Source organism: Dactylosporangium sp. NPDC051484 (assembly GCF_040689395.1).
Lineage (GTDB): Bacteria > Actinomycetota > Actinomycetes > Mycobacteriales > Micromonosporaceae > Dactylosporangium.
Map to the genome: position 1 here is coordinate 343460 of NZ_JBFAZX010000003.1, position 57541 is coordinate 401000.

47 protein-coding genes (2 of these 47 cut by a window edge) are annotated in these 57541 nt (G+C 74.1%); 25 read left to right on the forward strand and 22 right to left on the reverse strand.

Annotated features, from left to right (window positions below):
• The 6 genes from AB0367_RS07825 to AB0367_RS07850 all read right to left on the reverse strand — a co-directional run.
• On the reverse strand, positions 1 to 9 hold the 5' end (the start) of the coding sequence (locus tag AB0367_RS07825) for an NAD(P)/FAD-dependent oxidoreductase (RefSeq protein ID WP_366225426.1). 1890 nt of this gene lie to the left of the window's left edge; the window shows 9 of its 1899 coding nt (coding positions 1-9); it begins with the start codon at positions 7 to 9; its stop codon lies off the left edge, out of view.
• 222 nt (positions 10 to 231) lie between these two features.
• Positions 232 to 978 carry a GNAT family N-acetyltransferase gene (locus tag AB0367_RS07830; RefSeq protein ID WP_366225427.1) on the reverse strand — a complete coding sequence of 249 codons (747 nt, stop codon included), beginning with the start codon at positions 976 to 978 and terminating at the stop codon, positions 232 to 234.
• Between the two features lie 88 nt (positions 979 to 1066).
• Positions 1067 to 2677, reverse strand: coding sequence for an ABC transporter ATP-binding protein (locus tag AB0367_RS07835; protein ID WP_366225428.1), 1611 nt, complete (start codon positions 2675 to 2677; stop codon positions 1067 to 1069).
• A complete protein-coding gene (locus tag AB0367_RS07840; RefSeq protein ID WP_366225429.1) occupies positions 2678 to 3526 on the reverse strand; it encodes an ABC transporter permease in 849 nt (282 codons plus the stop codon).
• A 5-nt stretch (positions 3527 to 3531) separates the two neighbouring features.
• On the reverse strand, positions 3532 to 4452 hold the full coding sequence (locus tag AB0367_RS07845) for an ABC transporter permease (protein WP_366225430.1): 921 nt from the start codon (positions 4450 to 4452) through the stop codon (positions 3532 to 3534).
• Positions 4453 to 4454: 2 nt separating this feature from the next.
• Positions 4455 to 6077 carry an ABC transporter substrate-binding protein gene (locus tag AB0367_RS07850; RefSeq protein WP_366225431.1) on the reverse strand — a complete coding sequence of 541 codons (1623 nt, stop codon included), beginning with the start codon at positions 6075 to 6077 and terminating at the stop codon, positions 4455 to 4457.
• A 189-nt stretch (positions 6078 to 6266) separates the two neighbouring features.
• Between AB0367_RS07850 and AB0367_RS07855 the strand changes: the two genes are divergently transcribed.
• Genes AB0367_RS07855 through AB0367_RS07870 form a run of 4 tightly spaced genes read left to right on the forward strand, consistent with a single transcriptional unit; the run spans position 6267 to position 10900 of the window.
• A complete protein-coding gene (locus tag AB0367_RS07855; RefSeq protein ID WP_366225432.1) occupies positions 6267 to 7361 on the forward strand; it encodes an LLM class flavin-dependent oxidoreductase in 1095 nt (364 codons plus the stop codon).
• On the forward strand, positions 7358 to 8689 hold the full coding sequence (locus tag AB0367_RS07860; protein WP_366225433.1) for an NtaA/DmoA family FMN-dependent monooxygenase: 1332 nt from the start codon (positions 7358 to 7360) through the stop codon (positions 8687 to 8689). Before AB0367_RS07855 ends, AB0367_RS07860 begins: the two co-directional genes overlap by 4 nt.
• Positions 8682 to 9779 carry an LLM class flavin-dependent oxidoreductase gene (locus AB0367_RS07865; protein WP_366225434.1) on the forward strand — a complete coding sequence of 366 codons (1098 nt, stop codon included), beginning with the start codon at positions 8682 to 8684 and terminating at the stop codon, positions 9777 to 9779. The genes AB0367_RS07860 and AB0367_RS07865 overlap by 8 nt, the downstream gene beginning before the upstream one ends.
• Complete coding sequence (locus AB0367_RS07870; protein ID WP_366225435.1) at positions 9776 to 10900, forward strand: MsnO8 family LLM class oxidoreductase; 1125 nt, start codon at positions 9776 to 9778, stop codon at positions 10898 to 10900. Before AB0367_RS07865 ends, AB0367_RS07870 begins: the two co-directional genes overlap by 4 nt.
• An 89-nt stretch (positions 10901 to 10989) precedes the next feature.
• Here the strand turns inward: AB0367_RS07870 and AB0367_RS07875 are convergent, their stop codons facing one another.
• On the reverse strand, positions 10990 to 12657 hold the full coding sequence (locus AB0367_RS07875; protein ID WP_366225436.1) for a hypothetical protein: 1668 nt from the start codon (positions 12655 to 12657) through the stop codon (positions 10990 to 10992).
• A gap of 140 nt (positions 12658 to 12797) precedes the next feature.
• Between AB0367_RS07875 and AB0367_RS07880 the strand changes: the two genes are divergently transcribed.
• Positions 12798 to 13460, forward strand: a complete 663-nt coding sequence (locus AB0367_RS07880; protein ID WP_366225437.1) for an HAD family phosphatase — start codon at positions 12798 to 12800, stop codon at positions 13458 to 13460.
• 21 nt (positions 13461 to 13481) lie between these two features.
• Here AB0367_RS07880 and AB0367_RS07885 read toward each other — a convergent pair whose 3' ends face one another.
• From AB0367_RS07885 to AB0367_RS07895, 3 genes are all read right to left on the reverse strand, one after another.
• Entirely contained in the window at positions 13482 to 14270 is a 789-nt protein-coding gene (locus AB0367_RS07885) for an ABC transporter ATP-binding protein (RefSeq protein ID WP_366225438.1), read from the reverse strand.
• Positions 14254 to 15285: an ABC transporter substrate-binding protein gene (locus AB0367_RS07890; protein ID WP_366225439.1), complete on the reverse strand. Its 1032-nt coding sequence runs from the start codon at positions 15283 to 15285 to the stop codon at positions 14254 to 14256. Before AB0367_RS07890 ends, AB0367_RS07885 begins: the two co-directional genes overlap by 17 nt.
• Positions 15286 to 15347: 62 nt before the next feature.
• Positions 15348 to 16178: an ABC transporter permease gene (locus tag AB0367_RS07895; protein ID WP_366225440.1), complete on the reverse strand. Its 831-nt coding sequence runs from the start codon at positions 16176 to 16178 to the stop codon at positions 15348 to 15350.
• A 121-nt stretch (positions 16179 to 16299) separates the two neighbouring features.
• Between AB0367_RS07895 and AB0367_RS07900 the strand changes: the two genes are divergently transcribed.
• Both AB0367_RS07900 and AB0367_RS07905 read left to right on the forward strand, forming a co-directional pair.
• Positions 16300 to 18270: an Hsp70 family protein gene (locus tag AB0367_RS07900; protein ID WP_366225441.1), complete on the forward strand. Its 1971-nt coding sequence runs from the start codon at positions 16300 to 16302 to the stop codon at positions 18268 to 18270.
• 105 nt (positions 18271 to 18375) lie between these two features.
• A complete protein-coding gene (locus AB0367_RS07905) occupies positions 18376 to 18786 on the forward strand; it encodes a DUF2809 domain-containing protein (RefSeq protein ID WP_366225442.1) in 411 nt (136 codons plus the stop codon).
• Positions 18787 to 18793: 7 nt separating this feature from the next.
• Here the strand turns inward: AB0367_RS07905 and AB0367_RS07910 are convergent, their stop codons facing one another.
• A complete protein-coding gene (locus tag AB0367_RS07910) occupies positions 18794 to 19630 on the reverse strand; it encodes an undecaprenyl-diphosphate phosphatase (RefSeq protein WP_366225443.1) in 837 nt (278 codons plus the stop codon).
• Positions 19631 to 19807: 177 nt separating this feature from the next.
• Positions 19808 to 20716: a LysR substrate-binding domain-containing protein gene (locus AB0367_RS07915; protein WP_366225444.1), complete on the reverse strand. Its 909-nt coding sequence runs from the start codon at positions 20714 to 20716 to the stop codon at positions 19808 to 19810.
• A 109-nt stretch (positions 20717 to 20825) separates the two neighbouring features.
• Between AB0367_RS07915 and AB0367_RS07920 the strand changes: the two genes are divergently transcribed.
• The 4 genes from AB0367_RS07920 to murD are packed head-to-tail and all read left to right on the forward strand — an operon-like array spanning position 20826 to position 25555.
• Positions 20826 to 21500: a succinate dehydrogenase cytochrome b subunit gene (locus tag AB0367_RS07920; protein WP_366225619.1), complete on the forward strand. Its 675-nt coding sequence runs from the start codon at positions 20826 to 20828 to the stop codon at positions 21498 to 21500.
• 1 nt (position 21501) lies between these two features.
• Complete coding sequence (locus AB0367_RS07925; RefSeq protein ID WP_366225445.1) at positions 21502 to 23439, forward strand: fumarate reductase/succinate dehydrogenase flavoprotein subunit; 1938 nt, start codon at positions 21502 to 21504, stop codon at positions 23437 to 23439.
• Positions 23439 to 24188: a succinate dehydrogenase/fumarate reductase iron-sulfur subunit gene (locus AB0367_RS07930; RefSeq protein ID WP_366225446.1), complete on the forward strand. Its 750-nt coding sequence runs from the start codon at positions 23439 to 23441 to the stop codon at positions 24186 to 24188. Before AB0367_RS07925 ends, AB0367_RS07930 begins: the two co-directional genes overlap by 1 nt.
• 11 nt (positions 24189 to 24199) lie before the next feature.
• Positions 24200 to 25555 carry a UDP-N-acetylmuramoyl-L-alanine--D-glutamate ligase gene (murD, locus tag AB0367_RS07935; RefSeq protein ID WP_366225447.1) on the forward strand — a complete coding sequence of 452 codons (1356 nt, stop codon included), beginning with the start codon at positions 24200 to 24202 and terminating at the stop codon, positions 25553 to 25555.
• Positions 25556 to 25566: 11 nt separating this feature from the next.
• Here the strand turns inward: murD and AB0367_RS07940 are convergent, their stop codons facing one another.
• The 5 genes from AB0367_RS07940 to AB0367_RS07960 all read right to left on the reverse strand — a co-directional run bounded on the left by AB0367_RS07940 (position 25567) and on the right by AB0367_RS07960 (position 38727).
• On the reverse strand, positions 25567 to 27777 hold the full coding sequence (locus AB0367_RS07940) for a hypothetical protein (protein WP_366225448.1): 2211 nt from the start codon (positions 27775 to 27777) through the stop codon (positions 25567 to 25569).
• A gap of 337 nt (positions 27778 to 28114) precedes the next feature.
• Entirely contained in the window at positions 28115 to 31891 is a 3777-nt protein-coding gene (locus tag AB0367_RS07945) for a DUF5682 family protein (RefSeq protein ID WP_366225449.1), read from the reverse strand.
• The gene (locus AB0367_RS07950; RefSeq protein ID WP_366225450.1) at positions 31875 to 33035 is read right to left on the reverse strand and encodes an AAA family ATPase; all 1161 of its coding nucleotides are present in this window, start codon (positions 33033 to 33035) and stop codon (positions 31875 to 31877) included. Before AB0367_RS07950 ends, AB0367_RS07945 begins: the two co-directional genes overlap by 17 nt.
• Entirely contained in the window at positions 33032 to 37855 is a 4824-nt protein-coding gene (locus tag AB0367_RS07955; protein ID WP_366225451.1) for a hypothetical protein, read from the reverse strand. Before AB0367_RS07955 ends, AB0367_RS07950 begins: the two co-directional genes overlap by 4 nt.
• Complete coding sequence (locus AB0367_RS07960) at positions 37852 to 38727, reverse strand: DUF4132 domain-containing protein (protein WP_366225452.1); 876 nt, start codon at positions 38725 to 38727, stop codon at positions 37852 to 37854. The genes AB0367_RS07955 and AB0367_RS07960 overlap by 4 nt, the downstream gene beginning before the upstream one ends.
• 95 nt (positions 38728 to 38822) lie before the next feature.
• Here AB0367_RS07960 and AB0367_RS07965 point away from each other — a divergent pair, with 95 nt between their 5' ends.
• From AB0367_RS07965 to AB0367_RS07980, 4 genes are all read left to right on the forward strand, one after another.
• Positions 38823 to 39098 (forward strand): DUF2277 domain-containing protein, encoded by a 276-nt coding sequence (locus AB0367_RS07965; RefSeq protein WP_366225453.1) that lies wholly within the window; start codon positions 38823 to 38825, stop codon positions 39096 to 39098.
• Positions 39099 to 39230: 132 nt separating this feature from the next.
• Positions 39231 to 40397: an ATP-binding protein gene (locus AB0367_RS07970; RefSeq protein ID WP_366225454.1), complete on the forward strand. Its 1167-nt coding sequence runs from the start codon at positions 39231 to 39233 to the stop codon at positions 40395 to 40397.
• Positions 40382 to 41209, forward strand: a complete 828-nt coding sequence (locus AB0367_RS07975) for a response regulator (RefSeq protein ID WP_366225455.1) — start codon at positions 40382 to 40384, stop codon at positions 41207 to 41209. Before AB0367_RS07970 ends, AB0367_RS07975 begins: the two co-directional genes overlap by 16 nt.
• Positions 41210 to 41359: 150 nt before the next feature.
• The gene (locus AB0367_RS07980; RefSeq protein ID WP_366225456.1) at positions 41360 to 43051 is read left to right on the forward strand and encodes a hypothetical protein; all 1692 of its coding nucleotides are present in this window, start codon (positions 41360 to 41362) and stop codon (positions 43049 to 43051) included.
• Positions 43052 to 43075: 24 nt separating this feature from the next.
• On the opposite strand, the gene AB0367_RS07985 is transcribed toward AB0367_RS07980, so the two are convergent.
• Entirely contained in the window at positions 43076 to 43870 is a 795-nt protein-coding gene (locus tag AB0367_RS07985; protein ID WP_366225457.1) for an endonuclease/exonuclease/phosphatase family protein, read from the reverse strand.
• A 114-nt stretch (positions 43871 to 43984) separates the two neighbouring features.
• Between AB0367_RS07985 and AB0367_RS07990 the strand changes: the two genes are divergently transcribed.
• From AB0367_RS07990 to AB0367_RS08000, 3 genes are all read left to right on the forward strand, one after another.
• Positions 43985 to 44416, forward strand: coding sequence for an SRPBCC domain-containing protein (locus tag AB0367_RS07990; RefSeq protein ID WP_366225458.1), 432 nt, complete (start codon positions 43985 to 43987; stop codon positions 44414 to 44416).
• Complete coding sequence (locus tag AB0367_RS07995; protein ID WP_366225459.1) at positions 44406 to 44738, forward strand: metalloregulator ArsR/SmtB family transcription factor; 333 nt, start codon at positions 44406 to 44408, stop codon at positions 44736 to 44738. Before AB0367_RS07990 ends, AB0367_RS07995 begins: the two co-directional genes overlap by 11 nt.
• Positions 44739 to 44828: 90 nt before the next feature.
• Complete coding sequence (locus AB0367_RS08000) at positions 44829 to 45554, forward strand: isochorismatase family cysteine hydrolase (protein ID WP_366225460.1); 726 nt, start codon at positions 44829 to 44831, stop codon at positions 45552 to 45554.
• Here the strand turns inward: AB0367_RS08000 and AB0367_RS08005 are convergent.
• Positions 45527 to 46213 (reverse strand): response regulator transcription factor, encoded by a 687-nt coding sequence (locus tag AB0367_RS08005; RefSeq protein WP_366225461.1) that lies wholly within the window; start codon positions 46211 to 46213, stop codon positions 45527 to 45529. The two genes, AB0367_RS08000 and AB0367_RS08005, sit on opposite strands and share 28 nt — an antisense overlap.
• Before the next feature lie 120 nt (positions 46214 to 46333).
• On the opposite strand from AB0367_RS08005, the gene AB0367_RS08010 reads away from it, so the two are divergent.
• The 3 genes from AB0367_RS08010 to AB0367_RS08020 are packed head-to-tail and all read left to right on the forward strand — an operon-like array spanning position 46334 to position 48988.
• Positions 46334 to 47029 carry a phosphatase PAP2 family protein gene (locus tag AB0367_RS08010; RefSeq protein WP_366225462.1) on the forward strand — a complete coding sequence of 232 codons (696 nt, stop codon included), beginning with the start codon at positions 46334 to 46336 and terminating at the stop codon, positions 47027 to 47029.
• Positions 46974 to 47744: a polysaccharide deacetylase family protein gene (locus AB0367_RS08015; protein WP_366225463.1), complete on the forward strand. Its 771-nt coding sequence runs from the start codon at positions 46974 to 46976 to the stop codon at positions 47742 to 47744. Before AB0367_RS08010 ends, AB0367_RS08015 begins: the two co-directional genes overlap by 56 nt.
• Positions 47741 to 48988 carry a YncE family protein gene (locus AB0367_RS08020; RefSeq protein WP_366225464.1) on the forward strand — a complete coding sequence of 416 codons (1248 nt, stop codon included), beginning with the start codon at positions 47741 to 47743 and terminating at the stop codon, positions 48986 to 48988. Before AB0367_RS08015 ends, AB0367_RS08020 begins: the two co-directional genes overlap by 4 nt.
• On the opposite strand, the gene AB0367_RS08025 is transcribed toward AB0367_RS08020, so the two are convergent.
• From AB0367_RS08025 to AB0367_RS08035, 3 genes are read right to left on the reverse strand one after another with little or no spacing between them, the layout of a single operon-like run.
• Positions 48955 to 49788 (reverse strand): PIG-L family deacetylase, encoded by an 834-nt coding sequence (locus AB0367_RS08025; protein WP_366225465.1) that lies wholly within the window; start codon positions 49786 to 49788, stop codon positions 48955 to 48957. The two genes, AB0367_RS08020 and AB0367_RS08025, sit on opposite strands and share 34 nt — an antisense overlap.
• On the reverse strand, positions 49785 to 50945 hold the full coding sequence (locus AB0367_RS08030) for a glycosyltransferase family 4 protein (protein ID WP_366225466.1): 1161 nt from the start codon (positions 50943 to 50945) through the stop codon (positions 49785 to 49787). The genes AB0367_RS08025 and AB0367_RS08030 overlap by 4 nt, the downstream gene beginning before the upstream one ends.
• A 28-nt stretch (positions 50946 to 50973) precedes the next feature.
• Positions 50974 to 52023 (reverse strand): lysylphosphatidylglycerol synthase transmembrane domain-containing protein, encoded by a 1050-nt coding sequence (locus AB0367_RS08035; RefSeq protein WP_366225467.1) that lies wholly within the window; start codon positions 52021 to 52023, stop codon positions 50974 to 50976.
• A 271-nt stretch (positions 52024 to 52294) separates the two neighbouring features.
• On the opposite strand from AB0367_RS08035, the gene AB0367_RS08040 reads away from it, so the two are divergent.
• The 4 genes from AB0367_RS08040 to AB0367_RS08055 all read left to right on the forward strand — a co-directional run.
• Complete coding sequence (locus AB0367_RS08040) at positions 52295 to 55516, forward strand: GH92 family glycosyl hydrolase (protein ID WP_366225468.1); 3222 nt, start codon at positions 52295 to 52297, stop codon at positions 55514 to 55516.
• 84 nt (positions 55517 to 55600) lie between these two features.
• Positions 55601 to 56086 carry a hypothetical protein gene (locus tag AB0367_RS08045; protein ID WP_366225469.1) on the forward strand — a complete coding sequence of 162 codons (486 nt, stop codon included), beginning with the start codon at positions 55601 to 55603 and terminating at the stop codon, positions 56084 to 56086.
• A gap of 101 nt (positions 56087 to 56187) precedes the next feature.
• Positions 56188 to 57018 (forward strand): MEDS domain-containing protein, encoded by an 831-nt coding sequence (locus tag AB0367_RS08050; RefSeq protein ID WP_366225470.1) that lies wholly within the window; start codon positions 56188 to 56190, stop codon positions 57016 to 57018.
• On the forward strand, positions 57015 to 57541 hold the 5' portion of the coding sequence (locus tag AB0367_RS08055; RefSeq protein ID WP_366225471.1) for an anti-sigma factor RsbA family regulatory protein. The gene runs 430 nt beyond the window's last position; only the first 527 of its 957 coding nucleotides appear in the window; its start codon is at positions 57015 to 57017; the stop codon falls past the right edge of the window. The genes AB0367_RS08050 and AB0367_RS08055 overlap by 4 nt, the downstream gene beginning before the upstream one ends.

The following is a 57541-nucleotide window of genomic DNA, read 5'->3' on the forward strand; positions in this document are numbered from 1 at the left end:
GATCTTCATGGCAGCTCCGGTCGGGATCATCTCGATCGCCCGTGCAGAGCGAGCGGAAGACGCGGCCGTAGTCGGCCGACCCAGCACCGTCGGGGCGCGAACCGAGCTGCTGCACTCTCATTCGGCAGCATTGCTGGCAAAGCGCTTGCGACCTCGGTGCGCGCCGAGCGTAACACGCTGATTACGGCGGCTGCGGGCAAAGACCCCGACCGTCGACCGATCGCGCCGCGGTCAGGACGGCGTCACGAAGGTCTTGAACGTGGTGCGCTTGCGCAGCTCGAAGCCGATCGACTCGTACAGGCGGATCGCGTTCGTGTTGGCGGCCGAGGCGTGCAGGAACGCCTGCTCGCCCCGCGCGCGGATGCCCGCCGCGACCGCGCGGACCAGGCGGGTCGCCAGGCCCCGGCCGCGCAACGCCGGGTCCGTGCACACCGCGCTGATCTCGGTCCAGCCCGGCGGGTGCAGGCGTTCGCCCGCCATCGCGACGAGCGCGCCCTCGTGGCGCAGGCCGAGGTATGTGCCGAGCTCGATGGTGCGCGGCAGGAACGGGCCCGGCTGGGTGCGCGCCACCAGGTCGAGCATCTCGGGCACGTCGGCGGGAGTGAGCACGACCGCGTCCGGGTCCGGGGCGGCCTCCAGGGCCACGTCGACGAGCTGGACGCCGCCGAGCTCGCGCAGCACGGTCCAGTCCGGCGGGGGCGGCGGGGTGTCGCCGGTGAGTGACACCTCCACGCCCGGGCCGGCCAGCTTGGCCAGGTCGGGCCACGCCTCCGGGCCGGCGTCAGGGGCCAGGGCGTAGAACGGCGCCACGTCGGTGCGGAAGCGGGCCGCCTTGCCGATGACCTCGGCGAAGCGGCGATGCGAGCCGTGCAGCGCGGCCCAGACCGGCGTGTCGAGGACGTCGCTCGTCGGGTGCCGGTCGGCGAACCGGTCGGGTCGATCCTGGCCTGCGTCGGCGCTCGGTCGCTGAGGGTTCATGGTGCCAGGATCCTGCCATAGTCGTCGGGGCCGGAGGAGCCCGTTCGGCGCTGCCGCAGGACAGCGTCGACGGCTCGGCCGGGTCAGGTCAGGCGTGACCGCGGGCGCCGGCACCGGAAAGGTCCAGCGACGGCAGGGCCGCCAGCAACTGCCTCGTGTACTCGTGCGACGGGGCGCTGAACACCGCGTTCACCGAACCCTCCTCGACGACCCGCCCGTCCTTCATGACGAGCACCCGGTCCGCCAGATGGTGCACTACGCCCAGGTCGTGGGAGATGAACAGCAGCGCGGTGCCGTCCGCGGCCTGCAGCTCGGCGAGTAGGTCGAGCACCTGCGCCTGGATCGACACGTCCAGCGCCGACACCGGCTCGTCGCAGACGAGCACGTCCGGGCGCGGTCCGACGGCCCGGGCGATCGCGACCCGCTGCCGTTGCCCGCCCGACAGCGCGCGTGGCCGCCGCCGCAGGTGCTGCGCGCCGAGCCCGACCCGTTCGAGGAGCTCGACCACCCGGTCCCGGCGGGCCCGGCCGCGCTCCAGGAGCGGTTCGGCGACGATCTCCTCCACGGTGTACCGCGGGTCGAACGAGCTCAGCGGGTCCTGCGAGACGACCTGCAGCCGCCGGCGGCGCGGGCGGCGGCGGCGCTCCGGGATCCCGCTCCAGTCCTCGCCCCCGAGCCGGACCCGGCCCGCCGACGGCTCCAGCAGCCCCAGCGCGATGCGGGCGAGGGTCGTCTTGCCCGACCCGGACTCGCCGACGATCCCGAGCGTCTCGCCGCGGCGCAGCGAGAAGCTGACGTCGTCGACGGCGTGCCGCGCGCCGAAGCGCCGGTGCACGCCGGAGGCGGACAGCACCTCCTCGCCGGGCTCGGGCCGCGGCGGCAGCGGTTCCCGGCCGGGGGAGGACAGCCGCCGCCCACGGGAGGCGGCGTCCGGCACGGCCGCGAGGAGCAACCGGGTGTACTCGTGCTCCGGCGCGGTGAGCACCCGCTCGGTCGGCCCCTGCTCGACGACGCGCCCGTCGCGCATGACCACGACCCGGTCGGCGATGCCGGCGACGACGGCGAGGTCGTGGCTGACGAGCAGCAGCGCCCGCCCCTCGGCCCGGCGCCGGGCGAGCAGCCGCAGCAGCTGGGCCTGCACGGTCACGTCGAGGGCGGTGGTCGGCTCGTCGGCGATGAGCAGCGGCGGGTCGGCGGCGATCGCCGAGGCGATGAGCGCGCGCTGGCGCAGGCCGCCGGACAGCTCGTGCGGGTATGAACCGGCCCGGTCCGCCGGCACGGTCACCGACTCCAGCAGCGCCCCGATCCGGGCCGGGCGCTCGGCGGCGGTGCCGACCCGGTGCGTGCGCAGGGCCTCGCCGATCTCCCGGCCGACGGTGTTGAGCGGGTCGAGCGAGACGAGCGCGTCCTGCAGCACGAGTCCGGCGAGGCGCCCGCGCAGCCGCCGCCAGTCCCGGTCGGTGTAGCCGGTCGTGTCCCGGCCGGCGACGGTGAGGCCGGCGTGGCGTACCGTCGCGGTGTCCCCGGCTAGGCCGACGAGGGAGCGAGCGGTCACGCTCTTGCCCGAGCCGGACTCGCCGACGATGGCCACGCACTCGCCGGGTGCGATGGTGAGGCTGACGCCACGCACGGCGTGCACGGGGCCGGGGAAGGTGACGTGCAGGTCGGTCACCGAGACCAGCGGTTCTGCTGCGGACATTCAGCGCCTGCCTTCGAAGCGTGCCTGCAGCCGGCGGCCGACGGCGGTGAGTGAGACGACGGTGGCGGTCAGCGCGAGGCCGGGCAGGATCGCCGACCACCACGCGACCCGCAGGTAGTTGCGGCTCTCCGCGAGCATCGCGCCCCACTCCGGCGACGGCGGCTGCGGGCCCATGCCGAGGAAGCTCAGCGAGGCCGCGTTGACGATCGCGCTGCCGAGGCCGATGGTGGCCAGGATCGGCAGCGGGCCGAGCACGTTGGGCAGGATGTGCCGCCAGGCGAGGCGGGCGCGGGACAGCCCGAACGTCGTGGCCTGCTCGACGTAGCCGGCCCGGCGCACCAGCAGCGTCTGTGCGCGCACGATGCGCCCGTAGCGCGGCGCGAACGCGAGCGCGATGGCCAGGATCAGGCTGGGCGTGCCGGGCTCGGTGAAGGCGATGAACAGCAGCGCCAGCAGCACCTCCGGGAATGCCGACAGCACGTCGAGCGCCCGGCTCAGCAACTCGTCCACGACCCGTGGGGAGAGCCCCGCGAGCAGTCCGACGACGCCGCCGGCGACGACCGACAGCGCGGTGGCGGCCAGGCCGATGCTCAGCGAGTACCGAGCGCCGTAGATGACCCGGGTGAACACGTCGCGGCCGAGCTGGTCGGTGCCGAACCAGTGCGCGGCGCTCGGCGCCCGCAGCGCGGACATCGGGTCGGCGGCGAGCGGGTCGGTGCCGGTCAGCAGCGCGGGCGCGACCACCGCGACGGCGACGAGCACGAGGAACGCGGCCGGCGCGACGAGGGAGGGCAGCCGCCATCCGGCGCGAACGCCCACCGTGGACGGTACGGGCAGCGAGACGTCCACGGTGGTCAGCCTTTCCGCAGCCGCGGGTCGATCAGGAGGTACGCCAGGTCGGCGAGCGTGCTGAGCAGCACATAGATCGCGGCGGCGAGCATCACCACGGCCAGCACGACCGGGATGTCCTTGGTGCCGACCGCTTCGGTGGCGACCTGGCCGAGGCCGGGCCGGCCGAACACGATCTCGACCACGACCGCGGCGCTGAGCATGAAGCCGATCAGCGTGCCGCCGAGCGTGACCGCGGGCAGTAGCGCGTGGCGCAGCGCGTGCCGCCACAGCAGGGCGAGCCGGGTCAGGCCGCGGGCCCGGGCGGTCAGTGCGAACGGCTCCTCCAGGGCCCGCTCGAGCCCCTCCCGGATCACCTGGCTCAGCAGCGCGCCGAGCGGCAGGGCCAGCGCCAGCGCGGGCAGCACCAGCGCCGAGGCGTCACGGTCGCCGGAGACCGGGAACCAGCCGAGCTGGAACGAGAAGACGCTGAGCAGCAGGATGCCGACGAGGAAGCTCGGCGCCGAGACGAGCGAGAGCTCCAGGACCGAGACCAGGCCGCGGATCCAGCGCGCCCGGCCGGTGGTGAGGATCGCCAGCCCGAGCGCGATGACGACGGTGAACACGCTGGCCAGCAGGGTCAGCTTCACCGTCGGCCAGATCTGCCCGCCGATGATGTCGATCACCGGGCGCTGCAGCACGTAAGAGCGGCCGAAGTCGCCGTGCAGCAGCCGGGCGAGGTAGGTCACGTACTGCACCAGGGCCGGGCGGTCCAGGCCGAGGTCGGCGGCGATCTGCGCCCGGATGGCCGGGGTGTCCGGACCGTCGCCGACGATCGTGTCGATGGTGGAGCCGGGCGCCAGATGCAGCGCGAGGTAGGCCGCAGTGGCGGCGGCCCACAGGACCGCCGCCGCGCTGGCCAATCTCCGCAGGATCGGCTTGAGCATCGCTATGCGCCGATCCAGACGTTGTACGCGCTGGCCGGCACCCCGGCGGTCGGCTCGAAGCCGAGCCCGCCGACCTTCTTCTGCGCCGCGATCTGGTCGGCCGGCGCGTACAGCGGCAGCAGCGTCGAGTTGTCGGCGACGGTCAGCTGCTGCAGCTTCAGGTAGATCTCCTTGCGCTTGGCCGTGTCCGCGGTCGCACTGCCCTGGGCGACGAGCTGGTCGATCTCCGGGGAGTTGTACCCGTGCCGGTTGATCGGCGCGCCCTTGGGCAGCAGCAGGCTCAGCGCGGCACCGGCGTCGGTGTCGGCGCGGGAGTTGTCGAACACCTCGTACTCGTTCTTGGCCAGCGCGTCGGTCGCGGTGCCCGCGTCGACGATCTTGACCTGCAGGTCGATGCCGGCCGACTGCTTCACCGCGGCCTGCACGGCCTGGGCCAGGATGTCGCGCTTGTCGCGCACATACGGCGCGGAGAGCACGATGCGAACGGTGAGCCGCTTGCCGTCGCGGGTGCGGAAGCCCTCGGCGTCCTTGGTGGACCAGCCGGCCTGGTCGAGCAGCGAGTTGGCCTCGGTCGCGTTGTTGCCGTAGGTCTTCTCCAGCGAGGCGTCGTAGAACGGCCCGGACGGGCTGAGGATGCTCCAGGCCCGCGTGGCGGTGCCGCGGTAGACGCCCTGCAGCAGCGCGTCGACGTCGACGGCGTCGCGGAAGGCCTTGCGCACCCGGATGTCGTCGAACGGCGCCTTCGTCTGGTTGAAGTAGTAGATGTACGCGGTGCCGCTGTTCAGCGACCGGCTGAAGGCGAGGTTGGGGTCGGCCTTGACCAGCTCCTGCTCGGTCGCCGGCACGCCCTCGACCACGTCCACCTGGCCGGAGGTCAGCGCCCCGACGCGGACCGAGGACTCCTTGAGGAAGCGGTACGTGACCTCGTCGAGGTACGCGGGGCCCTGGTGCCCGGCGTTGGCCGGCGCCCACTTGTAGTTCGGGTTGCGCTTGTAGTGCACCTCCTGGCCCTTGGTGTAGCGGTCCAGGATGAACGGCCCGGTGCCGACCACGTCCGGCCCGCCGGCCTTGAGGTCGGGGCTCTTGAGCGACTTCGGGGAGATCTGGGCGCCCTGCGGGGCGGCGAAGAAGTCGAGGATGAGCACGTCGGGCTGCTTGAGGTGCACGTCGAGCGTGGTGGCGTCCACGACCGTGGCGTCCTTGTAGTTCCTCAGCTGGGAGCCCAGCACCGACGGGGCGTAGCCGGGCACCTGCAGCTGATCGAGGTTGGCCTTCACCGCGGCGGCGTCGAACTTCTCGCCGTCGTGGAAGGTCACGTCGTCGCGGAGCTTGAAGGTGTACGTCAGGCCGTCGGCGGAGACGCTGTAGGACTTGGCCAGCCAGGGTATGTAGCCGCCCTTGTCGTCATGGGTGAGCAGCCCCTCGAAGCTGTTCCACACCAGCAGGCGGGCCTTGGCCTGAGCGTACTGGTGCGGGTTGAAGGTGATCGGCTCGGTCTCGATGCCCCAGGTGAGCTTGCCGCCCTGGACCGGCGCGCCGGACCCGGCGTCGGGATCGGCGGTCGCGCCCTGGCAGCCGGCGAGGAGTAAGCCGGCCGCGGCGAGGCCGGCAAGAAATCTGCGCATGGAGAAGCCCCAATGAAAGGAGGAATTGGAAGATGCGCCGGTATCGAAGCGACCGGCGTCACCGCCAGTGCAGCAGCGGGCCGCCGCGGGTGTCAACCAAGCGAGGTTTGCGTCACGAACCCCTGGCATAATTCATAGCTTGCACGTAGGATTAGTCGGCTTCATCGCTCCGGAGCGCAGAGGATTGGCATGACTGAAGGACTGCACCTGGCTGTGGCGCTGGACGACGCCGGCTGGCACCCGGGCGCCTGGCGCGAGCCCGGCGCCCGTCCAGCCGAGTTGCTCACCGCCGGGTACTGGACGGACCTGGTCCGGCACGCCGAGCGCGGCCGGCTGGACTTCGTGACCATCGAGGACCGTGGCGCCAGTGCGCCCGGCGGGCCGCCGGACGACGAGCGCACCGACCTTGTCCGCGGCCGGCTCGACGCGCTGCTGATCGCGGCCCGGGTCGCGCCGCTGACCTCGCACATCGGCCTGGTGCCGAGCGTGGTCACCACCCACACCGAGCCGTTCCACGTCTCCACCCAGCTCGCCACCCTCGACTACGTCAGCCGGGGCCGAGCCGGATGGCGGGTGCAGATCGCACGGGACGCCGGGCGCGACGTCGACGACCTGGTCGCCGAGGCCGCCGACCACGTCGAGGTGGTGCGCCGGCTCTGGGACAGCTGGGAGGACGGTGCCGAGATCCGCGACGTGGCCACCGGCCGGTTCGTCGACCGCGAACGGTTGCACTACGTGGACTTCGCCGGGCGCCACTTCAGCGTCAAGGGCCCGTCGATCACCCCGCGGCCGCCGCAGGGACAGCCGATCGTCGCCGCGCTCGCCCACGGCCGGCACGTGTACGAGTTCGCCGCGGCCGGCGCCGACGTCGTCTTCGTGACCCCGACCGGTCCGGACTCGGCGCGGGCGATCGCCGCCGAGGTCCGCGCGCTGACCGACCGCCCCGTGAAGATCTTCGCCGACCTGATCGTTTACCTCGGCCGGCGCCCGGACGGGGAACTGCCCGAGAGCGACGCGCACACGTTCGAGGGCACGCCGGGCGACCTCGCCGACCTGCTCGCCGAGTGGCACGCGGCCGGCCTCGACGGCTTCCGGCTGCGCCCCGGCGTCCTGCCGGCCGACCTGCTGTCCATCGTGGACGATGTGGTGCCGGCGCTGCGCGAGCGGGGCCTCTTCCGCACCGAGTACGAGGCCGGCACGCTGCGCGGGCACCTCGGCCTCGAGCGCCCGGCCAGCCGGTACGCCGCGTCCGGTCCGGTCCGCTCGGCGGGGGTGGCCGCATGACGAAGCGACAGGTCATCCTCGCCGCCCACTTCCCGGGCGTGAACAACACGACCGTCTGGAGCGACCCCGCCGCCGGCAGCCAGATCGAGTTCTCCTCCTTCGAGCACCTCGCCCGCACCGCCGAGCGCGGCCGGTTCGACTTCTTCTTCCTCGCCGAGGGGCTGCGCCTGCGCGAGCAGCGCGGCCGCATTCACGACCTCGACGTCGTCGGGCGCCCCGACTCGCTGACGGTGCTCGGCGCCCTCGCCGCGGTCACCACCCACCTCGGGCTCACCGCGACCGTCAACGCCACCTTCAACGAGCCGCTCGACCTGGCCCGGCGGCTGGCCACCCTCGACCACCTCTCCGGCGGCCGCGCCGGCTGGAACGTCGTCACGTCCTCCGACGCGTTCACCGGCGCGAACTTCCGCCGCGGCGGCTACCTCGACCGCGCGGATCGCTACACCCGCGCGGCCGAGGTGCTGCAGACCGCCCGCGAGCTGTGGGACACCTGGCCGGCCGGTGAGCCCGTCGCCGACGCGGCCACGGGCGTCTTCACCCGCACCGCCGACCCTGGCGCGTTCGTCCACAAGGGACGGCACATCGACATCGCCGGCTCGTTCGGGGTGCCGCGCAGCCCGCAGGGGCGGCCGCTGATCATCCAGGCCGGGGACTCCGACGCCGGCCGGGACTTCGCCGCCGCCGACGCCGACGCGATCTTCTCCCGGCACGGCACCATCGAGGCCGGCAAGGCGTTCTACGACGACGTGAAGGGCCGCATGGCGCGCTACGGCCGCCGCCCCGAGCAGCTGAAGATCCTGCCGGCCGCCACCTTCGCCCTCGGCGACACCGAGGACGAGGCCCGCGAGCGGGCGCACCACGTCCGCCGCCAGCAGGTCAGCCCGCAGACCGCGATCCTGCTGCTGGAACAGCTGTGGAACAAGGACCTCAGCGACTTCGACCCGGAGGGGCCGCTGCCGGCGTTCGACCCGGTCCTCGATGCCGACTCCATCATCAAGGGCCGCACCCGCTTGTTCGACGACCCGCTCGCCACCGCCAACGAGTGGCGCGCCCTCGCGCAGGAGAAGGGCCTCGGCATCCGCGACCTCATCATCGAGGTCACCGGCCGGCAGACCTTCATCGGCACCCCGGCGTCGGTCGCCGCGACCATCGACGACTCCGTGCAGCAGGGCGCCGCGGACGGGTTCATCCTCGTGCCGCACATCGTCCCGGGCGGCCTCGACGAGTTCGTCGACACCGTCGTGCCGCTGTTGCAGGAGCGTGGCGTGCTGCGCACCGAGTACACGACCACCACCCTGCGCGGGCACCTCGGGCTCGACCATGACTGATCCCGTCTTCCACTGGTTCCTGCCCACCGGCGGCGACGACCGGGCCGTGGGCGCGGGCAGCCACGGCGGCATCATCGGCGCGCGGGACGTCACGCTGCCGCACTCGGCCACGCACCGGGAGCCGAGCCTGGAGTACCTCGGCGACATCGTCCGCGCCGCCGACCGGCTCGGCTACGCCGGGGTGCTGACCCCCACCGGCGTGCACTGCGAGGACGCCTGGCTCACCACGGCCGCGCTCATCGCGCAGACGCGGCGCCTGAAGTTCCTCGTCGCGTTCCGGCCCGGTCTCATCGCCCCGGTGCTCGCCGCGCAGATGGCCGCCACGTTCCAGCGACTGTCCGCCGGCCGGCTGCTGCTCAACGTCGTCATCGGCTCCAGCGCGGCAGAGCAGCGCGGCTACGGCGACCTCCTCGACCACGACGCCCGCTACGAGCGGGCCGGCGAGTTCCTCGACGTGGTCCGCGCCGCGTGGCGCGGCGAGCGCTTCGATCACACCGGTCCGCACTACACGGTCGAGGGCGGCCTGCTGCGCGAGCCGCCGCAGATCATCCCGACCGTGTACCTCGGGGGCTCCTCGCCCGCCGCGGTGCGTCTCGCCGCACGGCACGCCGACGTGTACCTCACCTGGGGCGAACCGGTCGAGCAGGTGGCCGAGAAGATCGCCAAGGTGCGCGCCGAGGCCGACGCCCACGGGCGTTCGCTCCGCTTCGGCATCCGGTTGCACGTCATCACCCGCGACACGGCCGACCGCGCCTGGGACGACGCCGAGCGGCTCATCGCGGGCCTGGACGACGAGACGGTACGGCAGCGCCAGGAGAGCCTGCGGGCGCTCGAGTCCGAGGGCCAGCGGCGCATGCTCGACCTGCACGGCGGCTCCCGCGACCGCCTCGTCGTCGCGCCCAACCTGTGGGCCGGCATCGGCCTCGTGCGCGGCGGCGCCGGCACGGCCCTCGTCGGCAGTCACACGGAGGTGGCCGCGCGCATCGAGGAGTATCGCGCGGCCGGCATCTCCGAGTTCATCCTGTCCGGCTATCCGCATCTAGAAGAGGCTTACGCCTTCGCTGAAGGCGTCCTGGGGAGGCCCTCATGACCGCAGTTCCACTGTCCATCCTGGACCTAGCACCGGTCCCGTCCGGCAGCGACGCCGGCGGCGCGCTGCGCAACAGCATCGACCTCGCCCGGCGCGCGGAGTCGTTCGGCTACCACCGGTACTGGGTCGCCGAGCACCACTTCACCGACGGCGTTGCCAGCGCCGCTCCGGCCGTGCTCATCGGCCTCATCGCCGCGGCCACGGACCGGATCCGGGTCGGCTCCGGCGCCGTGCAGGTCGGCCACCAGACCGCGCTGTCCATCGTGGAGAGCTTCGGCCTGCTCGACGCCGTGTTCCCGGGCCGGCTGGACCTTGGCCTCGGCCGCTCGGGCCAGCGCCGCTCGGAGGCGCTGGCGGCCATCGCCGCGCCCCGCCCGGCCCCGCGCACCGAGTCCCAGGTCGTCGACGGCCTGCTCATCCCGCCCCCGTTCGACTACACCGCGATCGCCGCGTCTCCGCGCTGGGCGGTCCACGCCGGCCTGCAGCAGCAGCCCGGCGCGCAGTCCCCGGACTTCGCCGAGGTCGTCGACGACATCCGCGCGCTGATCGCCGGCACCTACGCCCGTGACGGCATCGACGTGCACGTCACCCCCGGCGAGGGCGCGAAGACGGAGCTGTGGATCCTGGGCAGCAGCGCCGGGCAGAGCGCGCAGGTGGCGGGGGAGCGGGGCCTGCCGTTCGCCGCCAACTACCACGTCTCCCCGGCCACCATCCTGGAGGCGGTGGGCCACTACCGTTCGGCGTTCCGCCCGTCGGAGGTCCTCGACCGCCCCTACGTCCTCGTCTCCGCCGACGTCGTGGTCGCCCCGACGACGAGCGAGGCGCGAGAGCTCGCCACCCCGTACGGCCACTGGGTGCACAGCATCCGCTCGGGCCGCGGCGCGATCCCGTTCCCGACCCCGGCCGAGGCGCGGGCCACGCCGCTCACCGCGGAGCAGCAGGCGCAGGTCCAGGATCGCCTGGACACCCAGTTCGTCGGCACCCCGGCGGAGGTGGCGGAGCACCTTTCGATCCTGCGCGCCGCGACCGACGCCGATGAGCTGCTGGTCACGACCATCACCCACGACCACGCGGACCGGGTCCGCTCCTTCGAACTGCTGGCGCGTCACTGGTTCGCCTGACGAGCGCCTGCCACTCGCCGCCCCGGCGCGCCGCTTCTCGCGTCGCGCCGGGGCAGCGCGGGACTCAGCGCCATCGAGCGCGCCGGTGATCAGGAGTTGCGCACCTGGGTGGCGCACGCCGACGCCACGCCGGTCCACTCGCTGCCCAGCACCGAGGTCGAGGCGGACGCCAGCGGCATGTTCTTGCGCACCACCTCGCCGAAGAAGTCCAGCATCTTCGGCTCGCCGAACTTCTTCGACAGGCAGGTCACGGCGATCAGCGCGATGCCGTAGCGCGCGTCGATCTCCTCGCCCGAGGCCGTCGTCGGCGGCGGGCCGAGCGTGATCGAGCCGTTCCAGCCCTTCTTCACGAACCGGCGCACGCCCGGCAGCCGGCCGCGCATCGCCGTGCCGTCGCGGTCGGAGATGTAGTCGGCGATGCCCTCGACGAGCCACCAGTCATCGGCGGTGCCGTAGTCCTCGCCCACCGTCACCACGTGGCCGAACTCGTGCGCCAGCAGGATCTGCAGCCACTGCTGGGTGGAGTCGGCGGCCTGCATGACGATGCCGCGCGGGCCGGTGGAGTAGCCGTCGTACGACGCCGCGATGTCGCCGTTGTCCCACCACGTCTTCCACTCGCTCTCGCCGGCGACGTAGACGATGTACCACTTCGGCGGCGGGTCCCAGCGCGCGTAGCGGTCGGCCACGTCCGCGGCCGCGTCGGCCTTGGCCAGCACCCGTTGCAGCTTGCCCGCGTTGGCCGCCGCCCCGGCGACGATGACCCGCCGTCCGGTGAGCGCCTGCAGCGCGGAGGCGTCCCAGGGCTCGGAGCTCTTCTCGTACTTCGCGATCGACGCCTGGTCCCCGGTGACCGTCCACGAGGTCTGCACGACCTGCGGGAACAGCTGGGTGCAGCCCTTGCCGAAGCAGTAGTCGTAGCGCACGAGCACCGACCAGGTGCCGTCGGTGGTCTGCGCGGGCTTGTCCACGAGGGTCGGCTTCCAGGTCTGCACGCCCATCGCGCGCAGCGAGCCGAACCGCCGGGTGAACCCGTCCCGCAGCCCGCCGCCGACCCCGGTGAGGTAGCCGTCACGGTCGCCCGCGAGCAGCGCCGTGGACTGCTTGGACAGCGTCGCAAGGATCTTGTCGGAGACGGTGCCCTCGCCCTTGGCCCCGGGCACGGTGCCGGCCGCCGCCCCGGACCGGCCCGGCAGCGCGTGACCCGGGCCGGTGAAGGTGTGCTGGCCGGCGGGCCCCGCGGAGGCGATCCACACGGCGAGGGAGAGGACGAGCACGACTGCGGCGACGACCCCGGTCGCGACCAGCCCGCCCCGGCGCGGCCTCGGCGGCACCTGGGGCACGGGGCCCGCCGGCGGCACCGGCCAGTACCCCGGACCCCCGGCGGGCTGCCCTGGACCGGGCGGCGCCGGGAACGCCTGCGTCGAGCCGGGCGGCGCGGAGAACGGCGGCGCGGAGTATGGCGGGGCCGAGGCCGGCGGCGTGGAGAAGGGCAGGGCCGAGTAGGGCTGGGCCGAGTAGGGCGCAGCGGAGGGCGGCGGCGCCGGGTTCGATGGCCGCGGCGCGTACATCTCCGGCCCGCGCTGCTGCGCGATCATCGCCGCCGGCGCCGTGGGCGACTGGTAGGCAGCGATCACGCCCGGCGGCGGAACCGGTGCGGCCGAAGGCGCGGCGGGACTCGGACCGGCCGGTACCGTCGGCTCGTCCGAGCCCGGCGCGGCCGGAGCGTCCGCCGGCTCGGTGTTCTCCCCGTGATACACGCAGGCACCGTACTGGATATGAACGGTCCTCGGGAATCACCGGACCGGCCAGGCCGGTGTTCGGCACCGGACGTGACACGCGTCATAAGAGGCCCCGGACGTGCCCGGCCGGCCCGGGCCGCGCCCGTAGCGTCGCGGCCATGCTCCGCGGCATCGACGCCCTCGTCTTCGACTTCGACGGCCTGCTCATGGACACCGAGTCCACGCTGTTGGAGTGCTGGCGGGCCGAGTGGCGCCGCCACGGCCTGCGGCTGGACGAGACCGGGTTCTTCGCCGATCACGGCGGCGACGTCACCGAGCAACGCTACGCCGAGCTCGCGGCCGCGGTCGGCCCCGGGTTCGACCGCGCCACCAGCCACGCCCGCCGGGTCGCCCACCGCGACGCCCTGCACGCCGGCCTGGGCCTGGCGCCCGGGATCCGCGACTGGCTCGACCGGGCCGGTGCCCTGGGCCTGCGGCTGGCCGTGGCCAGCAGCTCGCCGCGCTCGTGGGTGGAGCACCATCTGGCCCGCACGGGCGACCTGGACCGCTTCGCGGTGCGCGCGTACGGCGACGAGGTCGCCGGCCACAAGCCCGACCCGGCCGTGTATCTGCTCGCCCTGCGCCGCCTCGGCGTCGCGCCGGACCGCGCGGTGGCCTTCGAGGACACCCCGCACGGCGTGGCCGCGGCGAAGGCGGCGGGCCTGCGCTGCGTCGCGATCCCCAACCGCTACGCCGACCAGTCCCGTTTCGCCGCGGCCGACCTGCTCCTGCGCGCGGCCGCGGACCTCCCGCTGGCGGAGGTCCTCAGCGCGCTGGCGTGAGCGCCGGCGCCGAATCGCGCCTCATACCGTTCTGCTTGGCTTCTCCTGCGCGGCGTCGCGCACCGCGTGGCCGATCTCGGTGCGGTACGCGGCGTAGGCGGGCAGGCCACGCAGCTCGTCGGGCTCCACGCCGGCACGCGGCAGATCGATGTCGCGGTCCAGCGCGATGCGCCCGGGCCGGCCCGTCAGCACGACCACCCGACTGCCGAGATACACGGCCTCGTCCACGCTGTGCGTGACGAACACGCAGGTCCGTCCGGTCTCCGCGCTCATCCGCCGCAGATCCTCCTGGAGGCGTTCGCGGGTCAGGGCGTCCAGGGCCGCGAACGGTTCGTCGAGCAGGAGCAGCGGATTCGGTACGGCGAGTGCGCGCGCGATGGCCACCCGCTGCTGCTGGCCGCCGGAGATCTGCCAGGTCCGGCGCCCGGCGACGTCGTGCAGCCCGACCCGGGCCAGCAGCTGCGCCACCCGCTCCGCCCGCTCCTGGCGCGGCACCCCGGCGTAGCGCAGCGCCAGCTCCACGTTGCCGCCGACCGTCTTCCAGGGCAGCAGCCGCGGCGCCTGGAAGACCAGTCCGGCGCCGCGGCCCGGCACCGGCTCCGCACCGGCGACCCGCACGGACCCGGCGCTCGGCCGCTCGAACCCGGCGATCAGCCGCAGCAGGGTGCTCTTGCCGCAGCCGGACGCGCCGACGAGGACCAGGAAGGAACCGGACGGCACCCGAAGGTCGAGCGGGCCGAGCGCGGTGACCGTGCCGTACCGGTGCTCGACCCCCTCGACGACGACGGCGGGCTCAGGAGGTGAGGACACCCGGCAGGCCCTTGGTGTAAATGGCCTTCTCGACCGTGGCGAGGTCGGGCACCGCGTCAATCTTGTTCTGGGTCTTGAGGAACTGGGCCGCGGCGTGCAGGTTCTTGGCCAGGTCGCCGACCTTGCCGTCGGTGCCGAGCCACTCGCCGCCGGCGAGGTCGGCCGGCTTGAGGAACACGCCCTGGCTCAGCTGGTGCTTGGCGTCGGCGGTGGAGATGTTGAGCTCCTTGCCCACCGCCTCGGCGGCGGCGTCGGGGTTCTGCGCGATGATGTCCAGCGCCTTGGCCTGGGCCTTGCGCCACGCGTCGACCGCGTCCGGGTGGGCGGCGGCGAACGCCGTGGAGACCACGCCGAGGTCGAGCGTCGGCTTGCCGGCCGCGGCCAGCTCCCGGCTGGAGATGAGCACCTTGCCGGTCTTCTTCAGCTCGTCGAGGGAGGGCAGCCAGGTGTACGCGGCGTCGAGGTCGCCGCGCGTCCAGGCGGCCTGGATGTCCTGCGGCTCCAGGTCCACAATGGTCAGTTCGGACTCCTTGACGCCGGCCTTGTCCAGCGCGGCGAGGAGGCTGTAGTGCGCGGTGGAGGCGAACGGCGTGCCCACCTTGCGGCCGCGCAGGTCCGCCACGCTGTTGATGTTCGTGCCGTTACGCGCGACGAGGGCCTCGTTGTCACCGGCGACGTCGAGGATGAACGCGACCTGGTAGGCGATGTTCAGCGGTGCGGACAGCCCGCGGGCCACCGGGCTGGAGCCGATCGCGCCGATGTCGACGCTGCCGGCCACGAACGCGGTGTTGACGCTCGCGCCCGAGTCGAACTTCGTCCAGGTGATCTTGTAGTCGGGCAGCGCCTTCTCCAGCAGCCCCTGGTTCTTGACGATCAGGTCGCCACTGAGGAATGCCTGGTAGGCGATCCGGATGGTCTTCTTCGCCGGGTCGGTGTTCCCACCGGCGGCACCGTTGCCGCAGGCGGCGAGCAGCGCGGCCGAGGCGGTCAGGGCGGCGAGGAGTTTCAGGCGCACGGGTGTTCCGTTTCTTCTCTTGTCGGGCAATTGTGGGTTGGGGAGTTGCTTGCCGGGGGATTTCAGGACTTGCCGCGCCAGGGGATGAGGCGCTGTCCGACGCTGCGGAGCGCGGCGTCGATGGCGAGCCCGGAGAGCCCGATCGCGAAGAGGCCGAGCACGACGACGTCGGTCTGGGAGTAGCGCTGCGCGTCGCGGACCATGCCGCCGATCCCCGGTACGCCGTTGATGGTCTCGGCGGCGACGACCGAGGAATAGGCGATGCCGACCGCCAGCCGGACGCCGGTGAAGATCTCCGGCAGGGCGCTTGGCAGCACGACGTCGCGGATCGCGGCCCAGCGGCTCGCGCCCAGCGCGCGCACCGCCTCGACGAGCGCGCTCGGCGCCGATCCGACGGCGGCGGCGGTGGCCACCGCCACGGGCGGCAGCGCGGCGATGGACAGCAGCCACAGCTTCGGCGTCTCGTCGATGCCGAACCAGATGACGAACAGGCTGAAGTACGCCAGCGGCGGCAACGCCCGCACGAACGTGACGACCGGCTCGGTGACCACCCGCACCCAGCTGACGGTGCCCATCACGAGCCCGACGATCAGGCCGCCGGCCACGCCGATCGCGGAGCCGATGAGGATGCGCCGCAGGCTCACCCCGAGGTGCTCGATGAGCAGATGCCCGCTGTACCCGCGCACGCCGTCGTGCGTCGTGGACGTCTGCACCAGCCGGTGCCACACCGCGCCGGGCGTGGGGATGAAGGCCGGGTTGTGCATGACGGTCGCGGTGACCTGCCACAGCACCCCGAGCACCAGCAGCGCGACGATGCGCAGCCCCCACCTGTGGCGAGCGGCGCGCCGGCCGTCGTTCTGCTGCGCGCTGCGGACGGCGCTCTCGGCGACCATGCCACCCTTCCAACCGTCGATCTCGAAAGTAGTATGTATTTCCTATCTTAAAAGTAGGCATTACGCAAGTGGGCATGATCGCGGGCCGGGACCGGGTGCCCGCTGCCGGTAGGATGCCGCGATGCCTTTCCGGTTCGCGGTGGACCTCGGCACCTCCAACACCGTCGCGGTCGTGGACCGCGGCGACGGCACGCCCCGTCCGCTGCTGTTCGACGGCAGCCCGCTGCTGCCCTCCGCGGTCTTCGCCGACGCCGCCGGCGGGCTGCTCGCCGGCCGTGACGCCGAGCGGCACATGATGACCGACGCCGCGCGGTACGAGCCGAACCCCAAAGGCCGCGTCGACGATGGCGTGATCCTGCTCGGCGACCGGGAGCTGCCCGTCGCCGAACTGCTCGCCGCCGTGCTGCGCCGGGCCGCCGCCGAGGCCGCCCAGACCGGCGTGCCCGTGTCCGGCGCGACCGTGCTCACCTGCCCCGTCGACTGGGGCAACACCCGCCGGGCGGTGCTGCTGGACGCGGCCGCGCGCGCCGGGCTCGGCCGGGTCACGCTGGTGGACGAGCCGGTCTCCGCCGCGACGTACTGCGTGCGCGCCCTCGGCGGACGCCTGGCCCCCGGCCGCTGCGCGGTGGTCTTCGACTTCGGCGGCGGAACCCTCGACGTGACCGTCGTCGAGACGCCGCCCGGCCCGCCGTCCGCGGGCCTGCGCGTGCTGGCCACCGGTGGCCTGGCCGACCTCGGCGGCACCGACGTCGACGCGGCGCTCATGGGTCACCTCGGCCACCTGGTCGCCGCCGCCGACCCGGAGCTCTGGCGGCGGCTCGCCGCGCCGCGGACCGTGGCCGAGTTCCGTGATCGGCGCACGTTCTGGTCCGAGGTACGCCAGGCCAAGGAGATGCTGTCCCGGTCATCCTCGGCGCCGATCCACGTGCCCGGCAGCGACCGCGCCACGCACCTGACCCGCGACGAGCTCGACCGCATCGCCGGCCCGCTCGTCGACCGCGCCGTCGACGAGACGCGCCGGGTCCTGGAGCGTTCGGGGGTGTCGCCCGCGCGCCTGGACGCGATCGTGCTTGTCGGCGGCTCCAGCCGGCTGCCGCTGGTGGCGAGTCGGCTGCACACCCGCTTCGGCATCGCCCCGGTCGTGCCCGAGCAGCCCGAGCTCCCGGTCGCCTTCGGCGCCCTGCTGCTCGCCAACGGCCAGGCCGGCGGGGCCGGCGGGGCCGGCGCGGTGCCGTTCCCGCTGCCGGAGCACACGGGGACCGTCGCGGTCCACGGCGGTACACCCTCATGGCCGGCCGCCGTCTCGGCACCGCCCGGCGGCTTCCCGGCCACGTCCGGGGCCGCGGTCAGTGGGTTTCCGGTCAGTGCTCCTGCGGTGCAGGCCTCCGCGCCCGTGAGCGCGTCGCCCGTGGCGCCGCCCAGCGTTCAGCCCGACGTCGCGCCGCCGCGGCGGGCGTCGCGGCCGTCGGTCGTCATCGGGCCGGGCGTGACGCTGCAGGGCAACGTCGCCGTGTACGGCGACGCCGACCTCATGCCCGACGACGATGACGACGAGCCGCGGCGCGGTTCGGCCGGCCCGTCCGCGCCGTCCGAGCCACCGCAGCCGCGCCCGCGCCGCCGTCGCGGTGGGGGGATGCTGCGCGGGCTGCGGTTCGCGGCGCTGCCGCTGCTGCCGTGGGTGCTCATCATGACGCTCACGCCGTGGGGCCGCGGCCTGTTCAGCGACGGCAAGGCGAAGGTCGAGAGCCTGTTCGCCGCCGCGGCGTCGCCGAGCGTGAGCACATCGGCGCCGGCTGGCGGCCCCTCCGCGAGCCCCGCGAGCGTCCCGCCGGCGACGGCGTCGCTCCAGCCGAACAGCGGCCGGGCCGGCGCCGCGGTGCGGCTGACCGCAAGCGGCTTCGGCCCGGGGGAGCGGGTCGAGGTGCTCGTTGGTACCAGGACGCTGACCACGCTCACCGCCGACGAACGCGGCGGGGTCGAGGAGAGCGTGACGGTGGCCGCCGCCGGGACCAAGGCCGGCACGTCGGTCGTGGTCAAGCTCACCGGCAAGACGAGCCACCGGTCCGCGACCGCCTCCTACCGGGTGGCCTGAACCGCGAAATCCCGCGCTGATCGAGGTCTTCTCCAGGCGCCGGGCTCGCAAGCGGGCGGCGGCATCGCCCGCGGGCTCATCGCGATGCGAGGTTAGCATCGCTGGATGCTCGAGTCGACGAGGGCGGTGCGCATCGCCGCGGTGGTGACGGCGGTCGCGGCGATCACCGTGGCGTTCGGCATCCGCGCCGTCGCCGGCGGTCAGGTCTTCAGCAACGGGGCGCTGCAGCAGAACTCGGGCACCGCGCTCTACGCGTCCGCTGTCTACGCCGGCGTCGTCTTCCTGTGGCCCCGCATGTCCCCGGTGGCCGCGGGCGCCTGGGCGATCGGGTGGTGCTGGGCGATCGAGGCGTTTCAGCTCACGGGCGTGCCGCACACGCTCTCGCAGTACAGCACCGTGCTGCGTCTGATCTTCGGTGACGCCTTCGACTGGGTCGACGTGTGGTGGTACCCGGCCGGCGTGATCCCCCTGGTCCTCGTCGAGGTGCTCGCGAGGACCAGGGGAAGCCGGCGTTAGGAGACGATCAGGTGGCGGTGATGGCGCCGGTCCACAGCAGGCCGACGATGATGCCGCCGAGCGCGACCCGGTAGTACACGAACGCGCCGATCGAGTGGCCGGAGACGAACTTCAGCAGCCAGGTGATGCTGGCGTACGCCACGACGAAGCTCACCGCCGTGCCGACCGCGGTGGACACCCAGCCGACCGTCGCGGCGATCTCGTCGGCCCGGTGCACGCCCTCGAGCAGGCCGGCCGCGGAGAGCGCGGGGATGCCCAGGAAGAACGACAGCCGGGTGGCGGTCACCCGGTCGAGGTTGCGCAGCAGGCCGGCGCTGATCGTGGCGCCGGAGCGGGACACGCCCGGCACCAGCGCGACGCACTGCGCCAGGCCGATGATCAGCGCGTCCTTCCAGCCCACGTCTGCCTCGCCACGCTTCTGCCGGCCCAGGTACTCAGACAGGATCATGACCAGGCTCCACACCACCAGCGCCCCGGCCACGAACCACAGGCTGCGCAGCGCGCCCTCGATGAGGTCCTTGAGCGCCAGGCCGACGATGGCGATCGGCACCGAGCCGACGATGACGTTGATCGCCATCCGCCAGTCCTGGTGTTGCCGCCCCTCGGCACTGCGCAGCCCGCGGAAGAAGCCGGTGATGAACCGGATGATGTCCGTGCGGAAGTAGATGATCGCGGCGAAGATCGCGCCGACCTGGATGACCGCGGTGAATGCCGTGACACCCTTGTCGTCGATCGGAATGCCCATCAGCTTCTCGGTGATGGTCAGGTGGCCGGTCGAGGATACGGGGAGGAACTCCGTCACGCCCTCCACGACGCCCAGCACGATCGCTTCCCAGATCTGCAACGCCCGTTCCTCCTCGCCGTGGACGACACGCCGCTGGCGAACATACCGGACGGAGTCGAGTGCTACTGCGGCGGCGCGGGATCGCGATGGTGCCGTTGGCGTGTCCCTCGTTCAGCTCGGCGCGCAGCGCGGCCAGGTGTGCGGTGTCCTCGAACCAGTCGGCGCGGATCCCCGGCGTCAGAGGGGCCGGACGCCGGCGGGGAGGGGACCGCGCGCGACGTGGTCGAGCAGCGTGGCGCGCATCGCCTGCGCGGCGTGCGGCAGGACCGACTCGCGGCGCTGGGCGAGGGCGATCGTGCGGTGCACCCCCGGCGCGACCAGCGTGGCCGCGTGCAGCAACGGCCGGTTGACCAGGGCCATGCTGGGCACCAGTGCCACACCCAGGCCGGCCTCGACGAACGCGAGCACCGCGTCCATCTCGCCGCCCTCGACGGCGTATCGCGGCGTGAACCCGGCGCGGCGGCACGCCTCCAGGGTGGTGTCGCGCAGGTCGTAGCCGGGGCGGAACATGACCAGCGGGGTGTCGCGCAGGTCGGCGAGAGAGATGCGCTGCGACAGCGGCGAGACCGAGGCGACGACGAGGCTCTCCCGCAGCAGCGGCACCGTCTCGAGGGCCGGGTCGGTGCCGCGCGCCGGCTCGACGATCAGCGCCAGGTCCAGCGAGTGTGCGACCAGGTCGGCCACCAGGTCCTGCGAGCCGCCCTCGTCGACGCGCAGCTCGATGTCCGGGTGCTGCGCGTGGAACTCGCGCAGCACCACCGGTACCAACGACGTGCAGAGGCTCGGCGTCGCGCCCAGGCGCACCCGGCCGCGGCGCAGGCCGACCACCTCCTGGACCGCGTCGCGGGCGCTGTCGGCGTCGGCGACGACCCGGCGGGCGAGCGGCAGCAGCGTCTCGCCGGCGGTCGTGAGGACCACGCTGCCGCGGGAGCGGTCGAACAGCGGGGCGCCGAGGGCGTGTTCCAGGGTGTGAATTTGTTTACTCAGTGTAGGTTGGCTCACACCGAGCTGCTTCGCAGCCCGGGTGAAATGTCGTACTTCGGCGACGGTTGCGAAGTACCGAAGCTGTTGCAGTTGCATGCTCATAGCCTATGGCTATCGCGACTGCGGCTTCCATGCATTGGACGAATCGAGCCGGACCGACCTAGCGTCGGCGGGTGTGGCGGTAATAACGGCAGAACGGACGCATCCGGCAATCCGGAAGAAGAAGGCGTCGTCCGTCGCTTTGAAGATACTCATGGCTGGCACCGGCATCCTGCTGGTGCTGTTCCTGTTCGCGCACATGGCCGGCAACCTCAAGATCTTCGTCGGCGCGGCGGCGTTCGATCACTACGGGCACTGGCTGCGTGACCTCGGCGCGCCCCTGCTGCCGCGCACCGGGTTCCTCTGGCTGCAGCGCGCCGGGCTCACCGTCGCGGTGCTCGCGCACATCTTCGCCGCCGTCGTGCTGGCCCGCCGGGCCCGCGCCGCCCGCCCGGTCCGCTACGCGCACCGGCCCAAGGTGCAGGGCAGCTACGCGGCGCGCACCATGCGCTGGGGCGGCGTCATCATCCTGCTGTTCGTCGTCTTCCACATCCTCGACCTGACCACGGGCACGGTGAACCCGATCGGCGACAGGGAGCACCCCTTCGCCAACGTGGTCGCCGGCTTCGCGCCGTCGCGCTGGTACGTGACGCTGTTCTACGTCCTGTCGATCGTGGCGGTCGGGTTCCACCTGCGCCACGGGATCTTCTCCGCGCTGCGCACCCTCGGCCAGCAGTCCCCGCGCGGGGAGCGGCGGGCCCAGGCCGTGGCCCTCGTGCTGTCGGTCGTGCTGGTCGCCGGCTATCTCTCCGTGCCGTTCGCCGTTCTCACCGGGTTGGTGAAGTGACATGACGTACTGGATCGACGGCGACCCCGTCGCGGACCGGGCGGCCCCCGACGGGCCCATCGAGACCCGCTGGGAGCGGCGGCAGTTCTCCGCCAAGCTGGTCAACCCCGCCAACAAGCGCAAGCTGACCGTGATCGTCGTGGGCACCGGCCTGGCCGGCGGCGCCGCGGCCGCCACGCTGGCCGAGGCCGGTTACAAGGTCCGCTCGTACTGTTACCAGGACAGCCCCCGCCGCGCGCACTCCATCGCGGCGCAGGGCGGGATCAACGCCGCCAAGAACTACCGCAACGACGGCGACTCCGTGTACCGGCTCTTCTACGACACGGTGAAGGGCGGCGACTTCCGCGCCCGCGAGTCCAACGTGTACCGCCTCGCCCAGGTGTCGGTGAACATCATCGACCAGTGCGTGGCGCAGGGCGTGCCGTTCGCCCGCGAGTACGGCGGCCTGCTCGACAACCGCTCCTTCGGCGGCACCCAGGTCTCGCGCACCTTCTACGCCCGCGGCCAGACGGGACAGCAGCTGCTGCTCGGCGCCTACCAGGCCCTGGAGCGGCAGGTCGCGGCCGGCAACGTGGAGATGAACGCCCGCCACGAGATGCTCGAGCTGATCGTGGTGGACGGCCGGGCCCGCGGCATCGTCGTGCGCGACCTCGTCACCGGCGAGATCACGACCGACTACGCCGACGCGGTCGTGCTCGCCTCCGGCGGCTACGGCAACGTCTTCTTCCTGTCGACCAACGCCAAGGGCTGCAACGTCACCGCGTCGTGGCGGGCGCACCGCCAGGGCGCGCTGTTCGCCAACCCGTGCTACACGCAGATCCACCCGACCTGCATCCCCGAGTCCGGCACGCACCAGAGCAAGCTCACGCTGATGAGCGAGTCGCTGCGCAACGACGGCCGGGTGTGGGTGCCGGTGCGGGCCGGCGACGACCGCGTCCCGGCCGACATCCCCGAGGACGAGCGCGACTACTACCTCGAGCGCATCTACCCGGCGTTCGGCAACCTGGTGCCACGCGACATCGCCTCCCGTGCCGCCAAGAACGTCTGCGACGAGGGCCGAGGCGTCGGCCCCGGCGGGCTCGGGGTGTACCTCGACTTCGCCGACGCGATCGCGCGCCTGGGCCGCCCGGCGGTCGAGGCCAAGTACGGCAACCTCTTCGAGATGTACGAGCGGATCACCGGCGAGGACCCGTACGTCACCCCGATGCGCATCTACCCCGCCGTGCACTACACGATGGGCGGCCTGTGGGTCGACTACGACCTGCAGTCCAACATCCCCGGGCTGTTCGTCGTCGGTGAGGCCAACTTCTCCGACCACGGCGCCAACCGGCTCGGCGCGTCCGCGCTCATGCAGGGCCTCGCCGACGGGTACTTCGTGCTGCCCAACACCATCAACGACTACCTGGCGGCCGGCCCCTTCCCGAAGGTCTCCGACACCGACGAGGCCGTCGTCGCGGCGCGCGGCGCGGTCGAGGAGCGCATCGCGAAGCTGCTGTCGATCGACGGCGACCGCACCGTCGACTCGTTCCACCGCGAGCTCGGGCACATCATGTGGGAGTACTGCGGCATGGAGCGCACCGAGGCCGGCCTGACGAAGGCCGTCTCGCTGATCCGGGCGCTGCGCGAGGAGTTCTGGACCCGGGTCAAGGTGCCCGGCGCCGGCGAGCAGCTCAACCAGAACCTCGAGCGCGCCGGCCGCGTCGCCGACTTCTTCGAGCTGGCCGAGCTCATGTGCGTCGACGCCCTGCACCGCGCCGAGTCGTGCGGCGGGCACTTCCGTGGCGAGAGCCAGACGCCCGACGGCGAGGCGCTGCGCCACGACGACGAGTTCTCCTACGTCGCGGCCTGGGAGTTCGCCGGCACCGGCGAGCCGCCCGTGCTGCACAAGGAGACACTCGAGTTCGAATACGTCCACCCGACCCAGCGGAGCTACAAGTAATGAAGATCAAGCTGCGCGTCTGGCGCCAGTCGGGCCCGGCCGACCGTGGCCGCATGGTGACGTACGAGGTCGAGGACATCTCGCCGGACGCCTCGTTCCTGGAGATGCTCGACGTGCTCAACGAGCGCCTCATCCTGCAGGGCGAGGAGCCGATCGCGTTCGACCACGACTGCCGTGAGGGCATCTGCGGCATGTGCGGCATGATGATCAACGGCGTGGCGCACGGCCCGCTGAAGGCCACCACGACCTGCCAGCTGCACATGCGCCACTTCAAGGACGGCGAGACGATCGACGTCGAGCCGTGGCGTGCGGCGGCCTTCCCGGTCGTGCGCGATCTCGTCGTGGACCGCGGCGCGTTCGACTCGATCATCCAGGCCGGTGGCTACATCACCGCGCCCACGGGCGCGGCGCCGGACGCGCACGCCTCCCCGGTGCCGAAGGTGGACGCCGACGCGGCGTTCGAGGCCGCGACCTGCATCGGCTGCGGCGCCTGCGTCGCGGCCTGCCCGAACGGCTCGGCGATGCTGTTCACCGCGGCCAAGGTCGGCCACCTCGGCCTGCTCCCGCAGGGCCAGCCCGAGCGCGACTCCCGGGTGCTGAACATGGTCGCCACGCACGACGAGGCCGGCTTTGGCGGCTGCACCAACACCGGCGAGTGCACCACGGTCTGCCCCAAGGGCATCCCGCTCACCCTGATCGGGAGACTGAACAGCGACTACCGCAAGGCGTCGACCGGCGGTCGCGGCTAAAGTACCGACTCATGCATCTGTCGGAGCTCGCCGGGCGGCGAGTGGCCGTGTGGGGCACGGGCCGGGAGGGCGTCGCCGCGATCGAGGCGATCAGCCCTGTCGGCCCGGCCTCCCTGGTCGTCGTGCAGGACAAGACCACGTTCCTGGCCACGAAGTGGGAGGGGCGGCTCGCCGAGCTGGCCCCGCTGCACGAGGGCGAGGCCATGGGCCCGGCTCTGGAGGGCGTCGAGATCCTCGTGCGCTCACCGGGCGTTGGCGAGTCCAACCCGTTGATCCAGCGGCTGCGCCGCCGCGGGGTTTCCATCACCGGCGGCACGTCGCTGTGGATGGCCGACCACGCCAAGCACACCATCGGCGTGACCGGCAGCAAGGGCAAGAGCACCACCACCACGCTGATCTCGCACCTGCTCACCGCGACCGGCCGCCCGAACGAGCTCGGCGGCAACATCGGCGTCGCCGTGCTGTCGCTGCCGCCGGCCGAGCGCTACGTGCTCGAGCTGTCCATGTACCAGTGCGCCGACCTGCGGGACTCGCCGCGCGTCGCCGTGCTCACCTCGCTGTTCGAGGAGCACCTGGACTGGACCCGCGACGGCCAGCCGTCGCAGTACTACGCCCACAAGCTCAACATCGCCGAGCACGGCCCGGAGTCGGTGGTCTACAACGCCACCGACCCGACCCTCGCCGCGGAGCTGGCCGCCCGCCCGGGCCTGCCGCTCGTCCCGGCCGCCACCGAGGACTCCTTCCACGTCGTCGACGGTTGGGTGGTCCTCGGCGGCGAACGGCTCTTCCCGCGCGACGCGTTTCCCCTCCGCGGCCGCCACAACGCCGGCAACCTGTGTGTGGCCCTCGCCGCGCTGCAGGCCGCCGGCGTCGACGTCGCCGCCGAGCGCGAGGCGATCGAGGCCGGACTGCGCTCGTACACGCCGCTGCCGCACCGGCTCACCCCGATCGCGGACCCGTCGGGCGTGGAGTTCGTGAACGACTCGCTCTCCACCGCGCCGCAGACCACGATCCACGCGGTTGAGGCCTACGCGGGCCGCACCTTGGCCGTCATCGTCGGCGGCCAGGACCGCGGCATCGACTACACCCCGCTGCGCGACTACCTGCGCGACACGGCGGTGGAGCTCACCCTCGTCGCGGTGCCCGACAGCGGCGAGCACATCCTCGACGTGGTCGGCGACCTGCCCACCGTGCGCCGGGTGGTGGCCGCCGACCTGCCGGACGCGGTCCGCCTGTCCCGCGAGATCGTCCCGCCGGGCGGCGTGGTGCTGCTCTCGCCCGCGGCCCCCAGCTACGGCCGGTATGACAACTACGAGGCCCGCGCGAAGGCCTTCATCGCCGCGATCGAGGCGACCCGCCCCTCCTGAGGTCTTCTCGATCATCCGGCCGGCTCCAGGTGCGGGTCGCCCGGCAGCCACGACGCCTCGGCAAGAGCGCGCCCGGCGGCGTCGGCGTATGTCGCCGCGGCCAGCCACGCCTGCGCGAACGCCGTGCCGTCGTCGTCCGCCAGCCGCCCGAACGCGTCCCGCGGCCGGTCCGCGGCCGCGCGGGCGAGCCGGTCCAGCAGGTCCGCGCCGGTGTCCAGCCGGGCCCACCGCAGCCGGGCCGTGTCCGAGGCCCCCCGCCCGTTCGGGAACGTCAGCATGACCCGCCCGCCCGACACCGTCCGCTCCACCTGCGCCGTGAGCAGGTGCAGGGCCACATCGTGTACCGCGGGCCGCCACCCCTCGTCCGCACCGCCCCCGGTCCGCGCCGTCGCCTCGCCCTCGCCGCCGCCCACGGTCTCGGCCGGCCCCGTGACGTAGTCCGTGCCGCCGCTTTGGGTCTGCGCCGTCGCCGCGGGCTCGTCCTCGCCGCCGCCCGCGGTCCCGGTCGGCCCCGTGACCCCGTCCTCGCCGCCGGTCCGGGTCTCCGCCGTCGCCGCGGCGTCGTCCTCGCCGTCGCGCGCTGGGTCCTTCTCCGCGTCCGGATGGGGGAGCTGGCTGCGGTGTAGCCGGTCGAACGCCAGGTCGGCATGCCCGTCGAACGGCGCCGGCAGGTGCCACGCCGCGCCCGGCGGCGGCGCGACCGCGAGCGGCAGGACCGTCCCCGGCCGCCCCGGGTCGGGCCGCGCGATCAGCAGCAGCTCGACCCCATCCGCACGGCCGAGCACGCGCAGGTTCTCCCGGTAACCCAGCGCCGGATGCTCCGCCGCCACCCGCAGGCTCAGCGGCAATCCATTGGGAGCCTCGGCGAGGACCGCGTCGCCGTCGCGCCCGCGTAGCGTCACCCGTAGGAACAGCAGGTCGGCGCCCGCCGGCCGGTCGGTCACCGGCACCGCCAGCGCCTCGAACGCCCGGTGCACCTGCGCGGCGACCGGCTCCGCCCACAGCCCGGCCAGCGGCTCCTCGTGCCACGCCGCCCCGGACGCGGTCACGGCCCGCACGCCGCGCCCCGCGCCCAGTTGCCCGGTGCCCGCCGCGGTCGCCCCCGACACGACCAGTCCCGCCCGGGTCAGCCGGCGGTGGGTGAGCGCGGTCTCGCCCATCGCGATGGTGGCGTCGCCCGCCCGCGCGGCCCGCCGCGCGTCGCCCGGCATGACGTCGGCGATCATCCACAGCCGCCCCCGCCGGTCCGCCGCGTACGTCACCACACCCGCGTGCCCCGTTCCCGCCAGCACCGCGGTCGTGCACAGGCCGTACAGCCGCAGGCTGCCCTCCAGGTGGTACTGCCGGCGCGCGCTGCCCAGCAGCCCCTCCCCACCTGGTCCGGATCGGTCGCCGCGAAGCCCCATCGAGCCAGACTGGGCGGTGGCGTCTCCGCCCGGCCCGGTGCGCAGCCGATGCACGACGCCGAGCAGTTCGCGCAGTGCTTCGGACAGATCGGCGAGCCGGTAGTTCGCCTCCCCGCCCCGGCCCGCCTGCAGCAGCGTGGCCACGACCCGCGCCGCGGCCGCCGCCCGGTACACCTTGCACGCCTGCGCCTCGTGCGCCGCCCGCAGCAGCGCGGCCCGCGTGACCGTGCCGGACCCGGTGACCCCGCCCGCGAGCACCGCGACGGCCGCCCGCCACAGCTGCGCCACCGCCGCGGCCTGCTGCGCGGTGAGCACCGCGGCGCCCTCCCGCGGCACCTCGACCTCGACGTCACCGCCGCTGCTCCGCACCGCGTCGCGCCCCTCCTGCGCCGGGTTCCCGCCGCCCCGTGCCGGTGTCCCACTGCTTCGGGCCGGGATTTCGTCGTCCTTCGGCGGGGCTTCGTCGTCCCGCGCCGGGATTTCGTTCCCCTGCTCCTCGGGTTCGTCGTCCTGTGGCTCGGCGTCGCCGTCGTGGACCGGGGCCAGGGACAACACGGCCGCGCGGTGCAGGCAGTTCGGGGCGAGCAGGCAGGTGCACGTGACGGCGTCCGGGGCGCGGACCACGCCGCCGTCCGTCGTCAGGGTCACCGTCGTCGCGTCGTCGATGGCCACCGTGTGCCGCTCGCCGTCGCGCGTCACCACCCGGCCGGCGAGCTTCGCCGCGGCGTCGTCGAGCTTCTTGCGCAGCCGGGCCGGCAGCGCGTCGAGCGCCGCGAGCAGCACCGGCGTCTCGATCGGCGGCAGGGAACCGTTCATCGGATACCTCCGTGGATACTCCGGCCCTCAGGCCGGAGAGGAAACGGATCTCCTGCGGAGCAGGGCAGGGAAAGCCGGTTCGCCGCCAAGGCGAATCCGGCGTCTGCCGCCCGTGGTGCGCAAGCGAACAGGTGTGCTAGGTTCGTGCGGCTCGGGCAGCGATCACCAAGCTGGCCGGGCCTACCGCCGGGCTGGCGGGAAGTGACGTCTGTGGAGACGATGTAAGACCGATGGGCGGTACACCGTCCCTCGCCGGTAGTCCGGGTCGGCTGTTGTCGGTGAGGCAGAAAGCTCAACCCGCGAGGGTTGAATCCCCCTGCTTCAGCTGGGGGAGATGTCAAGTGCGCACCTTCTCCGCGACCCAGCGGGCCAGCTCCATGGGGCTCAGCGCGGCCACCGGCATCCCGGCTGCCACGAGCTGCGAGGCGATCGGCACCGAATACCGCGGCCGCCCCGAGTCGTCGAGGCTCGCACACCCGAGCACGGTCACGCCCGACTCGACGAGCGCGCGCGTCTCGGCGAGGAGGCCGCCGAGCGGGTAGCCCTCCTCGAAGTCGCTGACGAGCACCACCAGCGTCCGCGACGGCACCGTCACCAGGCTCCGCGCGTGTCGCAGCCCTTTGGCGATGTGCGTGCCGCCGCCGACGCGCACCTCCAGCAGGAGGCTCAGCGGGTCGCTCACCCGGTCGGTCAGGTCGACCACTTCGGTGGAGAACGCCACGAAGTGCGTGGTCAGGGCCGGCACCCCGGCGAGGATCGCGCCGGTCAGCGCCGACCAGATGATCGACGCCTCCATCGACCCGGACACGTCCACGACCAGCACCAGCCGCCAGTCGACGCCGCGCCGCGCCCGTGTGCGGAACACCGGCCGCTCCGGGATCACCAGGACCCGCCCGTCGGCGTCCCGCCGGGTCGTGGCGAGGTTGGCCCGCAGTGTGCGCGGCAGGTCCAGCGGCCCGCCCGGCCGGTATGTCGGCCGCGGCGTGCTGATCCCCGCGAGCGCCGGCCGAAGTCGCGTGGCCAGGCGCCGGGTGAGCTCGTCGACGATGCGCGCCACGAGGGGCCGCAGCCGCGCGACGGAGCTCTCGGACATGCCGCCGGCCAGCGACAGCACGCTCTGCAGCAGCTCCACCGAGGGGTTGACCGTCTCGGGATCGAGCAGCATCACCGCGTCGTGCCGCCCCGCCTCCGCGGCCCGGGCGAGCACCTCCTCGCGAATCCCCGGCCCGAACAGCGCGGACAGCTCCTCGGCCCACTCCCGCACCCCCGGGAACGGTGCCTCGCGCCCAGCCCGCCCGGCCGCATCGGCCGCGGCTCCTTCGCCGCTGCCCGCCCCGTAGAGCTCGTCGAGCGCCGTGGCATACCGCCGCGCCGCCCCTGCGAGCCGCTGATCCTGCCGCCCGAGCAGCAGCCGCCATCGATCGATGACGCCCAGCGACCGCTCGACACTATCCGGATGATCAGAAATATCCGATTTGTCGGCGGTCGGGCCGGCCGCGACGATCGAGGCCCCATGGGGCAACGATGCCGCTTCGCGGGGCGACGCCGGCCCGGGGGAACCGGCGCCGGCCAGAGCATCACTGGGAGATGCCGCACCCTCCAACGAAGCGGCCGCACCGTCGCGAGCCGCACCGCTGGGAGCCGCACCGCTGGGAGCCGCGCCTTCGGGAGCCGCGGCGATTTGAGCTGCGGCGTCCAAGGGGGCCGGGGCCGGGGTCGCGGCGTCTGAGGGTGCGGCGTCGCAGGTCGCGGGCGGCGGTAGGAGGCCCAGCGCGTCGGCGGCGGCGCGGCCGGCGCGGTCGGCCAGCAGCCGGCGGAGCAGGGCCGACGGATCCGTGGACTCCACGTCGCGGGCCAGGCCGCCGCCAAGGCGGTCCTCGACCACCGCGAGGAGACGGTCCCGAGCCGCCGGGCTCACCGTCTGGAAGCCGCCGCGCAAGGCCGGCAGCCTCGACAGGAACGCGGCGTCGGGGAGCGAGGCCACCCGGTCCAGCAGACCGTCCAGCGCGTCCGGGCCGGACTGCAGCAGGGGCTCGGCGGCGGCCAGCAGGCCGCGCAGGTGGCCCAGTAGCCGGCGGCGGCCCTCGTCGCTGATGGCACCGTCGATCCACGACGCGACCCGGCTGCCGAGGGCGGCGGGCTCGTCGAGGCCGAGCAGGACCTGGACGGCGCCGGCCGCGGCGGACATCGTCGGGGTGCCGGCGGCGGCCAGGCGGCGCAGGGCGTCGGCCAGGCGCAGGCCCACGCCGGCGGCGTCGGCGCGGCGGCCCAGGGCCACCAGGGCGCGTACGTCGGCGACGTCGTCGGAGCCGGCGAGGCCGTCGACCTGGCGGACGGCCGCGGCCTCGAGCGCATCGCCGAGCGCCGGAAGGTCGGCCAGGGTCGCGGCGACCTCGGCTGGCAGGCCGGGCACGTGGCCGTTGCGGAGGCGGTCGAGGAGCGCGAGGGCCGTCATGAGCTCCTCGAGCGTCGCGCTCGCGGGGATCTGCTCGGCCAGTTCCGTCAGCCGCTCGCCGGCCAGCCCGGGCAGCCCGCATTCGGCCGCGGTGGCGAGCCCGGCGATGATCTGCGCCGCGGTCGGGCCCTCGGCGCCCTCGTCGGCGCGGCGCCGCTCGCGCAGCGCGCCCTCGGCCGCCTGGGCCAGGGTCACGCCGCGGATGCCGGCGACGTCGAGCATCGCCTCGGTGCCGGGCGTCCACTCGATGTTCCAGCGGGTGGTCAGGGCGTCGACGCCGGCGGTGCCCTCGACGGCGGTGTTCTCCGCGTAGGGGATCCGGCACGCTGCCAGCTGCCGCAGCGCGACGTCGCGGCGCCGGTCGAGGTCGGAGCGCAGCGGGTCGAGGCGCAGGTCCTTCGCCCGCTCGCCGGGGCCGGGCAGGCGCAGGTCGCCGAGCAGCGCCTGCACCGCCGGGCGCAGCCCGGACCGCGGCGCGCCGGGCGCGAGGGCGCCGCGGACGTCGCCGACGAGGACGGTCTCCATCGCCGCGGCGACGACTCGGCCGCGGCCGAGCACCTCGCCGTGGGCGAGCACGCTCTGCAGCGACTCGATCAGCTCGCCACGGCCCGGCGCCGGCAGGCCCCGCAGCCGGGCGAGGTCGGTGGCGAGCCGGAAGACCTCGCGCGCCTCGGCCGGCCCCGCGGGGTGCCCGGCGGCGCGCACCCGCGCGCAGACCTCGACCACGCTCGCGAGGGCGGCCGCCTCGACCGCGTCGGGCCGCCCACCGGCCGAAACGACGGCCTGCTGCCACCGGGGGTCGCGGATGCCGGCCGGATACCCGGAGCGCGAGTCGAGCAGCGCGAAGCTGTACGGCACGAGCGAGGTCACCACGTCGCCCCGCTCCGCGGCCGCCCCGTCCGCCACCACGACGCCGCGCGACGCGGCCGCACGAGCCGCCGACCCGCCCGACGAGACCGAGACGGCTTGCGCCGGCGCGCCGGGGAGCAGGGCCGCGGCGTGGAAGGAGCCGACGACCGCGGCGGCCCGGCGGTCGCCCACCGAGGCCAGGCAGCGGCGCATCCACGCCTCGCGGTGCAGGTCCAGCTCCGCGACGCCCGCGCCCGCGGCGGAATCGCCGCGCATCGCCCAGCCGACCAGCAGCGCCGCGCGGCGCACCGCCTCCGGAGCGGACCCGGGCGCGCGGGCCTCCACGACCCGGTCCCACATGTCCTCGTCGGACCGGCCGGTGGCCGAGCGCTTCAGCGCGTCGCCGAGGAACGAGACCGGCGCGCCCGGCGGGACGGGCGACCCGGGCGCGCGCCACTCCCGGGCGGCCAGCGGCAGGTCGCAGGGAACGACCTCGACGCCGTTGCGGGCCGCCCAGCGCACCGCGACCAGCTCCGGCGAGAAGTCGGCGAACGGGTAGAACGCCGGCGCGCCGTCGCCGCCGACCACGCCCGCGAGCGCCACCGGCGCCGTGGTGGCCGGGTCGGCCAGCCACGGCAGCCAGGAGGCGAACTCGGCCGGCAGCTCCAGCAGCAGCACCTCGGGCCGGAACCCGTCCAGCAGATCGTCCATCACCGCCGACAGCGCGGGGGAGTGGTGGCGAACCCCGATGAGCAACGGTGCCGTGCAGCCGGCCAGGCCGGCGAGTGCGGCGTCAGGGCTGGAGGACATCGCGCAGCTCCCACAGCCGGCGCCACAGCCGGGCGCCCTCCTCGGCGCGGCGGCGCACCGCCCCGTCCCAGTATCCCAGCAGCTTCGCCCCGTCGGCCGGGTCGTCCTTGCAGACCACGCCCTGCAGGTGCGCCGGCAGCAGCGACAGCACGTCGCGGTCGCCGGGGAAATAGGCCGCCGCGAGCCCCAGCGACGTGGCGACCGCGACCGCCTCGGCGGTGCTCATCACCGTCGAGGGCCGCTCCACCTCCCAGCCCTCCACCGAGCGCCCGGCCCGCAGGTCGCGAAACGCCGTGACGAGCGCCTCGAGGACCGCCTCGTCGACCTCGAACGGGGTCTGCACCCGCTCCAGGGCCGCGCGCGCCTGCCGGCCCACGAGCGCGGTCTCGGCGGCCAGGTCGGGGATCGGGCCCACGGTCTCGAAGTTGAAGCGCCGCTTGAGGGCCGCGGACATCTCCGACACCCCGCGGTCGCGCAGGTTGGCGGTGGCGATGAGCGTGAACCCGGGCGCGGCGTGCACGGTCGCGCCCTCGGTGCCGGCCAGCTCCGGCACCGCGATACGCCGGTCGGACAGGATCGACACCATCGCGTCCTGCACCTCGGGCAGGCACCGGGTGATCTCCTCGATCCGGGCGACCCGCCCGGCGCGCATGGCGGTCAGCACCGGCGAGGGCACGATGGCCTCCGGGCTCGGGCCGTGCGCGAGCAGCAGCGCGTAGTTCCAGCCGTATCGCAGCTGGTCCTCGGTCGTGCCCGCGGTGCCTTGCACGACCAGCTCGCTGGTGCCGCACACGGCCGCGGCCAGCAGCTCCGACAGCATCGACTTGGCCGTGCCCGGCTCGCCGACGAGCAGCAGCCCCCGCTCCCCGGCGAGGGTGACGACGCACCGCTCGACCAGGGCCCGGTCGCCGACGAACTTGCGCGGGATCTCCAGCCGCGTCGGGACCCCGTCGGGCCGCGCGCCCTTGGGCAGGGCGAGCGCCTCGCCGTCGCTGCCGACGATGAACGTGACGACGGCCCGGGGCGTGAGCCGCCAGCCGGGCGGCCGGGCCCCGCCGTCGAACGCGGCCAGGAACGCGAGTTCGGTCGCGTGGGCGTGCTCGGCGGGGTCGACCTGCCGGGGGCTGGTGACGGTGGCGGTCATCGGCGGCCTCTCGTGGTGAGTTCTTCGAATCGGGGGTGGTCGCCGGCGACGACCCGATCCCAGGCGAGCTCGAACAGCCGCGGCGCGGGCGCCACGGGGATGACGGCGCCGAGCTTGGCCCCGTCGTCGTCGGCACCGATGAGCAGCGGCAGCTTCCATCGCTCCAGCGGCGGCAGCGGCGCCTTCCAGGCCAGCCATCCGCCGGGCAGGAACAGCGAACGCCCAGCGCGCGGCCGCTTCGCCTCGGCGACGAGCTCGGTGGCCAGCAGCTCGGCCCGGGCGGCCTTGAGCCGGGCGGGCTTCCACCCGGTCCAGGCCGCGACGTTGCGGTCGGTCGGATCGGGCAGGGCGAGCAGCTGCAGGTAGAGCGTGGCGGCGTCGGCGCCGAGGCCGTGCCGCTCGGCGACCCGCGCTACCAGCTCCGGCGCCGAGCGCGACGGGTCGTGCGGCGCGTCGCCGGACGGTGCGCCGAGCCAGGCGTCGAGCCGGTCGCCGAGAACGGCACGCAGCGCCACGACCGGCAGGTCCCGGCTGCCCAGCCCCGCGATGAGCGCGTCCACCCGCGGGTCGTCGAGGCCGTCGAGGCGGGCCGGGCGCAGGCGCACCCGCCGCCAGTAGCCACTCATCGACGCCACGAACAGCCCCGCGTCGATGCGGTCCTCGCCGCGCTCGACCGGCATGGCCAGCGCGGCGAGGATCTTCTCCAGGTTCTGCTCGTCGCTGCCGCCGATCGGCACCTCGAACGCCGGGTCGGCCGCCAGCCGCCGGACGAGCTCCAGCACCCGCGGCAGGTTGCGGCGGATCGGGTCGTCCTCCGGCAGGTGCCGCGCCAGCCACGGCAGCCCGCGAGCGACGGTGACGAGCAGGTCGTCGCCGTCGACGCCGGCGTCGGGGCCGTGCAGCCAGCGGCAGGTGTCGGGGTTGGCGACGCCGTGCAGGAACTCGGAGGCGGTCAGGCCGTCCGGGACGCCCGCCCGGCGCAGTGCGGTGATGAGGTCGTCGCCGATCGGGGTGCGGGCGCCGACGCGCTCGGCGTGCCAGGCCGCGAACCGGGCCACGTCCGGCCCGCCGGTCCACAGCTCGGCCGGCTCGGCGGGCAGCAGCGCCGTGTGGGCGAGGCCGTCCCCCGCCCGCCGCCGCTGCTGCCATTGCACGTGCTCGATCGCCGCCTCGATCGCGTAGTCGGTGACCGAGTCGTCGGCCGCCTGCCAGTCCGCCGGGCGGTGCTCCTTCCAGCGCTGGAGGTGAGTGGTGCTGGCCAGCAGCACCGTCGCCTCGGCGAGGCTGACGCCGGCCGCGGCGCAGACCGCTCGGACCGTCTCGGGGGCCAGCAGGTCGGCCGGGCCCCCGCGAGCGCGGCCGGCGGCGGCGAAACGGGCCACGGCCGCCGACTCGTGCCCGGACCGCTCGTACACCTGCTCGTAGGTGATCGTGTGCCCCGGCACCGGGCCGAACCGGCCGTCCGCCGCGTGCTCGATCCCGATGACGCCACCGCCACCGGCGTCGACGCGGAACGGCAGCAGCCGCCGGCCGTCGCCGGTCGTCACGACCTGGCCGGCGGTCATCTGTGGCCGGTGGGTGTCGGACTCGACCGTGACACGGCGGGTGCGCCCGTCGCCGTCGAGCAGCCCTGAGCCGGCTAGGACCTCCAGCAGGTCGAGCAGGGCGGCGCGGTGCTGCTCGCCGGTCGTCGGCGATGCCGCCCGCAGCATGATCGAGGGCAGCACGCCGAGCACGGAATACCAGTCGAGGTCCGTGGAGCCCAGCCACGACGACAGCGGCGCGCGGGGCTCGCGGCCGGTGAGCGCGGCCCCCACGTCGGCGAAGACCTTCACCCACGCGCGGCCATGGTCATAGCAGTGCGGGATGAGGCCGCCGAGCGCGGCGTCGAGGACCGCGTCGTCGGCCAGGTGCGCGTCGGGGCCGTCGGCGACGGCCTGCGGCTCCTGCGCGGCGATCGCCTCGGTCGCGCTCGTGAGCCGGGCCAGGCGCAACGCGGCGCGGGCGGCGTGCTTGACCACCCCGCCGACGCCGGCGACCAGCGCCTCGGCGCACAGCTGTGGCACCGCCTCGCGGACCGCGGCCCGCACCTGGGCGTCCGGGAACGTCAGCTCGTCGCGGTCACCGGCGGCGGTGGCGAGCCCGGACACCGCGGCCAGCAGCCCCGCGGCCCGTTCGTCGCCGAGCCCGCGCAGCGCCAGCGAGCCGGCCTCGTCGCGCGGTCGCAGCTGGTGCCAGAACGACGGCGGCGGGACCAGCGGCGTGCCCTCGGCGAACGGGCTGGGCATGCCGGCCGTGCCGAAGGTGGCGAAGCGCAGGCCGTCGGCGGTGTGCAGGTGCAGCGTGACGACCCGCCACCCGTGTTCGGTGACGAGGCCGTGCACGGCGTCGGCGCCCGGGAACCGGATCGCGCCGGTGAGCGAGCCCTGCCGGCCGCGGCTGGCGGGCTCCGGCTCGGCCAGCGCGAACGACCGGCCGTCGACCCCCTCGCCGGTCTGGCCGTCCGGGGTGTGCCGGACCCGCCAGCCGACGAGGCCGTCGCGGTGGCCGAGCGGGCTGAGCGCCATGCGCGGCGAGGCGGGCCGCAGGCGGCACGAGGCGAAAGCCAGCGGCTGCCCGTCGACGGCACCCTCCTCGAAGAACGCCGGCAGCGAGACCCGGCCCCGGGCGCCGGTGGCCGGGTCGTATTCCTGCCAGCGCCAGCTGTGGTCGGACTGGTCCTGGGTCTGCACCCAGTAGTGCTGCCCGTCGCTGATCACGGCGCCGAACTCCTGCGCGCGCCGGTCGCCCGGGTGCAGCGGCCGGCCACCGGCACTGCGCCCGCCGCCGGGCAGGGCGACAGACCCCTCGCCCGGGTTGGACAGCCCGTCCTCCGCGGCGGTGAACACGTCGTCGGGCGAGCCGCTCCAGTAGCCGGCCCGCTCCCCGTCGCGGTTCCAGGCCACGAGCAACTGGCCGTCGACGTAGCGCACCGCCGTGTGCCACGAGTAGCGCCGCTCGTCGGGCGGGATGCGCAGCGTGTGCTCCAGCTCCAGGCCCTCGTCGCCGACGACCGCGACCCGCTCGCCGCGGTGCAGCACGAGGGCCGGCCATTGCGGCAACACGGTGAGGTCCTCGTGCAGCGGGCGCCGGTCTTCGCCGCGGACCGCGGCCGCCCCGGCCTCCAGCGCCGGCCACTCGAACTCGTCGAGGACCCCGGCGCGCAGCGTGCGGCCCAGCACCGGGCCCAGGTCGAGGGCGGTGATCCGGGCGACCGCCTCCGGGTTGACCGCGAGGCCCGCCGGGCAGGCGACCGCGGTCAGCCGGTCGAGCTCGTCGTCGAGGGTCGTCAGGCCCTGCGCGGCGATCCGGTCGGCGAGCCGGTCGAGCCACCAGTGCAGCGCGGTGCGCAGGCCCGGAACGGCCACTACCTGGCCGACCCGGTCGGGCGCGACCGCTGCCTGATCGGCGCGATACCACGTCTTCAGATACGACTCCATGCTCTCCGCGATCAGCGGCAGCAGCCGTTCATGGGCGGCGACCTCGGTCAGGTCGCGGCGCCCCTCGCCGTCGTCGGAGATCCAGCCGCCGACGTCGCAGCGCGCGTCCTGGGCCATCTCGGCCACCGGGATGCCCAGCGCGAGGGCCAGGTCGACCAGGTCGAGGTCGATCCGCCGGTGGCTCGGGGCCAGGTCGGCGGCGACGCCGTCGGCCCGCAGCCGCGGCGCCATCCGCTCGGCGATGGCGTAGAGCCGCGCTTCGCGGGGCCGGCGCCAGTTGCCGCGGCTGCGGTCGGCACGGGCCAGCCAGCCCGCCGGCCCGTCCGGCGAGTCCGCGCCGGCCTCGACCCCGCCGGCCGGGCCGGTCAGCGCCGCCGTCGCCCCGCACTCCTCGAGGATGTCCAGCCACAGGCCGAACGGGCACTCGCCGGGGAACATGCCAAGCAGCTGCCCGCGCACCCGCGGTTCGCGCCCGGCGAGGCGGACCAGGGCCTGCCGGTAGGCCTTCCAGAACCCGCCGGGGGCCCGCAGGATCGACGGCGCCGGCAGCACCTCGGCCAGCAGCGCCTCGTCCTCCTCAGGGCCCAGCCCGGCGGCCTTCGCCAGGCGGCCCAGGTCGACGTGCATCTGCGCATATGGCGGCATCCCGCCGAGGGTGCGCTCCACGCACAGCCGGCGGAACCGCTCATAGGCGACCTCCGGCGTGCACCGCCCGGCGAGGTCGCGGGCGTGCTGGGCGAGGGCCTTGGCGGTCAACGCGCCGGCCAGGGCGAACTCGAGGAAGACCGTGTGCTGGCGCTCCTCGTCGATCTCCAGCGCGTAGAGCCGCTCCGCCTCGCGGGCCTTGCCGAACATGCTCGCGGCATACGTCTGGCTGTCGGCGGCGAGGAAGGCCCGGGCCGCCTCCTCGTAGAACGTCGGCAGGAAGTGCGGGACCGAGCGGGCGAGCCGGTCGCCGAGCTCGTTGAAGCCGTCGCGGGCCGGGCCGATGCGCGACTTGGCCACCCGCACCAGCCGCTCGATGTCCTTGACCAGGGCCAGGGCGTGGTGGCCGTTGGCCGGGTCGTGCACCAGCGCCCAGGCGGGGAAGCCCAGCGCCTGCTGGCGCACCACGCCGACCTCGGCGACGGTCTGCGGCGCGGCGAAGCCGAGGAACTCCATCGTCAGGTCCTCGGCCTGGCCCAGCGTGGCGGGCACCAGCCGGACCACCTTCCGCTGGCCGAGCACCGGATGCCCATACGCCCGGGTGGTGAGCGTGTCGATCGTGTCCTTGGCGGCGTCGGTGCCGACGGGCAGCACCGCCCCCGCGTCCAGCAACGCCTCGATGTTCTCCGCGCTCACGCCGTCTCCTCCGTGCTCTGCTCGACCAGCCGGCCCGCGTATAGCGCCGCGGCCATGCGCATGCCCTCCGACCAGGCCACCGGCCCCACCTCGGCGAGCGGGATCGACCGGCCGTCGGGCCGGACGAACACCAGATCGCCGGTCTCCGCCTCCGAATACGGATCGTCGGCGCCGACCCAGCTGCGCGCCTCCAGCCCCCTCCCGTCCTCGAAGACGCGGCAGACCGCGTAGCCGCCGCGCACCGGATAGCCCAGCGACGCGGCCCGGGCCAGCAGGTGCCGCAGCTCCCCGAACCGGCCGCCGGCGTAGTCGCGCACGCTGCTCGCGCCCGCCTCCAGATCGTCGGGGCGCGTCCAGGTCTGGCGGAACAGCTGGTCGACGGACTGCTTGACGCCCAGGTCGGCGGCGAACTCGCGCAGGTCCTCAAGGTCGCGCAGGCGCACCGGGTGGGGCACCGCGATCCGCTCCGCAGGCAGCCGCACCGTCTCGCCGTCGAGGTTGACCACACCGATCCCGTCGGCGGTCGCGTCGCGCAGGAAGCCGGCCTCGTCCGGGTCGAACCCGCCCTCGTCGTCGAGGACCGCGACCACGAGGTCGGTCAGCGCCGCCCGCCACGTCTCGTCGGGCCACACCCGTGCGAGCAGCTCGGCCGGCACCGGCAGCGAGCGGATCATCCATAGGTCGACCTGCTCGCGGACTTCGGCCTCGTGCCGCGTGAGCCACTCGGTGAGCTGCCGCAGCCCGGTGACCACGGGGTCGTCACGCAGCGCCGAGGGCATCGACTTGAGCACCTTGCCCTTCTGGTTGCGGCACGCTATCCGCCCCGCCTCCAGGGTCACCTCGTAACCACCGGCCGTCGCCAGCCAACCCATGCGATCCGCCTTCCGTCGCGTCGCGCTTGATCGAATGCCCCGGAGACTAGCGAGGGGGTACGACATTTTTTCGCGGGCCTGGCAAGGTGGGGTACATGTGCAGGAACATCCGGGTGCTGAACAACTTCGAGCCGCCCGCGACCGAAGACGAGATCGAGGCCGCCGCGTTGCAATACGTGCGGAAGGTCGCCGGCATGACGAGGCCGGCCGCGGTCAACCAGGAGGCGTTCGACGCGGCCGTGCAGGCTGTGGCCGAGGCGACCAGGGTGCTGCTGGACGGGTTGGTGACCCGCACGCCACCGCGGGACCGCGAGGTGGAGGCGGCCCGGGCCCGGGCCCGAGCCGCGGAGCGCTACGGCCCGCGAGATTGATACTGCCTGACACGGGCTGGTGACGGAGGGCACGGACCCGGGTCCGAAATCGCAGGCACGGCCGGACACGGAATGCCATCAGCCGTCGCGGGGATCCCATCGATCATTCCGGTGCGGCAACATGCCGTATTGATGACCTTTACTCAGCGTGTGGCCGCCGCGATGGACTGGTCGCGGGTTCCCACCGAGTCCGACGCGGAGATCGTGCGCGCCAACGAGCAGCGCCTGGCCCGCATGGTCGCCTATGTCCGGGTCGCGACGGTGCCGTTCCTGGCGGTACCGCTGATGGAATGGCACCACCTGCCCCACCCGTGGATCATCGCGGCCGCGCCGCTGGCCGCGGCGGGCGAGGCGCTGTGGTTCCTGCGCCGGACGCGGCGCACCGGCGACCTGCGCGGCGACGGGCTGCTGGCCTTCGCCGACGCCGCGTTCTGCGTGGCGCTCATGGCCGCCGGGTCGCGGGCCGGCCTGCCCGACCAGCGCAACGCGGTGCTCACCGAGCTCGTCCCGGTGAGCCTGGTCAGCCCGGTCGTGCTGGCGTTCGCGGTCGGGCTGCGCCCGCGCGCCGCCGCCGCGGTCCTGCTGCTGTCCGCCACGTGGGCCGCCTCGGTGTGGCCGGACGTGTCGCAGAAGCTCGCCTCCGACATTCTCGGGTTCGTCGTCTGGTACGTCGCGGGCCTGGCCGTCGCGACCACGCTGCGCGGCATGGCGGCGCAGACGGCCGCGGCGGTGGCGCACGCCCGCCGACTGGACCTCGCGCTGCAACGGGAGGGCCTCCGGCGGTCGCTGCACGACGGCGTCCTGCCGATCTTCGACGGCATCGCCCTGGACGAGCGCGTCCGGCGCGACACCCGCCGGGCCGCCCGCCGCGGCGCGATCCGGGCCCGTGCCCTGCTGCACACCGCCGCAGACGGCGGCGGTGGGTTCTCCGCGCGCGTCCTCGAACTCGCCGAGACGTTCCTCGACCTCGGCCTGCTGCTGTTCCCGCGGGTGTACGTGCACGCCGAGCCGCCGCCCGAGGTCGCCGACGCGCTGCTGTCCGCCGCGCGCGAGGCGCTCGCCAACGCGCTGAAGTACGCCGGCCCCGACGCCGAGGTCGTCCTGTTCGCCGAGGCGACCAGCGACGGCGTGGAGATCTCGGTGCTCGACAACGGCGCCGGTTTCGACGCCGCCACCACCCCGCGCGGGCACGGCCAGACCGAGTCGCTGCCCGCCGTCGAGGCGGTCGGCGCCGCCTGGAGCGTGACGTCCGAGCCGGGAGAGGGCACCAAGGTGGTACTGCGGTGGCCGTCCCTGTAGTCCCCGCGGTCCCGGTGGTCGTCGTCGACGACCACCGCCTCGTCGCCGGGCCGCTGGTCGGCGTGCTGGGCCTGCTGCTGGCCCGGCACGGCTTCGCGGTGCGTCCCCTCGTGCCGACGGTGTCCGCCGCGATCGCCAGCGGCCCGGCCGGCATCGCGGTCTGCGACGTGATCCTCGGCCCCGGCACCTCCGGCCCGGAGTCGGTGCGGGCGCTGGCCGAGCACGACTGGCGGGTGCTGCTCATGTCCGGCTATGCCCCCGAGGAACAGGTCCTCGACGCGATCGCCGCCGGCGCCGCCGGCTACGTGGAGAAGTCCGAGGACCCCGCCGGCCTCGTCGCCGCCGTCCTGACCGTGCACGACAGCGGGCTGCACCTGTCCACCGCCCTCGCCGCGATGTTCTACGCCGACCTGCGCCGCCGCCCGCTGCCGGCCGGGTCCGAGCTGTCCGCCGGCGACCGGCGGATGCTGCGCGCGGTCGTGCAGGGCGAGCCGCCCGCGCGGGCCGCCGCGAGCTGCGGGCTCACCGAGGCACAGGGGCGCGACGCGGTCGGGCGGATCTTCACCGCCGCCGTCGCCCGGCGCCAGCACTACCAGCTGACCCCGCGTGAGCTCGACGTGGTGCGCCTGGTCGGCTGCGAGCACCTGTCCACCGCCGAGGTGGCCCGGCGGCTATTCGTGTCGATCGACACCGCCAATACCCACCTGCGCTCGATCCGGCGCAAGTACCGCCTGGTACACCCGGAGGCGCCGGCACCGCTGCCGCAGCGCACCGCCGCGCAGCTGTGGGCCCGCGAGCTGAACCTGTCCTGAGATCCACCGAACCCGATCCGCCGCAGGCCTGTCACCAGGACTGGGGAGTGCCCGCAGCCCGCCCGGCGGGGACAATTGACTGGCCGTGCGGTAGTCACGCGGGGGGTGTGACTACCGCACGGCGATCGACAATCCGCTATACTCCGCGTGATGATCGCCGCCCGAGAGGTGCGCCTGGGCGGCCGCCGCGCCGATGCCCTGGCCGTCGCGAGCTATCTGCTGGCGGCGGTCGTGCTGTGCGGGCGGCTGCTCGCCCACCCAGGTCAGCGACTGCCGTATACGCCAGGGGACCGCATCCAGGCGGAGTTCCATCTCGCCTACGCCGCCCGCATCCTGCACCACCTCGGCAACCCGCTGCTCATCGACCGGTTGAACGCGCCCGTCGGGGTCAACGCGATGGCGAACACCACCCAGTTGGGCCTCGGGATCCCGATGGCGCCGGTGACCTGGCTGCTCGGCCCCGGCGTCGCTTTCGACGTGCTGATCGTGGCGGCCCTGGCCGGCACCGCCGCGGCCTGGTATTGGCTCCTGTCGGGAAACGTCGTGGACTCCCGGCCGGCGGCGTGGGTCGGCGGGCTGGTCGGCGGCTTCGCGCCCAGCGTCGTCAACCACGCCACGTTCCACCCCAACCTCACGGCGCAGTTCCTCGTGCCCGTCATCGCGTGGCGGGTGGTGCGGCTGTTCGACTCGCGCCGGTTCGTCCGCGATGGGCTCATCCTCGCCGCGCTCATCGTGTGGCAGGTCTTCATCAACGAGGAGACACTGTTCATCGCCGCGCTCGCGATCGGGGCGTTTCTGCTGCTGTGGCGCGGCCCGCGGTGGCGCCCGATCCTGCCCGGCCTCGCCGTCGCCGCGGGCGCGTCGCTGCTCGTCCTCGCGTATCCGCTGTGGTGGCAGTTCTTCGGCACCGGCGCCTACCGCGGCGGCGAGCGACAGATGACGAGGTTCCACACCGACCTGCTCGGCGTCACCTCGTTCTCCCGCAACTCGGTCGCGGTCCGGCTCAGCGAGTTTCCGCCGGCGCCCGGCTTCTCCGCCGAACAGCACGCGTACCTCGGCTGGCCACTGGTGCTCGCCGCGGCCGCGTTCGTCGCCTGGCGCCGGCGCGACCGGCTGGTGCGCTCTCTCGCGCTGACCGGGGCGCTGTTCCTCGCGCTGTCGCTGGGCAACGAACTCACGGTCCGCGGCCACGCCACCGGCGTCCCCGGCCCCTACGCGCCGCTGGCCCGCCTGCCGCTGTTCGACACGCTGCTGCCGACCCGGCTCGGCGAGGTCGCCACGTGGGCCCTCGCGCCGATCGCCGCGCTGGCCGTCGCCGCGGTCCGGCTCCCCTCGCGGGTGCTGACCGCCGGGCTGGTCGCCGCCGTCCTGCTGCCGGCGGCGCCGACACCGACGCTGGTGTTCGACCGTCCGGCGGTGCCGGCCTTCATCACCACCGGCGCGTGGCGGCCCTATGTGGCGGCGGATGATTCGGTACTCGTGGTGCCGCTCGCCGACTTCGATCAGTGGACGGCGCTGCACTGGTCGAGCGCCACCGGCCTGGACCTGCGCCTCTCGCACGGCTACTTCCTGGGTCCCGAGGGCGGCGTCACCGGCCGGCACGCGGTCGTCGGGCCGCCGCCACGCTTCCTCGACGGGCTGCTGCGTACACCGCCGGCGGCCGTCACCACCGCGGACCGGGACCGTGCGGCGGCCGACCTCGGCTACTGGCACACCGCCCTGATCCTCGTCCCGCCGGACGCGACCCTCGCCCCGCAGCGCACCCTGCTCGACGCGCTGTTCGGCCCCGGCCGCCGCACCGGCGGCGTCTGGGTCTGGGACGTCCGCGCCGTGCGCCGGTAGCGCGAACCGGCCGGCCGCTCGGCATTACTCGATCGGCCGCGAGACGGCGAGCCGCAGGTCGGCCTCGACGCCGTAGTGGTCGGACAGGTGCACGGTCCGGCCGCCGCCCAGCGTGACGGTGTCGTCCTGCAGCACCAGGCGGCACTCGGCGCTCAACCCGCCGCCGGCACCGGAGCGCACGAGCACGTGGTCGAACGCGGGCGGCGCCGGCCAGCTCGGCGTGGGCCGGTACGTCGGGCGCGTGTCGCCGGCCATCGCGTCGCGCAGCCCGGCCGCCGCGCAGAACCGCGCCAGCGCCGGCGACTCGCGCGGGAGGTTGAGGTCCCCGGTCACCACCACCGGCAGCGCCGGGTCGAGCCGCGCGAGCTCGGCGCCGAGCCGGCCCAGCTCGGCGCGCGCGACGCCGGAGTACCGGTTGCCGTCCGACCAGTCGTCGTCGCGGTTGGCCGACAGGTGGGTGTTGACCACCGCGAGCCGGCCGGCGGGCGTGTCCAGCAGTGCCACCTGCGCGCCCTTGCGCATCAGGAACTCGGGCCGGACCGGGCCGGTGAACGGGTACCGCACGAACCGTTGCCGCACGACCGGCCACCGCGACAGCAGGACCAGGCCGCCCTTGAGCAGTACCGTGCCGCTGTACAGCCGGTGCGGGTACGCCGCAGCGAGCATCCGTGCGTGGCCGCGCGCCATCACCTCCTGCAGGCACACGACGTCGTACGCGCGGCGCTCCAGCACCTCGCCGATGGCCCGCAGCCGGGGCTGGACGTCGGCCTTGAACAGCGCGTTGAGGGTCAGCAGCCGCAACACGCCGTCATCCGCCACCGCAGCATTGTGCACTCCGCCGCCGGCATCTCACCCTCCGCCACGCTTGACGCAACCGATTGGTTGCAATAGCGTGAGTAGCAACCGAGTGGTTGCTACTTCATGGAGGCTGTCATGGCATTTCCGGATCACATCGAGCGCACCGTCGATCTCGCGCACCCGCCCGTCAAGGTGTGGGCGGCGCTCACCACGGCGGAGGGGCTCGGCACCTGGTTCGGCAACGGCGCGACCGTCGACCTGCGCGAGGGCGGGTCGGCCCAGCTGACCTGGGACAGCGGCGACAAGGCCAGCATGCGCATCGAACGGGTCGAGGAGCCGTCCGTGTTCGGCTTCACCTGGGGCATCCACGGCATGGCCGAGGACGACCCGCGCCGCACCTATGTCGAGTTCACGCTCGAGCCGGTGGGCGCCGGCACCCGGCTCACCATGGTCGAGACCGGCTTCGCCCAGTTGCCCGACGACCAGTACCGTAAGGCGTTCCAGAGCAACACCGACGGTTGGGCACACGAGCTGGGTGAGTTGGTCGAATACCTCAATGCCGCCTGACGTCGAGGCGATCGCCGAGCAGGTCTTCGTGGCTCTGGCCGACCCCACCCGCCGCGGCATCCTCGCCGCGCTGGCGCAGGGCGGCCCGGCCACAGCCACGGAACTGGCCGATCGCCTGCCGATCACCCGGCAGGCGATCGCCAAGCACCTGGCCCTGCTGACCGAGGCCGGCCTGGTGACGGCCGAGCCGGGGGAGCGCCGCCGGGTGCGATATCGGCTGCAATCGGCCCCGATGCGGGTGGCACAGCAGTTCCTGGCCGCGCTGGCGCGCGACTGGGACGGGCACCTGGACGCCCTGAAGGACCACCTCGACGGACGGTGACACCGGAGATGGCGTGTCGCCGCGCCGCGCCGCGCCGCGCCGCGCCGTGGTCGGTGGGCGGCCGGGCGGCGATGCGGGATGATGACGTTCATGAGCATCGAACCGGCGGACCTCGCGGCGGACCCGTGGCTGCGTCCTGAGTGGGGCCGAGTGGCGCTGCTCACCATCGACACCCAGCTCGACTTCGTCGAGGGCGGGGCGAGCCCGATCCCCGGCACCGCCGCGGTATTGCCCGCCGTCGCGGGCCTCGCGGCGGCCTTCCGGGCCGCTGGGCGCCCGGTCGTGCACGTGGTCCGGCTGTACGACGGGACGGACGTCGACCTGGCCCGGCGCACCCTGCTCGACGGCGGCGCGCCGATCGTGCGGCCCGGCAGCCCGGGCTCCCAACCGGCGCCGCAGATCCTGCCGCCGGGCGCCCCGCCGCTGGACCCGGCCGGCCTGCTCGCCGGCGGGTTCCAGCCGATGGGGCCGGGGGAGTGGGCGATGTGGAAGCCGCGCTGGGGCGCGTTCCACCGCACCGGCCTCGAGGCGTTCCTGCGCGGGCTGGAGGTGTCGACCGTCGTCGTGGCCGGCTGCAACTTCCCCAACTGCCCGCGCGCCGCGATCCTGCAGGCCACTGAGCGCGACTTCCGGGTCGTCGCCGCCGCCGACGCCATCTCCGGCGCCGACGGGCGGCACCTGGCCGAGGCGGCCCGGATCGGGGCTCTGCACGCGCCCGCGTCCGCCATCGCCGCCGCGGTCACCGCCGAGGCCGGCGACCTTGCCGGCTTGCCGGGCTCGGGCCCGGGTCAGCCGCCATCGGGGTCGAGCCGGTAGCCGGCGCCGCGCACGGTGCGGATCGCGGTGCGGGCGTATGGGTGGTCGATCTTCTTGCGCAGGTATCCGACGTACACCTCGACGATGTTCGGATCGCCGTCGAAGTGGGCGTCCCACACGTTCTCGATGATCGCGGTGCGGCTCAGCACGTCGCCGGGGTGGCGCAGCATGAACTCGAGCAGCGCGAACTCCCGCGCCGTCACCGACACCTCGTCGCTGCCGCGGGTGACCCGCCGCTGCACCGGGTCGAGGCGCAGGTCGCCGGCGCTGAGCACGACGGGCCGCTGCGGCGCGCCCCGCCGGATGAGTGCCCGCAGCCGCGCCACCAGCACCACGAACGAGAACGGTTTGGTCAGGTAGTCGTCGGCGCCGAGGTCGAACGCGTCGGCCTGGTCGTATTCGCCGTCCTTCGCGGTGAGCATGAGCACCGGCGTCCACACCTCCCGCTCGCGCAGCTGCCGGCACACCTCGTAGCCGGACAGCCCGGGCAGCATGATGTCGAGCACGACCGCGTCGTAGGCGCCGTACGGCGTCTCGGTCGCCGCCCACAGGCCGTCCACGCCGGTGTGCACGAGGTCGACGGTGAACCCCTCGGCCGCGAGCCCGTCGCGGATCGTCTCGGCGAGGTCCACCTCGTCCTCGACCACCAGCACGCGCACGGTGCCCCACCCCCCCCAAAATCAGCGTGACGTCACAAGTTCACACCGCGATCCTGAAGCAATCCTGAGGATGACGTGGGCCTTCAGCCCGCTTTCAGGTGTACCGGGTCACCATGGTGTGTGCCATCGCCCGATCGCTCCCACCGCGCCGCCGCCCTCGTGCCCGGCCTCGCGGCGCTCGCGCTCGCCGTGCTCAGCGTCCTGGTCGCAGCCCGGGCGTCCGTGCTCCTGAGCGCCGACGCGGCGGTGAGCGCGGCCGCTCGCCGGTTCACCGCCGGACACGGATGGTGGCATTCGGCCATGGCGGCGGTCACGCACAGTGCCGACCCCGTCGCACTGTACTGCGTGCTCGTCGCCGTCCTCGCCGCGTGCCTGCTGGGCCGCCGGTGGTGGCCGGCGCTGTTCGTGGCCTCCGTCGCCGCGTCCGGCACCGGCGCGCGGCTGGTGTTGCTGCACCTCATCGCCCGGCCCCGCCCCGAGCACCGGCTCATCGGCGCGTCCGGCTTCTCGTTCCCGTCCGGGCACACCACCTCGTCCGCGCTCGCCGCCGGCGTCGTGATCGTGCTCGGCCTGGCCGTGCTGCGGCCCCGGTGGGCGCGGCGGGCCCTCGTCGCCGTCGCCCTGGCCTGGGCGGTGCTGGTCGGGGTGAGCCGGGTCGCGCTGGTGGCGCACTGGCCCACCGACGTGCTCGGCGGCTGGCTGCTGGCCACGACCGTGATCACGGCCCTCGCGTTCGCACTCCACAGGAAGGTCGACCCTCATGCATCGGCGGACTCTGCTCATCGCGGCGGGAGCCGCGGCGCTCGGCGGCTGTGACGCCCCGACGCCGTCCCCGGGCGCCACCACCCCGCGGCCCGCAGGGACCGGGTCCCCGTCAGGACCCCGGCCCGGGTCCCCGTCCGCGACCCCGGCGAGCCCCGCACCGAGGGCGCTGCCGGCGGAGGTGGACAGCGGGCCGCGGGAGGTACCCGCCGTCGCCCTCACGTTCCACGGGCAGGGCGAGCCGGGCGTGGTCGGCGGCCTGCTCGACGCCCTCGCCGCCGAGCGCGTCCACGTCACCGTGCTGGCCGTCGGCGTGTGGCTGCGCCAGCAGCCCGCCCTCGCCCGGCGCGTGCTGGATGACGGCCACGAGCTGGGCAACCACACCCTCAACCACGCCGCCATCGCGAACATGTCCGAGGCGCAGGCCTACACCGAGATCGACGGCTGCGCCACCGCGCTGCGCGACGTGAGCGGCTCGATCGGGCGCTGGTTCCGCCCGTCGCAGACCCAGCGCAGCACCGCGCGGATCCGGGCGCAGGCGGCCCGGGCCGGCTACCCCACCTGTCTGTCATACGACATCGACTCGCTGGACTTCACGGATCCCGGCGCCGACGCCGTGGTTCGCACTACGCTGCAGGGCGTGCGAAACGGCTCGATCGTCAGCCTCCACTTCGGCCACCCGGGCACCGTCGCCGCGATCCCGAAGCTCCTCGCCGGCCTGCGCGAGCGCGGCCTGCGCCCGGTGACCGCCTCGGAGCTGTTCGCGTGACCGCCCGGATCCGGGCGCTGAGCGCGCTCGCCGGCGTCGTCGTGCTGCTCGCCGCCGGCTGCTCCGCCCCGTCCGCCGAGAGCGCCCACTCCGGGCAGCACCCGGCCGGCCCCGGCGACGACAACGCGCCGGCCCTCATGTCTGACATGCCGGGCATGGGCGGCAGCGGGAGCCCGGCCGGGCCGTCGGGCAGCGCCGGCACCAGCCCCGGCCCCGGGCTGCCGGGCATGCCGCCGCCGCTGGACCCGCACGACGTCTACGCCGCGGACCGGCCGGACGCCTTCTCCCCGGTCGTGAAGGGCGACCCGGTCCGGGTGTACGTGCCGAACCTCGGCAGCGACAGCGTGTCGGTCATCGACCCGGCCACGTTCAAGGTCATCCAGACCGTGCGTGTCGGCGGCGGCCCGCAGCACGTGGTGCCGTCGTGGGACCTGCGCACCCTGTGGGTGAACGACAACACCGGCAACGCGCTCGTCCCGATCGACCCGGCGACGGGCACGTTCGGCAAGCCGATCGCGGTCGACGACCCGTACAACCTCTATTTCACGCCCGACGGCCGGTACGCGATGGTGATGTCCGAGGCACGACACAAGATCGTCTTCCGGGACCCGCACACGATGGCGATCGTGCGCGAGCTCACCGTCGGCTGCTCCGGGGTCAACCACGCCGACTTCTCGCCCGACGGCCGATACTTCATCGCCACCTGTGAGTTCTCCGGCGACCTGATCAAGGTCGACGTGCAGCGGCAGGAGGTCATCGGCCAGCTGCACCTCAGCGGCCAGCAGCCGATGCCGCAGGACATCAAGATCTCGCCGGACGGCGGCACGTGGTACGTCGCCGACATGCACACCTCCGGGGTCTGGGAGCTCGACGGCGACCAGTTCAAGGTGCGCACGTTCCTGCCCACCGGCGCCGGCGCGCACGGGCTCTACGTCAGCCGCGACTCGAAGTACCTCTACATCGCCAACCGCGGCGAGGGCTCGGTGTCGCTGCTGGAGTTCGCGACCGGCAAGCTCGTCGCCAAATGGCGCATCCCCGGCGGCGGCAGCCCCGACATGGGCGGCGTGTCGGCCGACGGCACGGTGCTGTGGCTGTCCGGCCGCTACAACGGCGAGGTGTACGCGCTGTCGACCGCCGACGGCCACCTGCTGGCCCGGATCAAGGTCGGCACCCAGCCGCACGGCCTGTGCTTCTGGCCCCAGCCGGGCCGCTACTCACTCGGCCACACCGGCATCCTGCGGTAACGCAATCGTTCGAAGACGTCTCCGGACGCCCGGTCTCCGGCCGGGCGTCCGGCCTCGACGAACCACTCGCGCCCGGCCACGGCCCGGAACAGCGGCCCCGGCAGCCGCGACAGCAGCGCCAGGGTGCGCACGCCGCCGCCCCCCTCGCCCTGGCTGGCGTGGGCGCGCATCGCGGCGCGTTTCTGGCGGTGGTACCCCCTGACGTCCACCACGTGCGTGATCTCCCGCCGCTCGCTGAACGCCGTCGCGGCGCCGCCGAGCGGCAGCGACGGCAGCAGCCGCCCGGCCAGGCGCAGCATCGCGAGCACCGGCCGCAGCGCCGAGCGGTCGACGGTGGCCTGCAGCAGCACCGGCGTTCCGGCGAGGTGCGCGGCGGCCGCGGCGACGCGGTGCACCTGCACGTGGTCGGGGTGCCCGTACCCGCCGCGCGGGTCGTACCCGGTCACGACGTCGGCGCGCTCCTCGCGCATGATCGCGGCCAGCCTTGCGGCGGCCTCCTCGACCGGCACGTCGGCGAAGCGTCGTGCCCGCGTTGCCGCCTGGGCATCGAGACCGGAGTCGGCGTAGCCGAGCGTCTCCACGCGGGCGCATCCGAGCGCGGCCGCGGCCGCGAGCAGCTCCCGGCGCCGTCGCTCGGCGAGCGCCGAGCCGGTGGCCCCGGCGGAGAGTCCGGCCTCCCCGAGCGTGGCGGTGACCAGCACGACCCGGTGCCCCTCCGCGGCCGCCCGGGCGAGGGTCCCGCCGGTCAGCAGCGTCTCGTCGTCGGGGTGCGCGTGGAAGGCGACAAGCGTGAAGGTCATGCGCCCTCGCTGAGTGGGGCGCGGCGGCCCAGGAACGCGGCGGCCCGCGCGTAGAGCGTGTCGGCGGCGTCGAGCACGGTGTCCCAGCGTACGACCGGGGCCACCGCCCGGTTGTGCCGGGCCACGGCCGCCGCCCGCCCCGGCTCGTCCAGCAGTCCGCCGAGCGTCGTGCGCAGCTCCTCGTCGGACTGGACCAGCCACCCCTCGACGCCGTGGCGGATGAAGTCCGCGACCCCGCTGCCGGCCCGCGCCACCACCGGGAGCCCGGCGCTGCGCGCCTCCAGCGCCGCGATGCCGAACGACTCCCGCGGCGCGGGCGCGACGTACACGTCGGCGGAGGCCAGCAGCGCCCGGATCGCGGTGCGCTCCAGCGCCCCGGTGAGGTGGATGTCCGCCCCGGCGCCCGCGGCGGCGATCTCGCGGCGCAGGCCGGGCAGCAGCGGGCCGTCGCCGACGAGCACCGCCCGGAACCGGCCCGGGTGCGACTCGCGCAGCGCGAACAGGGTGCGTAGCAGCGCCTTGGGCCGCTTGCGCCGCACCATGCGCATCACGCTGATCAGCGTCGGCACGCCGGCCCTGGCGGCCGGCCCGGTGGCTGGTCCGCGCGCGGGCAGCAGCCAGGCGGCCGGGTCGATGCCGTTGGGCAGCACGGCGACCGGCGTGCCGTCGAGGGCGTCGCGGACCGCGGACGCGGCGGCGCTGCTGACCGCGGCCCACTGCACGGGCCAGGCGGCGGCGTTCTGCCAGCGGGCGAAGCGGTGTACCAGCGGCGCGATGTCGTGCCACATCGAGTGCACCGAGACAACCGTGGGCGGGCCGCCGGCCGCCGCGAGCCGGGCCGCCGTCCACGCCAGCGGCGAGAACGCGGAGACGTGGGCGTGCACGGCCTCGACGTCGTGCGCCCGCAGCACCTCGCCGAGTGCGCGGACGCCGAACGTCCGATACGGCCCGGCGCCGAGGCCCGCGGTGTCCCGCCCGACCCGAAGCACCGGCACGTTGCCCAGGGCGGCGGGCCGGCTCGAGGCGGTCGGTGCGGTGGTGGTGAGCACGAACGTCTCGTGGCCGATGGTGTACTGCCGGGAGGCCAGGTCGTGGACCTGCAGCTCGACGCCGCCGAGCCGGGGCAGGTACACGTCGGTGACATGGGCGATACGCATGGACGAGGCTCTCCAGAGGTGGACGGGCTCACGTGGCGAAGCGCCGGCCGAGCAGCCATAACGCCGTGGCCAGGCCGCCGATGGGGATCTCGGCGACGAAGACGAACGCGCGGTAGAGCAGGACGCCGGCCATCGCCTCGGTGGGGTCCGCGCCGAGGGCGATGAGGATCGCGATGGTGCCCGCCTCGACCACGCCGGCGCCGCCCGGCGTGATCGCCGCGAGGGTCAGCACGCGCTCGGCGACGAGGCCGGCGAGCACCACCGGCACCGGCAGGTGTACGCCGATCGCGACCAGGCAGAGCCAGAGCAGCGCGCCTTGCAGCAGCCAGTACCCGGCCATGCCCCAGCTGAGCTCCGCCCACCGCCGCCGCACGAGCCGGTCGGTGCCGTCCAGCAGCGCGGCCGTCGCCGCCGTCCAGCCCGGCTCCGCCGTCGTGGCGCGTCTGCGCGGCCGCCGGGCCCACACCCGCTCGGCCAGCGTGACCAGGCGCAGCAGCGGCGCGGCCCGGCCCAGGAGGGCGGCGACGACGAGCATCCCGGCGGCGGCGCTGGCGGCCGCGCACCCCAGCCACAGCAGCCCGTGCCCGACCGGGCCCGCGTCGGCGAGCAGCAGCACGGCGACCGCGACCAGCGGCATCATGAGCTTCGCCACGAGGTCCCAGGCCTTCGAGACCACCACGAACCTGGCGAACTCCAGGCCGGTGTGCCCCCAGCCGCGGACCATGCCGAGGTTGAGCGCCGTGCCTGCCACGCCGCCGAGCGGCAGCACGTTGGCCACGGCGCTGCCGGACAGGTTCAGCGTCAGCGCCCGGCGGTGGCTGAGCCCGGGCAGCGACGCGGTGAGCACGCTCGTGTGCACCCACAGCCCGAGCAGCCACACCACGCCCAGCCCCAGCGGCCAGCGCCAGCCCAGGTGCGTGATCAGGTGCCATGCCTGCGACCACGAGGCGCCGACGGCCGACAGGTGCATCGCCGACCACACCACGATCGCGACGCCCACCAGCAGCAGCGCCGCCCGGCGCCCGCGGCCCGGCGCGGCATCGCGCGGCGCGTCCTCTAAGCTCCCCGTCCGGCCCATGTGGTCCTCCCCCGTGCGCCACCGGTTGTCGAGTCGCTCAAGGTCGCAGACGGCTGCTGAAAGAACGCTGAATGACTTCGGTGACCGATTGCGACGCCGGTCATGGCGTACACAACGGAAATCCGGACCCGCCGCAGCCGTTTCTGATCGGAGCCACGGCGGGGTGCGAGCCATTTGACAAGTATTGACAGATCTCGTGATTCGCGAGAACCTTCACGAGCGTCGATTTCGGCGGTCGGCGGCCACTCACCGGTTGACCGAACGGAGCGACGTGAGAAGGCTGCTGTGCAACGCCCTGGCCGCCGTGGTTGCGGCCACCGTGACCGTCCTCGCCGCCGGGGCACCCGCCCGGGCCGCCGTGCCCACCGACCTGACGACCCTCGTCAACCCGATGATCGGGACGCAGAAGGAGGGCAACACCTTCCCCGGCGCGGCCCTGCCGTTCGGGATGGTGCAGGTCAGCCCCGACACCGGCTGGGCCACCGGCTACAACTACGACCAGACAAAGATCTGGGGCTTCTCGCAGACGCACCTGTCCGGCGTCGGCTGCCCGGTCGCCGGCGAGGTGCCGCTCATGCCGACGGTCGGCGCGGTCGCCTCCAGCGACCCCAACGCCTACGGGCAGGCGCTCAACCATGCCCAGGAGCAGGCCGCCCCGGGCTACTACCGCGTCGGGCTCCCCAGCGGCGTCACCACCGAGCTCACCGCGACGCTGCGCACCGGCTGGCAGCGGTACACCTTCCCGGCCGGCACCCAGTCCAACGTGCTGTTCAACACCGCCCAGGCGCGCGGCCAGGCGACCGGCGCGAGCAGCTCCTCGGTGTCGATCGTGGGCAGCGACACGGTCGAGGGGTCGGTGACCACGACCGGCTTCTGCGCCCCGTCGCCGGCGCACACGGTGTACTTCACCGCGCAGTTCAGCCGCCCGTTCGCCGCGTTCGGCACGTGGTCCGGCTCGACGTTCAGCGCGGGGTCACGCTCTTCCAGCGGCAGCGGTGCCAAGGGCGGCTGGGTGCGCTTCGACACGAGCGCCGACCGGGCGGTGACGGTGAAGGTCGGGCTGTCCTACACCGGCCCGGCGGGGGCGCGGGCCAACCTGGCCGCGGAGACGTCGTCCGCGGGGTTCGACTTCGACACGGTACGGCAGGCCGCCCGCGACACCTGGAACGCCAAGCTGCACAAGATCGAGGTGGACGGCGGCACCACGGACCGGCAGGTCGCCTTCTATACGTCGCTGTACCACGCGCTGCTGCACCCCAACCTCGCCGGCGACGTGGACGGCACCTACCGCGGCTTCGACAACGCCATCCACACCGCCGCGGGGTACACGCCCTACCAGACCTTCTCGCTGTGGGACACCTACCGCGCGCAGAACCAGCTCGTCGCAATGCTGGAGCCACAGGTGGCCCGCGACTCCGCGCTGTCGCTGCTGTCCGTCGACCGGGAGCTGGGCTGGCTGCCCCGCTGGGCGCTGGCCAACACCGAGACCAACACAATGACCGGCGACCCGGTCACGCCCTTCCTGGTCGACCTCTGGGCCCGCGGCCTGCTGTCCGGCTACGAGGAGCAGTTCTACGCCGCGCTGCGCAAGAACGCGCTGGGCACCCCGCCCGCCTCGACCGGGCTCAACGGTCGCAACGGCAACCCGTACTACGCCGCGCTCGGGTACATCCCGACCGGCGTGGTGTGCAACCCGACGGCGTTGTTCGACCACGACTGCCAGTACCCGAGCTCGGCGACCCTGGAGTACGCGGCCGCCGACTCCGCCCTCGCCATCATGGCCCGGGCGCTCGGGCACACCGCCGACGCCGACCTGCTCGCCGCGCGCGGGCAGAACTACCGCAACCTGTTCGACCCGTCGATCGGGTTCTTCCGGCCGCGTAACGCGAATGGGGTCTTCGCCACGCCGTACTCGCCCACCGACGGCGCGCACACGTTCCACGAGGCCGGCGCGTACCAGTACCAGTGGCTCGTGCCGCAGGACCCCGACGGCCTCGTGGCGCTGCTCGGCGGCAGGGCGGCCGCGAACACCCGCCTCGACCAGTTCTTCGCCTACGGCGACCTGCTCGCCGACCCGTCGGGCACGGCGCGCAACAAGTGGGTCAACGGCGCCTACGACTACTACAGCTTCACCACGTACAACCCGAACAACGAGCCGGACCTGCTCGCGCCCTACACCTACCTGTGGACCGGCCAGCCCTACAAGACCGCGACGGTACTGCGGGCCGCCTTCACGCTCTTCGCCAACGGCCCCAACGGCGTCACCGGCAACGACGACCTCGGCACCATGTCGGCCTGGTACGTGTTCGCGTCGCTGGGCCTGTATCCGCTCATGAACGGCGCGAACTTCTACGGCGTGAGCACGCCCCAGTTCCCCACGGCGCGGCTCACCGTCGGATCGTTCGGGTCCCAGCAGGGCGGTACCGTCACGATCTCCGCCCCCGGCGTCACCGACGCGAACCGCTACATCGCCACCGCGGCCCTCGGCGGCACCGCCTTCACCCGCACCTGGCTCTCGCAGGCCGACCTCGCCCACGGCGCCACGATCGCCTACACCGTGGCCGGCGCCCCCGGAACCTGGGGCACGGCGACCGCCGACGCCCCGCCGTCGTCGAACCACACCACCCCACCAGCCCCGCAGCCGAACCTGGCCCAGGGCCGCGCCGCGACCGGATCGGCCGCCTGCGCCGCCACGGAGGGGCCGGACAAGGCCGTCAACGGCAGCGTCACCGGCGGGAACACCGACAAGTTCTGCTCCCTGGCCGGGCCGGCCTGGCTGCAGGTCGACCTCGGCTCGCCGCAGTCGCTGACCCGGCTGGTCGTCAAGCACGCCGGCGCCGGCGGTGAGCAGGCGGTGTTCAACACCAGGGCGTTCACCATCCAGCTGTCCACCGACGGCAGCACCTGGCAGACCCCGGTCACGGTCGCGAACAACGCCGACCCGGTGACCACGCACGAGATCCCGGCCACGACCGCGCGCTACGTCCGGCTCAACATCACCGCGCCGACCCAGAACACCGACACCGCCACCCGGATCTACGAGCTGGAGGCGTACGGAGGCGGCACCGCGCCGGCCAACCTGGCGCTGAACCGCCCCGCCACCGGCACCACCGCGTGCGCGGCCACCGAGGGCCCGGAGAAGGCGGTCAACGGCAGCGTCACCGGCGGGAACGCGGACAAGTTCTGCTCCACGGTCGCCGGTGCCTGGCTGCGGGTGGACCTCGGCGCGACCCGCACGATCGGCCGCTTCGAGGTCGCGCACGCCCAGGCCGGCGGCGAGCCGGCCACGTACAACACGAAGGCGTTCACGATCGAGGTCTCCGCCGACGGCAACACCTGGACGAAGGTCGTCGACGTCACCGGCAACACGGCGGCGAACACCACGCACCCGGTCAGCGGCGTCTCCGGCCGGTACGTCAGACTCAACGTCGTCACGCCGACGCAGACCACCGACGCGGCGGCCCGCATCTACGAGCTGCGCGTGTTCGGGTGAGATCCGGGTGAGGCGACGGGTGATTCGTCTGCTCACCCGGTCCGGGCGGGATCGGCGAGCGCTGATGTGGCTTACGGTCGCCTCATGCCTCCGGCCCTTGTCCGCCCGTACGTCCGGGCCATTCCGGTCACCCATGTCGCACCCGCCCACCAGGGCCGCTCGTTCGTGCCGCCACCCCGGACGGCACCGCCCGACTACCGCCCGCGCCACTCCACCGCAGGGGACCCCGTCGCCCCGGCGCCGGCTCAGCCGGCCCCGTCGACCCGGCCGGCTGGGGCGGCGCGGGCGGTCGTGGCGGGGCGCCCGGGCAACCCGGGGCACTCGGCCCGGTCGGTGCGCCCGAAGCGGCGCCGGGCCCCCGCCCTCGCCTGGGGCGCGCTCCTGGTCACGCTCGCCGCGACCGGGATGTCGATGCGCCCCGGCGAGCTGCGGGAGGGCAACCTCACCGCCGCCGAGCCGGGGCGGCCGCAGATGGTGGTGGTCCCGGCGCCGGCCGCCGCCCCGGCGGTACCGCCGCGTGATCAGAGGGCCAAGCACCTCCCCGACGCCCCCGTCCGGCCCGAGAGCTGAGTGCCGGCGCTCATCGCGTCCCGTGAACGGGTGACTGTGCGGCGTCCGGGCTCATCTGTGCGGTACTGTGGGGGCTCGCGCACAGGGAGTGAGGTGACGCCGTGGCGGGCACCACCCTGGGCGGTCTGGCGTTGGGCGACCATGTGTGCCTCCTGCACGGCGGCCCGGTGGGCCGGTCCGGCGTGATCGAGGCGTTCATCCTGCCCGCGCTGGACAGCGGCGACAAGGTCATCTGCTGCACTACCCAGGTCACGCCGGCGGTCGTCGCCGAGGCCCTCGAGGCCGCCGACGGCCGCGCCCGTGAGGCACTGCGCAGCGGGCAGTTCGTGATCACCGACGCCCGGGAGAGCTACCTGCCCTCGGGTGCGTTCGACGCGGAGCGGGTCATCGACGACTGGCGCGAGGAGCTGGACCGCATCCGCGACGCCGGCTACCCGGGGGTGCGGGTGATCGGCGACATGAACTGGGCGGCGGAGCCGGTCCCCGGGACCGAGCGGCTGGCCTGGTACGAGGCCGAGATGAACCGGGTCTTCGCCGCCGGGTTCGCCTGCGTGGTCTGCCTGTACGAGCGCGGCACGTTCTCGCCGGCGCGCCTGCGGCAGTACATCCAGGCCCATCCCGGCACCGTCGAGCCGGGCGTCCCCCGCATCCCGCAGCTGCGGCTGCGCTACACCAGCGACCCGCGCGGCCTGGCGATCGCCGGCGAGGCCGACCTCGCCAACCGGGCGGCGCTGGCCGCCGTGCTGGCCGGCCTGCCCCACGACGTGCCCGGCGAGGGCCCGCTGACCATCGACGTGTCCGGCCTGACCTTCGCCGACGTGGGGACGGCGGCCGCCCTGCTGCGCTGCACCAGGGAGATCCCGCAGCTGCGCCTCACCGGCCTCAGCCCATACCTGAGCGACCTCCTCGACATGGTGGCACAGGCGACATGAGAGCGGGCGCGGCCGCGGGGCATCGGGGCCACTTTCACGAGACCGCCTTCTACGGCTCGGACGAGGAGTTCCTCGCCGTCGTGGCACCGTTCTTCACCGAGGGCCTCGCCGCGGGCGAGCCGATCGTCTCGGCGTTCGCCCCGCACAACCAGTCGATCGTGCGCTCCGTGTTCGGCGGCTGCGCCGGCATCCTGTTCGCCGACGCCGATGCCCACTACGCCAGCCCGGTCACCGCCATCCGCCGATACGGCGGGCTGCTCGCCGACTACGTGGCGGCCGGGGCCACCCAGGTCCGTCTCGCCGGCGACGTGCCCCACCCTGGCGTCGGCGTGCCGTGGGACTGGTGGGGCCGCTACGAGGCCGCCGTCAACCGCGTCTGGGACGACTTCCCGGTCTGGGGCCTGTGCCCGTACGACACCCGCACCACCCCCGACGACGTGCTCGACGAGGTGCGGCGCACCCATCCGCGGATCGTCACCACCGCCGGGCAGCACCACGCCAACCCCGACTTCGAGCCCATCGA

Excerpts from the sequence above, each read along its gene's own strand:
- AB0367_RS07880 (WP_366225437.1), top strand. The coding sequence starts at position 12,798 with ATGCTCCGCGGCATCGACGCCCTCGTCTTCGACTTCGACGGCCTGCTC.
- AB0367_RS07915 (WP_366225444.1), bottom strand. The coding sequence starts at position 20,716 with ATGAGCATGCAACTGCAACAGCTTCGGTACTTCGCAACCGTCGCCGAA.
- AB0367_RS07970 (WP_366225454.1), top strand. The coding sequence starts at position 39,231 with ATGACCTTTACTCAGCGTGTGGCCGCCGCGATGGACTGGTCGCGGGTT.
- AB0367_RS07900 (WP_366225441.1), top strand. The coding sequence starts at position 16,300 with ATGCCTTTCCGGTTCGCGGTGGACCTCGGCACCTCCAACACCGTCGCG.
- AB0367_RS07990 (WP_366225458.1), top strand. The coding sequence starts at position 43,985 with ATGGCATTTCCGGATCACATCGAGCGCACCGTCGATCTCGCGCACCCG.
- AB0367_RS07870 (WP_366225435.1), top strand. The coding sequence starts at position 9,776 with ATGACCGCAGTTCCACTGTCCATCCTGGACCTAGCACCGGTCCCGTCC.
- AB0367_RS07950 (WP_366225450.1), bottom strand. The coding sequence starts at position 33,035 with ATGACCGCCACCGTCACCAGCCCCCGGCAGGTCGACCCCGCCGAGCAC.
- AB0367_RS08030 (WP_366225466.1), bottom strand. The coding sequence starts at position 50,945 with ATGCGTATCGCCCATGTCACCGACGTGTACCTGCCCCGGCTCGGCGGC.
- AB0367_RS08045 (WP_366225469.1), top strand. The coding sequence starts at position 55,601 with ATGCCTCCGGCCCTTGTCCGCCCGTACGTCCGGGCCATTCCGGTCACC.
- AB0367_RS07995 (WP_366225459.1), top strand. The coding sequence starts at position 44,406 with ATGCCGCCTGACGTCGAGGCGATCGCCGAGCAGGTCTTCGTGGCTCTG.
- AB0367_RS07945 (WP_366225449.1), bottom strand. The coding sequence starts at position 31,891 with ATGTCCTCCAGCCCTGACGCCGCACTCGCCGGCCTGGCCGGCTGCACG.
- AB0367_RS08025 (WP_366225465.1), bottom strand. The coding sequence starts at position 49,788 with ATGACCTTCACGCTTGTCGCCTTCCACGCGCACCCCGACGACGAGACG.
- AB0367_RS07845 (WP_366225430.1), bottom strand. The coding sequence starts at position 4,452 with ATGCTCAAGCCGATCCTGCGGAGATTGGCCAGCGCGGCGGCGGTCCTG.
- AB0367_RS07905 (WP_366225442.1), top strand. The coding sequence starts at position 18,376 with ATGCTCGAGTCGACGAGGGCGGTGCGCATCGCCGCGGTGGTGACGGCG.
- murD (WP_366225447.1), top strand. The coding sequence starts at position 24,200 with ATGCATCTGTCGGAGCTCGCCGGGCGGCGAGTGGCCGTGTGGGGCACG.
- AB0367_RS07865 (WP_366225434.1), top strand. The coding sequence starts at position 8,682 with ATGACTGATCCCGTCTTCCACTGGTTCCTGCCCACCGGCGGCGACGAC.
- AB0367_RS07855 (WP_366225432.1), top strand. The coding sequence starts at position 6,267 with ATGACTGAAGGACTGCACCTGGCTGTGGCGCTGGACGACGCCGGCTGG.
- AB0367_RS08015 (WP_366225463.1), top strand. The coding sequence starts at position 46,974 with ATGCATCGGCGGACTCTGCTCATCGCGGCGGGAGCCGCGGCGCTCGGC.
- AB0367_RS07965 (WP_366225453.1), top strand. The coding sequence starts at position 38,823 with ATGTGCAGGAACATCCGGGTGCTGAACAACTTCGAGCCGCCCGCGACC.
- AB0367_RS08000 (WP_366225460.1), top strand. The coding sequence starts at position 44,829 with ATGAGCATCGAACCGGCGGACCTCGCGGCGGACCCGTGGCTGCGTCCT.
- AB0367_RS07925 (WP_366225445.1), top strand. The coding sequence starts at position 21,502 with ATGACGTACTGGATCGACGGCGACCCCGTCGCGGACCGGGCGGCCCCC.
- AB0367_RS07835 (WP_366225428.1), bottom strand. The coding sequence starts at position 2,677 with ATGTCCGCAGCAGAACCGCTGGTCTCGGTGACCGACCTGCACGTCACC.
- AB0367_RS08035 (WP_366225467.1), bottom strand. The coding sequence starts at position 52,023 with ATGGGCCGGACGGGGAGCTTAGAGGACGCGCCGCGCGATGCCGCGCCG.
- AB0367_RS07960 (WP_366225452.1), bottom strand. The coding sequence starts at position 38,727 with ATGGGTTGGCTGGCGACGGCCGGTGGTTACGAGGTGACCCTGGAGGCG.
- AB0367_RS07895 (WP_366225440.1), bottom strand. The coding sequence starts at position 16,178 with ATGGTCGCCGAGAGCGCCGTCCGCAGCGCGCAGCAGAACGACGGCCGG.
- AB0367_RS07860 (WP_366225433.1), top strand. The coding sequence starts at position 7,358 with ATGACGAAGCGACAGGTCATCCTCGCCGCCCACTTCCCGGGCGTGAAC.
- AB0367_RS07940 (WP_366225448.1), bottom strand. The coding sequence starts at position 27,777 with ATGAACGGTTCCCTGCCGCCGATCGAGACGCCGGTGCTGCTCGCGGCG.
- AB0367_RS07830 (WP_366225427.1), bottom strand. The coding sequence starts at position 978 with ATGAACCCTCAGCGACCGAGCGCCGACGCAGGCCAGGATCGACCCGAC.
- AB0367_RS07850 (WP_366225431.1), bottom strand. The coding sequence starts at position 6,077 with ATGCGCAGATTTCTTGCCGGCCTCGCCGCGGCCGGCTTACTCCTCGCC.
- AB0367_RS07980 (WP_366225456.1), top strand. The coding sequence starts at position 41,360 with ATGATCGCCGCCCGAGAGGTGCGCCTGGGCGGCCGCCGCGCCGATGCC.
- AB0367_RS07930 (WP_366225446.1), top strand. The coding sequence starts at position 23,439 with ATGAAGATCAAGCTGCGCGTCTGGCGCCAGTCGGGCCCGGCCGACCGT.